Origin of the sequence: Streptomyces sp. A 4/2, assembly GCF_940670765.1 — a bacterium.
Classification (GTDB): domain Bacteria; phylum Actinomycetota; class Actinomycetes; order Streptomycetales; family Streptomycetaceae; genus Streptomyces.
This window is the reverse complement of record NZ_CALNVW010000009.1, coordinates 53,727-111,397: the sequence shown is the minus strand read 5'-3', so window position 1 is coordinate 111,397 and position 57,671 is coordinate 53,727. Positions and strand designations below refer to the sequence as shown.

The following is a 57,671-nucleotide window of genomic DNA, read 5'->3' as shown; positions in this document are numbered from 1 at the left end:
GTGGACCGATCTGGCGGTACGGCTGTTCGCGGGCCGGGGCATCGAACTGGCCGAACCCTTCCCGGAGATCGACGGACCGGAGGAGTTCGCGCGAGTGATCCGCAAACGGCGCTGGTCGGTCCTGGCGAGCACCGAGTTCATCGGCGTTCCGGGCATGGTGCTGCGGCCGGTGGTGGATCCCGTACCGCTGTCGCCGGTTTCCCTCGTCTGGCGAAAGTCCTTGCGACACCCGGGGCTCAGTGCCCTTCATGCGGCGATCGACGAGGCAGTGGCAGGTCACGGATGGCTGGAGATGCCCCCTGGCTCTTGGCTCCCTGCTGTGGACATGGCGATGTGCGGGCAGATCAGGGGTCGATATGAGCAACTGTGAACATCTGTCCTGAGGTGGCTTGAAATTGCGCTAGATTCGCCCACCGGACGCAGAGGGTAGAGCGCCCTCGGGCCCGCGTGGAGATTTCTCGAACACGCCCTGGGCCCGGCGGAATCCGTCCGGTCAATGACGCGTAGGTGAATCGGCCTCGGGCGGGATGTGTGTGCAACGGTGGATAAATGGCGAGATGGTGCCCGTTTCGGGCAGCTGGATGAGCTGCGTGAGTTGCATGAGCTGCGTGAGCTGCCCGACGTGACGGTTCAACGGGACGGCGCGGGGCGGGAATTGCCCGGTCCGCCGGAACGTGCCTGCGAAGACCGTGCCTGCGAAGGCCGTGCCCGCGAAGGCCGTGCCCGTGAAGACCGTGCCCGCGAGGGGAGCACGCTCGCCGACGCTGCCGACGGCCCCGTCTTCGTCGACGTGAGCGGGCGCAGAAGCCGGAAGTACCGCCGTATCGGCTGGCTCGTCGCCCTCGGCTGCGCCTGTTACGCGGTGCTGCTGCTCAGCACGGTCGTCGGCGGCAGTTCCACCGCACCCTGGCTGTCGATCCCGGGCCCGGCCGCCGGGAAGAAGGCCGACAGGGTGCGGATCCCGGCCGCGCCCGAGGCGCCCCGGGCGCCGGTCGCCCCGGCACCGGTCGTGGGAGGCGGGCACGTTCCCGTACCCGCGGAGGGCGCGTATGCGGGAGTGCCGAAGGCGAGGGCCGCCGTGTCGCGCGGTGTGGCGGTCGGCGTCGGCGCCGCCAGGTCGAAGCAGCTGCGCGTGGCGGCGGCTCCCGGAAGGCCCGTCCAGCCCCCCTCCCGTGTCCCCGGTGACGGGACCGAGGTCCCGGCCGGGACCCCGGGACCGCCGACCGGTGGCACCGCGGTGCCACCCCCCTCGGCCGGTCCCACCCCCTCCGACAGCGCGACCGCGCCCGCTCCGGCGCAGTCCGACTCCGCAGAAGGCGCCCCGTAGAAGATGAGAACCGTCCGGCGCAGGGTGCCCATGCGCTATCTCCTGCCGCTGCTGCTGCTCGTCGCGCTCTTCGGCATGCTGGTCGTACGCGGCTACGTGCACAGCGAGATCGTCGCCGACCACCGGGTCCGCCCCCCGGCCGCGACCGACCAGGTCCCCGGGCGCATCCTCGGCGGCGGGCCGGTCATCGACGCCCGCGCCCCGGGCGGGCCCACCAGCCTGCGGATCCCGGACCACAAGATCGTCCTGACCTTCGACGACGGACCCGACCCCGAGTGGACCCCGAAGGTCCTCGACGAGCTGAAGAAGTACCACGCCCACGCGGTCTTCTTCGTCACCGGCACCATGGCCTCCCGCTATCCCGGCCTGGTCAGACGCATGGTCGACGAGGGGCACGAGGTGGGCGTGCACACCTTCAACCACCCCGACCTCTCGTACCAGTCCAGGACCCGGATCGACTGGGAGCTCTCCCAGACACAGCTTGCCCTCGCAGGCGCGGCCGGTATCCGCTCCTCGCTCTTCCGGCCGCCCTACTCGTCGTTCGCGGACGCGCTCGACGACAAGAACTGGCCGGTCGTGAAGTACATCGGCAGCCGTGGCTACATCACCGTGCTCGACTCCGTCGACAGCGAGGACTGGCAGCGGCCCGGCGTCCCCACGATCCTGCGCAACGCCACGCCCGTGGGCGGCAGGGGCGCGATCGTGCTCATGCACGACTCGGGCGGGAACCGGGCGCAGACCGTCGCCGCGCTCGGCCGCTACCTGCCCGAACTCCAGCACCAGGGCTACGAGTTCGCCAGCCTCACCGACGCGCTGGGCGCACCGTCCGCGCAGACCCCGGTCAGCGGGCCCGAGCTGTGGCGCGGCAAGGCGTTCGTCTTCGCCGTCGGTCTCTCCGACGACGCCACCGGGGTGCTGATCGTCTGCCTCGCCGTGGTCGGCGTCCTGGTCTTCGCCCGCTTCGGACTGATGCTGGTGCTGTCCTTCGTACACGCCCGCCGGGTGCGCGCCCCGGACTTCCGCTGGGGGCCACCGGTCACCGAACCGGTCTCCGTCCTCGTACCGGCGTACAACGAGCGGGAATGCATCGCCAACACCGTCCGTTCGCTGATGGCGAGCGAGCACCCGGTGGAGGTCATCGTCATCGACGACGGCTCGACGGACGGCACCGCTGACCTGGTCGAGGCGATGCGGCTGCCCGGTGTGCGGGTGGTGCGCCAGCGCAATTCCGGCAAGCCGGCCGCCCTCGACACCGGTATCGCGCACGCCCGGTACGAACTCGTCGTGATGATGGACGGCGACACCGTCTTCGAACCGTCCACCGTCGGCGAACTGGTGCAGCCCTTCGGGGACCCACGGGTCGGCGCGGTCGCGGGCAACGCCAAGGTCGGCAACAAGGACAGCCTCATCGGCGCCTGGCAGCACATCGAGTACGTGATGGGCTTCAACCTCGACCGCCGCATGTACGACGTACTGCGCTGCATGCCCACGATCCCCGGCGCCGTCGGTGCCTTCCGCCGCGAGGCGCTGGCCGCCGTCGGCGGGATGAGCGACGACACCCTCGCCGAGGACACCGACGTCACGATGGCCCTGCACCGCGGTGGCTGGCGCGTGGTCTACGCGGAGAACGCCCGCGCCTGGACCGAGGCGCCCGCGACCGTGCAGCAGCTCTGGTCACAGCGCTACCGCTGGTCGTACGGGACGATGCAGGCGATCTGGAAGCACCGCCGCGCCCTCGTCGAGCGCGGCCCGTCGGGACGGTTCGGCCGGGTCGGGCTGCCGCTGGTGGCCCTCTTCATGGTCCTGGCACCGCTGCTGGCTCCGCTCATCGATGTCTTCCTGCTGTACGGGCTGATCTTCGGGCCGACCCAGAAGACCGTCCTTGCCTGGTTCGCGGTGCTCGCCCTCCAGGGCGGGTGCGCCGCGTACGCCTTCCGGCTCGACCGGGAACGGCTGCGCCACCTGGTGTCGCTCCCGCTCCAGCAGATCCTCTACCGGCAGCTGATGTACACCGTGCTGCTCCAGTCCTGGATCACGGCGCTCACCGGGGGACGGCTGCGCTGGCAGAAACTTCGCCGTACGGGGGTGGTCGAGGCGCCGGGAGCGGTGCCCGCCCCGCGCCGCCGCGGTGGGCAGCGGGTCGGGGAGGCCTGTGACAGCGGCGACGATGGTGACGGCGGCGACCGAAGTGGCCGCAGCGACAGCAACGACGACCGGAGGCCCGTCCGATGACCGCCACCACCACGCCGGGCATCACGCCGGGCACGACGCCGGGCGCTTCTCCGGACGGCGCCGGGGCCACTACCGCAGCCACCACCGCAGCCACCACCCCAGCAGCCACCCCGGCCCCGCCGGGTCCGCCCGCTCCGAACCGCCCTCCGACCCGTCCGCCGGGCCGCGACCGCTATCTCGACCTGCTGCGCACCACGGCCCTGGTCCGGGTGGTCTTCTACCACCTCTTCGGCTGGGCCTGGCTGTCCGTCGTCTTCCCGTCCATGGGCGTGATGTTCGCGCTCGCCGGCTCGCTCATGGCCCGCTCACTGGCCCGCCCCGCGTGGGGCGTCATCCGCGGCCGGGTCCGCCGGCTGCTGCCGCCGATGTGGGCGTTCGGCGCGCTGATGGTCGGGATGATGGTGTACGCCGGGTGGCGGCCCTCCGTCACGAAGGTGCTCCTCTACGTCGTACCGGTCGGCGCCCCGCCGTACCCGGACTCGCTCGGCTCCGCGTCCGGCTGGCTGGAACAGAGCTGGCCGGACCAGGCGGTGGGGCCGCTCTGGTACCTGCGCGCCTACCTCTGGTTCGTACTGCTCTCGCCGCTGCTGCTCAAGGCGTTCCGCAGGCTCCCGTGGCCGACGCTGTTCGCGCCTCTCGCGCTGACCGCGGTGGTGGGTACCGGACTGGTGACGGTCCCCGGCGAATTCGGCCTGGCGCTCACGGACTTCGCGGTCTACGGCTCCTGCTGGATCCTGGGCTTCGCCCACCAGGACGGACTGCTCCGGAAGGTCCCGCGGTACTTCCTGGTGTCCTGTGCGGTCCCGGTGATGGGCTTCGGCCTCTGGTGGGCGTCCGGCCACCTCGGCCCGGACGGCTGGGACCTCAACGACATCCCGCTCGCGCAGGCCACCTGGTCGCTGGGCGCCTGCGCGCTGCTCCTCGCGTACTCGCCCTCCTGGCAGCAACTGCCCGCCAGACTGGCGAAGTTCGACCGGGTGATCACGCTGACCAACAACCGCGCGGTGACCGTCTACCTCTGGCACAACGCGCTGATCATGGCCACCGTGCCGCTGATCGACCAGCTGTACAACATCCCGTTCGTCGAGGACCGGTTCGACACCCTGCTGACCACGACGTACAACGTCTGGATGTTCGTGGCGGTCTGGCCGCTGATCGGCCTGACGGTGCTGGCGGTGGGCTGGATCGAGGACCTGGCGGCCGGGCGCCGACCCCGGCTCTGGCCCGACGGCGCGGGGCGCGCGGACCGGCGCACCGGACGGTGGCCGGGCGGGCTGCGGGCGGTGCCGGGGGAGACACCGGCGTAGATCCCGTCGGCACGCAGGGGGTTCCGGGGCGCGGCTCCCGCCACACAGGGAGTTCGCGGGCGCGGCTCCCCCTGCGGAACCGGGTGACACGCGGGCGTAACACCCAGGAATTGCTCAGGAATTACTGTCGGGCCGCACCCGTCACGCGTTCCTGGGAGACTCGCCGACCATGCAGGACACCGCACCACCCCAGCCCGGCCCCCTTGCCGGATTCACCGTCGGCGTGACCGCCGCCCGGCGGGCCGAAGAGCTCGTCGCGCTGCTCCAGCGGCGTGGCGCTACGGTCCGGCACGCGCCCGCGCTGCGCACCGTACCGCTGGCCGACGACAGCGAACTCCGGTCGGCCACCGCCGAGTTGACCGCCGATCCGCCCGATGTCGTCGTCGCGACCACCGCCATCGGGTTCCGCGGGTGGATAGAGGCCGCGGACGGCTGGGGCCCCGCCGGGGCGCTCGTCGACCTGCTGCGCGGGACGGAGATCCTCGCCCGCGGCCCCAAGGTCAAGGGCGCGATCCGGGCCGCCGGACTGACCGAGACCTGGTCGCCCGCGTCCGAGTCGATGGCGGAGGTGCTGGACCGGCTGCTCGCCGAGGGCGTCGACGGCCGGCGGATCTCGATCCAGCTGCACGGCGAACCGGTGCCGGGGTTCGTGGACGCGCTGCGGGCGGCGGGCGCCGAGGTCGTCGGCGTACCGGTGTACCGGTGGGTGGCGCCCGAGGACATCGGCCCGCTCGACCGTCTGCTGGACGACACGCTCGCCCGTTCCGTCGACGCCCTGACCTTCACCAGCGCGCCCGCGGCCGTCTCGCTGCTGGCCCGTGCGGAGGTGCGGGGACTGCGTACGGAACTGCTGGCCGCGCTCGGCCGGGACGTCCTGGCCCTCTGCGTGGGCCCGGTCACCGCGCGGCCCCTTCAGGCCGAGGGGGTCGGCACGCTCCAGCCGGAACGCTTCAGGCTGGCCCCGATGGTCCAGCTCCTCTGCGAGCAACTCCCCGCCGGAGCACCGGTGTTGCCCGTGGCGGGCCATCGGGTCCAGATCCGTGGCCAGGCGGTCCTGGTGGACGACACCCTGCGCCCGGTGTCCCCGGCGGGCATGGCCCTGCTGCGTACGCTCGCCCGCCGGCCGGGCCGGGTGGTGTCCCGCGCGGAGCTGCTGACGGCGCTGCCCGGGGCGGGCCGCGACGAACACGCCGTGGAGACGGCGATGACCCGGCTGCGTACGGCCCTCGGCTCGCCGGAGCTGATCCGGACGGTCGTCAAACGGGGCTACCGGCTGGAGCTGGAGCCGGGGGCGCACGTGGGGTAGGGCGGTCCGCGCATCGTGGGGCCGGGGGCTCCGGGGCGGCCGACAGCACGGTCCGTTTCAGCGGCCGTCGGATCACGGTACGTCCGGCCCCGGGTTACCGTGCAGAAATGATGATCGACGGCATACTCCTGCGCTCGGCCGCGCTGTCCGACGCCGAGCCGCTCGCCGCCGCCTACCGCCGCAACCGCGAACATCTGCGGCCCTGGGAGCCGGACAGGCCAGAGTCCTTCTTCACGGGTGCGGGCCAGCTGGACCGGCTGCGGAGCACGCTGGCCGACCGGGACGCCGGGCGGGTGCTGCCGTGGGTGATGGAGGAGACCACGAGCGGGCGCCTCGTGGGCACCATCACGCTCAACAGCATCGCCCTCGGACCGTTCCGCAGTGCCACCCTCGGCTACTGGGTGGACGCCGGCTGCACGGGCCGCGGTGTCGCGTCCGGCGCCGTGGAGGAGATGTGCCGGGTCGCGCGGGACGAGCTCGGGCTGCACCGCGTCGAGGCCGGAACCCTGCTCGACAACGTGGCCTCGCAGCGGGTCCTCACCAAGTGCGGCTTCGAGCCGTACGGCGTCGCCCCTCGCTATCTGCACATCAACGGCGAGTGGCGCGACCACCGGCTCTTCCAGCGGATCCTGCACGACGGGAACTGAGCGCGACCGACAGGGGGTTACGGGGCGGCGTGCGGCCGGGCACTGTAAGGGGTATGGGTACGCACGCGTACGAGTTGCGGTTCGATTCAGGGCGCATCTGCCTGGACCTGTTGGCGACGGAGTCGGAAGCCGTCGAACAACTCGACTGCGGGCGGCGACTGGCCGCCTGGCTCACCGGTTCCGGGCTGGTCCCGGCCGGTACGCCGCTGCCGGTGCCGGACGCCGACTGGGTGGCCGCTTTCATCGAACTCCGCTGCCACATCGCGGAGTTGATACGGGCCGAGGTCGCCGGACGCGTGGCGGAGAGCGCCCTCGCGGAGGTCAACGCCCGCGCGGCGGTCGCGCCTCCGGTCCTGCGGGCCGTGCGCGGCGCGGGTGGCAGGCTCGTCGGGGAGCTGGCCGCGGCTCCCGGTCCGGCCGCCCTGCTGGCCGTCGTCGCCCGCGACGCCGTCGACCTGCTCACCGACCCCGCGGCCCGCGCCCTGCTGCGCCAGTGCGAGGGCGACAACTGCCGTCGGCTCTATCTGGACACCTCACGGGGGCACCGCCGCCGCTGGTGCTCCAGCGAGGTCTGCGGCAACCGGGAGCGGGTCGCCAGACACCGGCGCAGGGCGGCCGTCGCGGCCCGCACCTGAGGGTTCGCCGGTGGCCCGCCGCGGAGGGGGGGGCCCGCTGCCGAGGGGGCCCGGGGCCCGCTCGGCAGCGGCCCCTGCGCCGCGGACTTCCGGGGGGTGCTCCGGCGGCTCCCTGCCCCCCGGACTTCCGGGGCTCTCCCCGGGCCCCCTGAACACCCGCTGAACGCCGCCTGACATAAGCTCCGCCTTCGCATAGGGTTGACGGTCGCCCAATGCATGCAAGAAGGGGGCCTCAGTGGCCGCGCAGGATGCCGCTGTCGACTCGGTCAGAGACCGCGAGATCGCGATCGAGCAGGAGCACCTGGACCAGGTGTACCGCCGCCTTGAGGAGAAGATCCACGAGGCTGAATTCCTCATGAACGACGCCGCCCAGCGCGGCCAGGTCGGCACGCCCGGCGCGCTCGCCGAGCGGGACGCCCAGGTCTTCCGGGCGGGCATCCACCTCAACCGCCTCAACAACGAGTTCGAGGACTTCCTCTTCGGCCGCGTCGACCTGCTCCTGGGCAAGGACGGCAAGAAGGGCCCGGACGGCGCGTACACCGCCGTGGAGCCCGCCGAGGACGCCGTACGGCCCGACAACACCGCCGACATCGCGGAGACCCTGCACATCGGCCGGATCGGCGTGCTGGACTCCGACTACTCCCCGCTGGTCATCGACTGGCGGGCCCCCGCGGCGGCGCCCTTCTACCGCTCGACGCCCGTCGACCCGGGCCGGGTGGTGCGCCGCAGGGTGATCCGGTCCAAGGGCCGCAAGGTCCTCGGCGTCGAGGACGACCTGATGCGCCCCGAGCTGACCGCGGCCCTGGGCGGCACGGAGCTGGCCGTCGTCGGGGACGGCGCGCTGATGGCCGCCCTCGGGCAGGCCCGCAGCCACACCATGCGCGACATCGTCTCGTCCATCCAGGCCGAACAGGACCTGGTGATCCGGGCGCCCGCCGCGTCGGTCACCGAGGTGTCGGGCGGGCCCGGCACCGGCAAGACGGCCGTCGCGCTGCACCGGGCCGCGTACCTGCTCTACCAGGACCGCCGCCGGTACGCGGGCGGCATCCTGATCGTCTCGCCGACGCCGCTGCTCGTGGCGTACACCGAGGGCGTGCTGCCCTCGCTCGGCGAGGAGGGACAGGTCGCGATCCGGGCGGTCGGCTCGCTGGTGGACGGTGCGGAGGCGACGGCGTACGACGAGCCGGCCGTCGCCCGCATCAAGGGCTCCTCCCGGATGCTCCAGGTGCTGCGCAGAGCGGCCCGTGGGGCCCTGGAGGGCAGCTCGGGCCGCCCGGCCCGGGGCAGGAGCCGTGGCGGCGCCCAGGAGGGCGAGCAGCTGGCCTTCGGCGAGTCCCCGGCGGATCAGAAGTCGGATCAGAAGTCGGATCAGGAGTCGTCCCAGGACGGGACACGCGGTGGTACCCCGGACCGGCTGCGCGTCGTCGCCTTCGGCGGGCGCCTCGAACTGGACGCCGACGAGCTCCGGCGCATCCGCCACAACGTCCTCGGCGGCACCGCCCCCGTCAACCTGCTGCGCCCGCGCGCCCGGCGTCTGGTGCTCGACGCGCTGTGGGCGAAGTCCAACGGCCGCGGGCGCTACACGGACCCCGAACTGGCCGCCGAGCTGCGCTCCACCTTCGACGACGACGTGTCGAACGAGGACAGCTTCCTGGAGTTCCTGGACGCCTGGTGGCCCGAGCTGACCCCGCGCGGGGTGCTCGCCGCGATGGCCGACGAGCGCAGGCTGGGCCGCTGGGCCCGCCGGGTGCTCAACCAGGGCGAGGTGCGCAAGCTGGCCCGCGCCCTCAAGCGGGAGGCGCTCTCCGTGCACGACGTGGCGCTCCTGGACGAGCTGCAGACCCTGCTCGGCACCCCGCACCGGCCCCGGAAGAAGCGCGAGTACGACCCGCTCGACCAGCTCACCGGCCTGGAGGAGCTGATGCCGCACCGCGAGGAGACCCAGTGGGAGCGGGCCGAGCGGCTGGCGCAGGAGCGCACCGAGTACGCCCATGTCATCGTCGACGAGGCGCAGGACCTCACGCCCATGCAGTGGCGGATGGTCGGCCGCCGCGGCAGGCAGGCGACCTGGACGATCGTCGGGGACGCGGCCCAGTCGTCCTGGTCGACCCCGGACGAGGCGGCCGATGCCCGCGACGAGGCGCTCGGCGCCCGCCCGCGCCGCCACTTCACGCTGACCGTCAACTACCGCAACCCGGCGGAGATCGCCGAGCTCGCGGCGAAGGTGCTGGCGCTGGCCATGCCGGGGATGGAGTCGCCGTCGGCGGTCCGTTCCACGGGGGTCGAGCCGCGGTTCGCCGTCGTACGCGACGGGGACCTGGCCCGGACCGTACGGGAGGAGGCCGGGCGGCTGCTGGAGCGGGTCGACGGCACGGTGGGTGTGGTCGTCGCCATGAACCGGCGCGAGCAGGCCAGGAAGTGGCTGGCCGAACTCGGCGACCGGGTGGTGGCGCTCGGCAGCCTGGAGGCCAAGGGCCTGGAGTACGACGCGACGGTGGTCGTCTCGCCCGCCGAGATCGCGGACGAGTCACCGGCCGGGCTCCGGGTGCTGTACGTGGCGCTGACCCGGGCCACACAGCAGCTCACGGTGGTCTCGGCGGCGGGTGACGCGCCGGACGGGGCGGGCGTACCGGATCTGCTGCGGGACTGATCCCCGTCGGTCACCGCGAGGCCGGACGGTGCGTCAGCAGGCCGTCGGCGAGTCAATAGGCGCGGGGGAATCACTTTCCAGGGTGGTTTGTTAGCCTGGTTGGTGACACCGGCTCGATCCAAGCCCCCGGGCCCAACCTTCGTCGCTACGAGCGACCACTTGCCGCGAGGCGAGCATGGCGGGCCGGTGTCGCTCAGCTTGTGAAGAAGGTCCGTATCACCCCAAGGGCGGTACGGACCTTTTTCGTGTCTTCTGTCACCCGCAGGTCTCCCGCAGGGCTTCCCCCGACCAGGGGCCTTCTCGTATGGTGGAAAAGATTTTCCGAATAGGCCTCTCCATTACCGGCTACCGGCCGGTAGGTGCGACCATCGGATGCGTTTCAGGAACAGCTAGGGAAAGCAAAGGAAGTCGGCCATGGCAACGGCGCCAAGCGTCTCGTACTCGATCACGGCGCGTCTGGAGGTCCCCGCGAGCGGGACCGCGGTCAGTCAGCTCACCACGGCCGTCGAGTCCTCCGGCGGCTCGGTCACCGGTCTCGACGTCACCGCGTCCGGCCACGAGAAGCTGCGGATCGACGTCACCATCGCCGCGACCTCCACCGACCACGCCGAACAGATCGTCCAGCAGCTCAAGGGCATCGAGGGGGTCGAGCTCGGCAAGGTCTCCGACCGTACGTTCCTGATGCACCTCGGTGGCAAGATCGAGATGGCGTCCAAGCACCCCATCCGCAACCGTGACGATCTCTCGATGATCTACACGCCCGGTGTGGCCCGTGTCTGCATGGCGATCGCGGAGAACCCCGAGGACGCCCGCAGGCTGACCATCAAGCGCAACTCCGTTGCAGTGGTGACGGACGGCTCCGCGGTGCTCGGCCTCGGCAACATCGGCCCGATGGCCGCACTGCCGGTCATGGAGGGCAAGGCGGCCCTCTTCAAGCGCTTCGCGGGCATCGACGCCTGGCCGATCTGCCTCGACACCCAGGACTCCGACGCGATCGTCGAGATCGTCAAGGCGATCGCCCCCGGCTTCGCGGGCATCAACCTGGAGGACATCTCCGCCCCCCGCTGCTTCGAGATCGAGGCCCGCCTGCGCGAGGCCCTCGACATCCCCGTCTTCCACGACGACCAGCACGGCACCGCGATCGTGGTGCTCGCCGCGCTGACGAACGCGCTGCGGGTCGTGGAGAAGGAGTTCGGCGAGGTACGGGTCGTCATGTCCGGCGCGGGAGCGGCCGGTACGGCCATTCTGAAGCTGCTGCTCGCTGCGGGCGTCAAGCACGCGGTCGTCGCCGACATCCACGGCGTGGTGCACGCCGGCCGCGCGGACCTGGTCGACGCCACCCCCGAGTCGCCGCTGCGCTGGATCGCCGACAACACCAACCCCGAAGGTGTGACGGGCACGTTGAAGGAGGCCGTCGTCGGCGCCGACGTCTTCATCGGTGTCTCCGCTCCGAACGTCCTGAACGGCGACGACGTCGCGGCCATGGCGGACGGTGCGATCGTGTTCGCGCTCGCGAACCCGGACCCCGAGGTCGAGCCGGCAATCGCCCGGCAGACGGCGGCAGTTGTGGCCACCGGCCGCTCGGACTTCCCGAACCAGATCAACAACGTGCTGGTCTTCCCCGGTGTGTTCCGCGGTCTGCTGGACGCGCAGTCCCGCACCGTCAACACGGAGATGATGCTGGCCGCCGCGGGCGCGCTCGCCGATGTCGTCGGCGCTGACGAACTCAACGCGAACTACATCATTCCCTCGGTCTTCAACGACCGGGTCGCGGGGGCCGTCGCGGGAGCCGTCAGCACGGCGGCCAAGGCGGCCGGTCCGGCTGTGACGGCGCCCACGTCTGCCTGACGCCCGGCGCGTCGCGGGACACACGGCCCCAAACGCCCCTTTAGGGTGGCGGGGATCCCAGGGCGCCCACAGCCGGGTTTCACGGAGCCGACAGAGCGTCACCACCCCGGGGCAGTGACGCGTTCGTGTGACTCCGGTGGGTACCGGATTGGCTTTCCCGCCGCTGGTGGGGGCAGGATGCATATTCGGGCGCGAGGGTCTGACGTCAGACCCGGGTCCGGGGACTGTCCTAGGGCCCTGGCAGCATCGGCTTCGATCTCACGCCTTACAGGCAAGAAGAACACGGGAGTAACAACATGAACCGCAGTGAGCTGGTGGCCGCCCTGGCCGATCGTGCCGAGGTGACTCGTAAGGACGCCGACGCCGTTCTGGCCGCTCTCGCCGAGACGGTCGGCGAGATCGTCGCCAAGGGCGACGAGAAGGTCACCATCCCCGGCTTCCTGACCTTCGAGCGCACCCACCGTGCCGCTCGCACCGCGCGTAACCCGCAGACCGGCGACCCGATCAACATCCCCGCCGGCTACAGCGTGAAGGTCTCCGCGGGCTCGAAGCTCAAGGAAGCCGCCAAGGGCAAGTAGGACCTACCGGTCCAAGGCCTGGCACAGACCAAAGGGCGGCCGTCCCATCGGGGACGGCCGCCTTTGGCGTACCGGGGTGTTCGGTGTACCGGGCTGTTCGGTGTACCGGGGTGTTCTGCGTACCGGGTGTTCCGTGCGGCCCGCAGGCTCCGGCGCCGTCCGTCCGGAAGGACGTCCGGAAGGGCGGGGCCTTCGGGACGCGGCCTACCGCAGCGCCCGCAGGTCCACGTCCGCCAGTGAGGGCACCAGGGTGGTGCGGGGACCGGGAACGATGCCCGGGACCGTCGGGACGGCCAGCAGCCGGCAGCCCGCGGCCAGCGCCGCCGCAGCCCCGGTCGGGGTGTCCTCCACGGCCAGGCACTCCGCCGGGTCCACGCCCAGCGCCGCGGCGGCCGTCAGGTACGGGTCGGGGTGGGGCTTGCCCCGTGATGCCTCGCCCGAGGCCACGGAAGCGGCGAACCGGTGCGCCCCGAGCGTCCGCAGCACCATGTCGGCCACATGCCGCTCGGAGGCTGTCACCAGGGCCACCGCGATCCCCAGCGAGGCCGCCTGGTCCAGCAGGCGCAGGGCGCCGGGCTGGACGGTGACACCGGCCGCCACCCGGGCGGTGAAGTCCTTGTCGAGGCGGGTCGCCGTGGCCGCGGCGGTCAGGGTGATGCCGTGCTCGCGGACCAGGCGGTCGGCCGCGTCGGCCACCGCCGCCCCCGCGAACCCGACCACCGCTTCGGGGCCGGCCGGGGCGCCCTGCGTCCGCAGCAGCGTGGCCACCGCCTGGAGCCACTCGTGCTCGGTGTCGACGAGGGTGCCGTCCATGTCGCACAGCAGGGCGGCGGGGAGGGTCATGAGGGCTCGCATTTCTGTTCCGGTGAGGTGGGGGTCGGCGAGGTGGAGGCCGGTGAGGTGGGGCCCGCTGAGGTGCGGACCGGTGCGGTACGGGCCAGGGAGTTGGCCTGGGTGGAGTTGCGTACGGTGAAGACCACCGACCCCGGGCGGTAGCGGTCGTCCGAGGTCTCGACGGGGCGCCCGTCGGTGGTGAGCGTGGTGCGGCGCACCCGCAGCAGCGGGCTCCCGCGGCGGACGGCCAGCTCACGCGCGTCGACCGTCCCGGCGGCGACGGCGTCCAGGTGGTGTTCACCGTGTGCGAAGACCAGCCCGGTGTCGTCGAGGAGCCGCTGGGTGACGGACTCGCAGTCGTCGGGCAGCGCCTCGACCGCGTCGGCCGTCCAGCCGGCGTAGACGGTGCGCTCCAGCAGGACAGGAGCCCCGTCCAGGGTGCGCAGCCGCAGCACCCGCAGGACTCCGTCGTCCGGGGCGAGCTGCAGCAGGGCCGCCTCCTGGACGCTCGCCCCGCCGCGTACCGAATCCAGCACGAGCCCGCCGGGAACGTGCCCGCCCGCCCGCGCCCACTGCGCGAAACTGCGCAGTTCGGCGAAGCTCTGGCTCGGTGTGGTACTCAGCACAGTGTGGCGCGCGCCCTGCCGGGAACCGAGCAGTCCCTCGGCGAGCAGGGTGGCCAGGGCCTGGCGGACGGTGCCCCGGGAGACGGCGTACGCGGCGGCCAGATCGGCCTCCGCCGGCAGGGCCGAACCCACCGGGTAGACGCCTTCGGCCAGGTCACGGCGGAGATTGTCGGCGATCTCCTGATGCCGTCGGGTCACGTCACTCCTCGTCGTCGGCCGGTCCGCCGGGCGGCGGACCGGTCCTTTCATCTGTGCACACCAACAAGTATCTGACGGGGGGTCGAGGTATGCGTCTCACCGATCTTCGACAGCTTAAACCATTTCTTTCGTAACGCTTCTGACCTGCTGTTTTAGCGACTTCTTCTGCTTGTCTGACGTCCACCTTGCTGTTAACTTGCCCAGGCTTACTGACTGATGGCTTATCCAGACAAGTGGCTGGCCGTAGACCGCAGGAGTAAAACGTGAACCCATCCCGTCCGGCCCGCTGTGCCGGCATAGCGGCAGCCGCGCTCGTCACCGCAGTGCTCGCCGGTGGCTGCGGCGCCGCGCCCACCGCCGACGCCGCGGACAGCAAGGCCGCGAAGGCGTCATCGGCGGCGGACCTCGGAGGGATGGCGGGTCTCGTCAAGGAGGCGAAGAAGGAGGGCTCGCTGAACGTGTACGCCCTGGCCCCCGACTGGGCGCACTACGGCGAGATGATTTCCGCCTTCGAGAAGAAGTACGGAATCAAGGTCAACAACGAGAACCCCGGCGGCAGCAGCCAGCAGGCCCTCAACGCGGCGGCCAAGCGCAAGGGCCAGGACCGGGCGGTCGACGCGCTCGACCTCGGCACCGCGTACATGCAGCAGGCCAAGGCGCAGAAGCTGCTCGCCCCGTACAAGGTCAGCGGCTGGGACGGCATCCCCGACGCCCAGAAGCAGGCCGACGGTTCGTACCTGAACAACTACGGCGGCTACATGTCGATCGGCTGCGACGCCAAGGCCGTGAAGCACTGCCCGCAGACGTTCAAGGACCTGCTGAAGCCCGAGTACAAGAACAAGGTCGCGCTCAACGGGAACCCGGCCGAGTCCAGCTCCGCGCTGGCCGCCGTCTTCGCGGCCTCGCTGGCGAACGGCGGGACGCTCGACGACGTGCAGCCCGGCCTCGACTTCTTCAAGGAGCTCAAGAAGAAGGGCAATTACGTCCCGGCCGAGTCGACCCTCGCCACCATCCAGAAGGGCGAGACACCCCTCTCGATCGACTGGGACTACCTCAACCTCGGGTACGCCGAGAAGCTCAAGGCCAAGGGCGTCGACTGGAAGGTCACCGTCCCGTCGGACGGCGAGTACTCCCACTACTACAACCAGGGCGTCAACAAGTACGCCCCGCACCCGGCCGCCGCCCGGCTGTGGTTGGAGTTCATCTACAGCCCCGCGGGCCAGAACATCTGGCTCCAGGGCTTCTCCCGGCCCGCCCTGCTCGACGTGATGGAGAAGAACGGCACGGTCGACAAGGCCGCCGACGCCAAGCTCCCCCCGGTCGAGGGCGCTCCGAAGACCGCCGACTCCCAGCAGGAGGCGAAGGCCAAGGCGGCCATCGTGCAGGGCTGGGCCAAGGCGGTCAGCTGACCATGGCCGACCAAGCCGTCCGTACGGCCGCCGTCGCGGGTGCGAGGCGGGCCGTACGCCGCAGGGGCCGCCACCGCTGGCCCGCCGTCGTCCCGTACTTCGCCTTCCTCGCCCTCTGCTTCGGCCTGCCCGCCGGGACCATGGCCTACAACGCCTTCGTGGTCACCGGGGAGTCGGGCGCCGCCGGGTACGGCCTCGGCAACGTCCGCAGTTCGCTCTCCGGGGCGTACGCGACCGGGCTGACCGGAAGTGTCGAACTCTCCGTCGTCAGCGCCCTGCTGGCCACCGCGGCCGGAGCGCTCATCGCGCAGGCCGTCGTCACATCGAGGCGCCCCGCCCTGCGCAAGGCCGTCGTCGCGGCCTCCGGGGTCTTCGCCAACTTCAGCGGTGCGCCGCTCGCCTTCGCCTTCATCGCCACCCTCGGTACGACCGGCACCCTCACCAAGCTGCTGTCGTTGCAGTCCACCGGCTTCAGCCTCTACAGCTTCACCGGCCTGGTGCTCGCCTATCTGTACTTCATGATTCCGCTGATGGTGGTGACCGTCCTCCCGGCGCTGGACGGGCTGCGCACCCAGTGGCAGGAGGCCGCCGCGTCCTGCGGGGCGACCCGCCGCCAGTTCTGGCTGCACATCGGCGTCCCGGTGCTGACCCCCTCGCTGCTCGGCGGCGCCGTCCTGATGTTCGGCACCGCCTTCGCCTCCCAGGCCACCGCCGCGGTGATGACCGGCAGTTCGGTACCGCTGATCACCCTCCAGATCTCCAACGCCCTGAACGGCAACGTGCTGGTCGGACAGGAGAACCTGGCGCTCGCGATGAGCCTCGACATGGTGGTGATCGCGCTGCTGGTGATGGCCGTGCAGATCCCGCTGCAACGACGGAGTGCCCGATGGCTCGAATGACGGCCGCACGTACGGCTTCGCGCTCCCGCGGCCCGGTCCTCGGGCTGGCCGCGCTCTACTTCCTGGTCCCGGTCGTGGCCTCGCTCTGGTTCACGATCGACAACACGGACGGCATCAGCTTCGATCCGTACACCAAGGGCCTCGGCTCCGACGGGATGACCAGCAGCCTGCTGCTGTCCCTCGGGCTCGGGCTGGCGACCGTCGTCCTCGGACTCGCGCTGATGGTGCCGGCGACGGTCGCCGTCGCGCTGTACTTCCCCCGGCTGCGGCGCCTGGTGGAGATCCTCTCCATGATGCCGCTGGTGGTGCCGCCGATCGCACTGGTCGCGGGGGTGAGCACGGTGCTCTCCTGGCAGCAGGACCTCGCGACCACGCCGCTGTACGGGACGTTCCAGGCGCTGCAGAACAAGGACTTCCCGCTGGTCCTGGTCCTCGTCTACACGGTGATGTCGCTGCCGTTCCTGTTCCGCTCGCTGGACGCGGGGCTGCGCGCCGTCGATCTCCGCACGCTCGTCGAGGCGTCCCGGAGCCTGGGCGCCTCCCGCACCCAGACGCTGCTGCGGGTCGTCGTACCCAACCTGCGCGGCGCGGTGATCGGCGGGGCCGTGCTCAGCCTGGCCATGGTGCTCGGCGAGTACACCGTCGCCTCCGTGCTCGGCTTCGCGCCGTTCGCCGTGTGGATGGTGCAGATCGGTGACAGCGAGGCCCAGCTCTCCGTCGCCGCAGCCATGCTGAGCCTGCTGATCAGCTGGGGTCTGCTGCTCGTGCTCACCACCCTGGCCGGTGGCCGCAACCGAAGGAAGACCACGTCATGAGCGTTCCCGTGCACCTCAGGAATCTCCGTCGGGAGTTCGGCTCCACGGTGGCACTCGACGGCCTCGACCTGGACATCGCACCCGGCGAACTGGTCGCGCTGCTCGGGCCGTCCGGGTGCGGGAAGACCACCGCGCTGCGCATCATCGCGGGCTTCGAGTCCGCCGACAGCGGCGAGCTGCTGATGGACGGGAAGGACGTCATGTCCGTCCCCGCCCACCGCCGCGACATCGGGATGGTCTTCCAGTCGTACAGCCTCTTCCCGAACATGACGGCCGCGGAGAACGTCGCGTACGGCCTCCGGGTCCGGGGGAAGGGCACAGCCGAGCGCCGGACGCGGGCCCTGGAACTCCTCGAACTGGTCGGCCTCCCCGGCCGCGACGGCCACTACCCGCACCAGCTCTCCGGCGGCCAGCAGCAGCGGGTGGCGCTGGCCCGCGCGCTCGCCGTGCAGCCGCGGGTACTGCTGCTCGACGAACCGCTGTCGGCGCTGGACGCCAAGGTACGGCTCACCCTGCGCGAGGAGATCCGCCGCATCCAGCTGGAGTTGGGCATCACCACGGTCTTCGTGACCCACGACCAGGAGGAGGCGCTGTCCATGGCGGACCGCGTCGCGGTGATGAAGGACGGGCGCCTCGAACAGTGTGCGGCCCCCTCCGAGCTGTACGAACGCCCGTCGACGCCCTTCGTCGCGGAGTTCGTCGGCACGATGAACCGGCTGCCGGGCACCGTCCGGGACGGCGGGGTCGTCGAGTTCTTCGGCCGCAGGCTCCCCATCCACGGCGCCGCACCGGAGGCCGGCCGTGAGGTCGACGTCCTGCTGCGTCCGGAGGGTCTCGCGGTGGGCAGGGCGGGAGCGGACGGCGAAGAGGCGACAGTACGGGTGGCGACGTTCCTCGGACCCACGACCCGGCTGCACCTCACCACCGACTCCGGCCTCACGCTCAAGGCCGACCTGCCCAGCTGGGAGGCCGGGCAGCTCACGGTGGGGACCCGTTGCACGCTCTCGCCGCACGAGAATCCGGTGCTTGTCGCCGAGCGGTGAACGGAGGACGGCGTCGAGGGGCGCGGGCGGATCGCGCAGCCTTCGGCGCGCTCGTTCCCGCCGGACGGGCTCGAAGCGCCGCACCGGCTCGATGGTCGCCGGACGGGCTCGACAAATCCGAGCCCGTCCGGACGGGGATCGGGGCAGAGACTGCCCGTCAGACCAGCGCCGCCCCCGGCAGCTCCACCTTCGCGCCCAGCTCGATCAACTTGTCGAGGAAGTTCTCGTAGCCACGGTTGATCAGGTCGATCCCGTGCACCCGGGACGTGCCCTCCGCCGCGAGCGCGGCGATCAGGTACGAGAAGCCGCCGCGCAGGTCCGGGATGACCAGGTCCGCGCCCTGGAGCTTCGTGGGGCCGCTGACGACCGCCGAGTGCAGGAAGTTGCGCTGGCCGAAGCGGCAGTCCGAGCCGCCCAGGCACTCGCGGTAGAGCTGGATGTGCGCGCCCATCTGGTTCAGCGCGGACGTGAAGCCCAGCCGGGACTCGTACACCGTCTCGTGGACGATGGAGAGGCCGCTGGCCTGGGTCAGCGCCACGACCAGCGGCTGCTGCCAGTCGGTCTGGAAGCCGGGGTGCACGTCCGTCTCCAGCGCGATGGCGTTCAGCGGGCCGCCCGGGTGCCAGAAGCGGATGCCCTCGTCGTCGATCTCGAAGGCGCCGCCGACCTTCCGGTACGTGTTGAGGAACGTCATCATCGAGCGCTGCTGGGCGCCGCGCACATAGATGTTGCCCCCGGTCGCCAGCGCCGCCGAGGCCCAGGACGCGGCCTCCAGACGGTCCGGCAGCGCACGGTGGTTGTAGCCGCCGAGCTGGTCGACACCGGTGATCCGGATCGTCCGGTCGGTGTCCATGGAGATGATCGCGCCCATCTTCTGCAGTACGCAGATGAGGTCCTCGATCTCCGGCTCCACGGCGGCGTTCGACAGCTCGGTGACGCCCTCGGCCAGCACGGCCGTCAGCAGCACCTGCTCGGTCGAGCCGACCGACGGGTACGGCAGCCGGATCTTGCAGCCGCGCAGCCGCTGCGGGGCCTCCAGGTACTGGCCGTCCGCCCGCTTCTCGATGGTCGCGCCGAACTTGCGCAGCACCTCGAAGTGGAAGTCGATCGGCCGGCCGCCGATGTCGCAACCGCCGAGGCCCGGGATGAACGCGTGACCGAGCCGGTGCAGCAGCGGGCCGCAGAAGAGGATCGGGATGCGCGAGGAGCCCGCGTGGGCGTCGATGTCGGCGACGTTGGCGCTCTCCACGTGCGACGGGTCGAGGATCAGCTCGCCCGGCTCCTCACCGGGGCGGACGGTCACACCGTGCAGCTGGAGCAGCCCGCGCACGACGCGAACGTCGCGGATGTCGGGCACATTGCGCAGTCTGCTCGGCCCGCTGCCGAGGAGCGCGGCGACCATCGCCTTCGGCACGAGGTTCTTCGCCCCGCGAACGCGGATCTCGCCTTCGAGCGGGTTGCCGCCGTGGACGAGCAGTACATCGTCGGTGCCAGTGCCGGTCATGAATCTCGCGTTCCGGAGAAGGGGTGGACAGGGGTCGATACAGCGGATGCGTCTCAAAGGGTAAGGGGCGAATACCCCCGTTCCATAAGGCTGAGGGGGTGCGCGGCCCGTCATGACTCTGCTACAACACGCTACGCACCCGTGCCGTCACGGGGCGGCGTGGCGCCGTACGGGCCCCGGCCCCGCGCCACCGCGCCCCCCTCGTGCGCTGAGCTGCGCCGGTGCGTGCTCGCGCACCCGCCCCCCACGGAGAGCGAATGTGCGGGATCATGTCTGCCATGACGGAGGTGTCCTCGCTCACAGGGCGGCTGCTCGTTGCCACCCCCGCCCTGGCGGACCCGAATTTCGACCGCGCGGTGGTGCTCGTCCTCGATCACGACGGGGAGGGGTCGCTCGGTGTTGTCCTCAACCGCCCGACCCCGGTGGACGTCGGCGACATCCTGGCGGGCTGGGACCAGCTCACCGGGGAGCCCGGCGTGATCTTCCAGGGCGGCCCGGTCTCGCTGGACTCGGCGCTGGGGGTCGCCGTCATCCCCGGCGGCTCGGGGCCCGCCGTTCCCGGCATCGACGAGCCGACCCCGCGGCGCAGGCCGTGGGGGGACGCCTCCGAGGGTCTCCGGCGCCGCTCCGACCGGGACGATCCCATCGGCTGGCGGCGGGTGTACGGCGCGATCGGCCTGGTGGACCTGGAGACGCCGCCGGAACTGCTCGCCGCGGCGCTGGGCTCCCTGCGGATCTTCGCCGGTTACGCGGGCTGGGGTCCCGGACAGCTCGCCGCCGAGGTGGAAGCGGGTGCCTGGTACGTGGTGGATTCGGAGCCCGGGGACGTCTCGTCGCCCGACCCGGACGGCCTGTGGCGGTCGGTGCTGCGACGCCAGCGGAGCATGCTGGCGATGATCGCCACCTATCCGGACGACCCCTCACTCAACTGAAGGCGGAATCAGCCGGACCGGCCGCCCCACATGCCCGCCGGTCTTCAGTATCCTTGGCCCCCATGAGCACTCTTGAGCCCGAGCGCGGGGCAGGTACGGGGACCCTCGTAGAGCCGACACCACAGGTGTCGAACGGCGACGGAGACCACGAACGCTTCGCCCACTATGTCCAGAAGGACAAGATCATGGCGAGCGCGCTGGAAGGCACGCCCGTCGTCGCCCTGTGCGGCAAGGTCTGGGTGCCGGGCCGCGACCCGAAGAAGTACCCGGTCTGTCCCATGTGCAAGGAGATCTACGAGTCCATGGGCGCCGGTGGCGACAAGGACAAGGGCGGCAAGGACGGCGGCAAGAAGTAGCACCTGCTGCGCTCTGCCGACGGCCGCATCTCCCTGACGGTCCTCCCTGACGGTCTTCCCCGACGTCCGCTTTCCGCGCACGACTGTTTCCCGCGTACGGCCGCGGCGCCTCCCCCCTGAGGTGCCGCGGCCGAGTCGTGCCCGCCCGCCCGAAGTGGTCTATGCCAATCGCGGTGGGTCGGGCAGGATGGCATCCATGGATCTGATTCCCGCGCCCGTGGGCGCCAAGGACTTGCGGGCCGGTGACGGCTTCGCCGTGGACGAGCGGACCGTCATCGACGCGGGCCCCGGAACCGAAGGCGCGGCCCGCTGGCTGCGGCAGGTGATCGGTGCGGCCACCGGACTGCCCCTCGGCCCCGGGGCGGACGGGAGCGACCGGACCGTCCGGCTGCGGATCGACGCCGGCGTCGCGGACACCCTCGGGCCCGAGGGCTACCGGCTGGACGTCGACAGCGCGGGAATCGGCCTGCACGGCGGCAGCGCGGCCGGGGTGTTCTGGGGTGCGCAGACCCTCCGTCAGCTGCTCGGCCCCGAGGCGTTCCGGCGCGCCCCGCTGCGGCAGGACCGGCAGTGGACCGTCCCCGGCTGCGCGATCGAGGACGGCCCGCGGTTCGCCTGGCGCGGCATGATGCTCGACGTGGGCCGGCACTTCATGCCCAAGGCCGGTGTCCTGCGCTACCTCGACCTCCTCGCCGCCCACAAGCTCAACGTCTTCCACTTCCACCTCACCGACGACCAGGGCTGGCGCATCGAGATCAAGCGCCACCCCCGGCTCACCGAGGTCGGCGCCTGGCGCTCCCGTACGAAGTGGGGCCACCGGGCGTCCCCGCTCTGGGACGAGAAGCCGCACGGCGGTTTCTACACCCAGGACGACATCCGCGAGATCGTCGCGTACGCCGCCGAGCGGCACATCACCGTCGTCCCGGAGATCGACATCCCCGGGCACTCGCAGGCCGCGATCTCCGCGTACCCGGAGCTGGGCAACACCGACGTCGTCGACACGGCCGCCCTCACGGTGTGGGACACCTGGGGCGTCAGCCCCCACGTGCTCGCCCCGACGGAGAAGGTGCTGCGCTTCTACGAGGGTGTCCTCGACGAAGTCCTCGCGCTCTTCCCCTCGACCTTCATCCACCTGGGCGGCGACGAGTGCCCCAAGGACCAGTGGCAGAAGTCCCCGGCCGCCCAGGCCCGGATGGCCGAGCTGGGTCTGGCCGACGAGGACGAGCTCCAGTCCTGGTTCATCCGGCACTTCGACCGCTGGCTCGCCGAGCGCGGCCGGCGGCTCATCGGCTGGGACGAGATCCTGGAAGGCGGCCTCGCGCCGGGCGCCGCCGTCTCCTCCTGGCGGGGTTACGCGGGCGGGATCGCCGCCGCGGAGTCCGGGCACGACGTCGTCATGTGCCCGGAGCAGCAGGTGTATCTGGACCACCGTCAGCACGGCGGCGAGGACGAGCCGATGCCCATCGGGTACGTCCGCACGCTGGAGGACGTCTACCGCTTCGAGCCCGTTCCGCCGCAGCTCGCCCCCGAGGCCGCCGCGCATGTCATCGGCACCCAGGCCAATGTCTGGACCGAGGTGATGGAGGACCAGAACCGGGTCGACTACCAGGCCTTCCCGAGGCTGGTCGCCTTCGCCGAGGTCGCCTGGTCGGCGCTGCCCGCCCCGGCCGAGCGCGACTACCCGGACTTCGACCGGCGGATGGCCGTGCACTACGCGCGGCTCGACGCGCTCGGTGTGCACTACCGGCCGCCGGGCGGCCCGTTGCCCGCGCAGCGGCGCCCCGCCCCCGAGGGGCTGACGGCCGCCGACCTCGGACGCCCGATCGAGGGGACGCCCCCAAACGTGTGAGCGTGGCGGGAAGGCATGTGCCGGAACCCGGTCGGCTGGGAGCATGACTGGCCGTGCCGAACAAGTCGTACAAGGAACGCAGAAGAGCAGTAATCAGCACTTCGCGGCAATGGTGCACGAATCAGGACGATCAGCCTGGGGGAGGATGGAACCACCCTTCGCGGACCCTCCCGTCGTGCGGCTCGGAAGATGTGCCAGAGTTGCCACGTCCGGGCTCCGAGCACGTACCGTACGGCGCAACAGCCGGGACAGCCGGGACACCGGGACACCGGGAAGGGGCAGCTGGGTTGACCACGCACGCACCGCAGGCGGCGCAGTCCGTGACGCTGCCGACATCGCTCGACGAGGCCGTGGCGGCGCTGACCGCCATGCCCGCCGCCGTGCCCGTCGCGGGCGGTACGGATCTGATGGCGGCGGTGAATTCGGGGCTGCTGCGTCCCGCGGGACTTGTCGGGCTCGGCAGGATCAGCGAGATCCGGGGCTGGCACTACCAGGACGGGCACGCGCTGCTCGGCGCGGGTCTCACCCACGCCCGGATGGGGCGGCCGGACTTCGCGGCGCTGATCCCCGCGCTGGCTGCTGCCGCCCGCGCGGCGGGCCCGCCCCAGATCCGTAACGCGGGCACGCTCGGCGGCAACATCGTCACCGCCGCACCGACCGGCGACGCGCTGCCGGTACTGGCCGCGCTGGAGGCGACCCTGGTCGTGGCCGGTCCGGACGGCGCCCGCCGGGAGACCCCGGTCTCGCACCTGCTCGCCGGCCGGGACATGCTGCAGCCCGCCGAACTCGTGGGCTTCGTACGGGTACCGCTGCTGCACGCCCCCCAGGTCTTCCTCAAAGCCACCGGCCGTACCGGCCCCGGCCGGGCGACCGCCTCGGTCGCCGTGGTCCTCGACCCGGCCCGGCGCGGGGTGCGCTGCGCGGTCGGCGCCATCGCGCCGATGCCGCTGCGCCCGCTCGAAGCCGAGCGCTGGATCGCCTCGTTGATCGACTGGGACGGCGAACGCGGGCTCGCCCAGGAGGCGCTCACCGCCTTCGGCGAGTACGTCGCAGCCGCCTGCATCCCCGACGTGGTGCCGTCCCCCGGAGCGGGTGACACCGCGCACGCCGCCGGGGGCGAGGCGCAGCCGTTGCCCCCGGCCGTACTGCACTTGCGGCGGACCGTCGCCGCACTGGCCCGGCGAGCACTGGGGAGGGCACTGTCGTGACCACCAACAACGACCACGGCGGCTGGCAGCCGGTCCCGCACGGCGGGGACTACGACGCCGAAGCCACCGCGTTCGTACAGCTTCCCGAGGACATGGACCTGGACGGCGCGCCGCTGGCCGCGCCCGGTCACGGGTACGTGCCACCGATGATCCTGCCGCTCACGCCCGCGGCCGGTACGGACCCGGCCGCCACCGGTCACTGGTCGGTGCCGCAGGCGGCGCACTGGCCGGAGCCCGGTTCCGCCCAGGACGTGGCGCCCGAGCAGATGGCGGAGCAGGCGTACCCGTACGACCCCAGGGCCACCGGCCAGTGGGCGTTCACCGAGACGCAGGGCGAGCCGGCTCCCGGGCAGCCGTACCAGCAGCCGCACGAGCCGTACCAGTTCCCCCAGCAGCACCAGCACCCGCAGCAGCCGCAGCAGACCCACGAGCAACTGCACCAGCCCCACGAGCAACTGCACCAGCAGCCGCACGAGCAGCCGCACCAGCAGCCGCACCAGCACAGCGCGGGGGACCTGACCGGGCAGTGGACCATCCCGGTCGCGGAGGGCGAAGTCCCGGAGGAATCCGGCGAGTTCACCACGTCGTCGCTGCTGGGGCCGGCGACACTGCCGGGCGGGGCACCTGCTCCCTGGGCGGTACCTGCGCAGCAGCCGGAACCGGCCGGGACGGAAGCGGCGGGGGCGGCCGACGGCGGCGCTCCGGCTTACGACGGCGTTCCGGTCCACGACCCCCGGGCCCCGGAGAGCGTTCCGGTCCACGACCCCCGGACACCGGAGAGCGTTCCGGTCCACGACAGTGCCCCGGTGCACGACAGCGTTCAGGGCCACGACGGTGCCCAGGGCCACGACGATGCGCCGGTGTATGACGGCGTTCCTGCCCATGGCAGTAACCAGACCCATGGCAGTAACCAGACCCACGGCAGTAACCAGACCCACGGCAGTGCCCAGGCCTACGGCAGCACCCAGGCTCATGACAGCGCTCTGGACCATGTCAATGCCCCGGCCGATGTCAACTCCCAGGTGCATGACAGCACTCCGGCCGAGGGCACGCCCGTGCCCGCCGTCGAATCCGTACCCGTGTCCGTGCCGCTGGCAGTCCACGAGCCCGAGCCCGCAGCCGTTGCCGATCTCGACGGCGGTACCGGACCCGGCGCGCAGTCCGGACCCGATGCCGGCCCCGGTGCCGGGCTGGATCCGCGGCAGGGGCTCCGCCAGGACCCCCGCACGGAACCGGGGCAGGACCCCCGTCAGGAACCCGGCCAGGAACCCGCACCCGTACCCGAGACCGGCGCGGAACTCGTCGCCGAGCCCGAGACCCAGCCCGACCCCGGCACCGGGCCCGCGACCGAGCCCGACCCCGTAGCCGCATCCGCGCCCGTGTCCGACCCCGGGCCCGCCCGGAGCGAGCACACCCCCGCGTCGTACGTGCTGCGCGTGAACGGCTCCGACCGGCCCGTCACCGACGCCTGGATCGGCGAGTCGCTGCTCTACGTGCTGCGCGAGCGGCTCGGTCTGGCCGGCGCCAAGGACGGCTGCTCGCAGGGCGAGTGCGGTGCGTGCAACGTCCAGGTCGACGGCCGTCTCGTCGCCTCCTGCCTGGTCCCCGCGGCCACCGCGGCGGGCTCCGAGGTCCGTACGGTCGAGGGCCTCGCCGTCAACGGTGAGCCCTCCGACGTCCAGCGCGCCCTCGCCGACTGCGGGGCCGTCCAGTGCGGCTTCTGCATCCCCGGCATGGCCATGACGGTCCACGACCTCCTGGAGGGCAACCACGCCCCCACCGAGCTCGAAACCAGACAGGCACTCTGCGGCAACCTCTGCCGGTGCTCCGGTTACCGGGGCGTTCTGGACGCGGTCGGTGAGGTGGTCGCCGGGCGCGCAGCCGCGGCCACCGCGACCGAAGAGGCCCGCATCCCGCACCAGGCACCCCCCGGGGCGGGCGGCGCACAGCCCTCGCACCCGCAGCAGCAGCACGACGGAGGCATGGCGTGAGCAGCGACGCGGCCACCGAGGCCACCGCGACGACCCCGGAGGCGGACGGCCCCGAACAGGAGCCGCCCGCACACGGTCTCGGGGTTTCCCTCCCACCGGCCGACACCCGCGCGAAGACCGAGGGCACCTTCCCGTACGCGTCCGACCTGTGGGCCGAGGGGCTGCTCTGGGCGGCGGTCCTGCGCGCCCCGCACCCGCACGCCCGGATCGTCTCGATCGACACCGCCGAGGCGTCCGCGATGCCCGGCGTCCGCGCGGTGGTCACCCACGCCGACATCCCCGGCGACAGCGCGCACGGCCGCGGGATCGCCGACCGCCCCGTCTTCGCCTCCGAGCTCGTCCGCCACCACGGCGAGGCCATCGCCGCGGTCGCCGCCGACCACCCGGACACCGCCCGGCTCGCCGCCGCCGCCATCGCGGTCGAGTACGAGGTACTGGAGCCGGTCACCGACCCGGAGAAGGCGTTCACCGCCGAGCCGTTGCACCCCGACGGCAATCTGATCCGGCACATCCCGCTGCGCTTCGGCGACCCGGACATCACCGGTGAGGTGATCGTCGAAGGGCTCTACCGGATCGGCCGCCAGGACCCGGCGCCGATCGGCGCCGAGGCCGGGCTCGCCGTGCCCAGGCCGGACGGCGGCGTGGAGATCTACACCGCGTCCACCGACCCGCACGCCGACCGCGATCTGGCCGCCGCCTGCTTCGGTCTGGAGCCCGACCGCGTCAAGGTCGTGGTGACCGGGGTGCCCGGCGCGACCGGCGACCGGGAGGACACCAGCTTCCAACTCCCGCTCGGCCTGCTGGCGTTGAAGACCGGCTGCCCGGTCAAGCTGGCGGCCACCCGCGAGGAGTCCTTCCTCGGCCACGCGCACCGCCACCCGACCCTGCTGCGCTACCGCCACCACGCGGACGCCGAGGGCCGCCTGGTGAAGGTCGAGGCGCAGATCCTGCTCGACGCGGGCGCGTACGCCGACGCCTCGTCCGAATCGCTGGCCGCTGCCGTCGCGTTCGCCTGCGGTCCGTACGTCGTCCCGCACGCCTTCATCGAGGGCTGGGCGGTCCGTACGAACAACCCGCCGTCCGGGCACGTCCGGGGCGAGGGCGCCCTCCAGGTCTGCGCCGCGTACGAGGGCCAGATGGACAAGCTGGCGGCCAAGCTCTCCCTCGACCCGGCCGAACTGCGGCTGCGCAACGTCCTGGCCACCGGCGATCTGCTCCCCACCGGGCAGACCGTCACCTGCCCGGCCCCCGTCGCCGAACTCCTGAACTCCGTAAGAGACTTCCCGCTTCCCGTGCTGCCCAAGGACAGCCCCGAGGGGGACTGGCTGCTGCCCGGCGGCCCCGAGGGAGCAGGGGAACCCGGCGCGGTGCGCCGTGGTGTGGGCTACGCGCTCGGCATGGTCCACATGCTCGGCGCCGAGGGCGCCGACGAGGTCTCCACCGCGACCGTCAAAGTCCACGACGGCGTCGCCACCGTGATCTGCGCCGCCGTCGAGACCGGCCAGGGATTCTCCACGCTGGCCCGGCAGATCGTCCAGGACACCCTCGGTATCGAGGAGGTCCATGTCGCGTCCGTCGACACCGACCAGCCCCCGGCGGGCCCGGCCACGCACGGCAGGCACACCTGGGTCTCCGGCGGGGCGGTGGAGCGGGCGGCGAAGATGGTCCGGACCCAGCTTCTCCAGCCGCTGGCCCACAAGTTCGGCATGTCCACGGAGCTGCTGCAGATCGCCGACGGCAAGATCACCTCGTACGACGGGGTGCTCTCCACCACCGTCACCGAGGCGATGGACGGCAAGGAGCTCTGGGCGACGGCCCAGTGCCGCCCCCATCCGACCGAGCCGCTGGACGAGTCGGGCCAGGGCGACGCGTTCGTGGGCCTCGCCTTCTGCGCGATCCGCGCGGTCGTGGACGTGGACATCGAGGTCGGCTCGGTGCGGGTGGTGGAGATGGCGGTCGCCCAGGACGTCGGCCGGGTCCTCAACCCCCGGCTGCTGGCCTCCCGTATCGAGGCGGGCGTCACCCAGGGCGTCGGCGCGGCGCTCACCGAGAACCTGCGCACCACCCGAGGTGTGATCCGCCACCCCGACCTGACCGGATACGCGCTGCCCACGGCCCTTGACGCCCCGGACATCCGCATCGTGAAGCTGGTCGAGGAGCGTGACGTGGTGGCCCCGTTCGGCGCGAAGGCGGCGAGCGCGGTGCCCGTGGTCACCTCTCCGGCGGCGGTGGCGGCGGCGGTGCGGGCGGCGACCGGCCGCCCGGTCAGCCGACTGCCGATCCGGCCGCAGGCCGCGGTGGTCACGACCGCGCCGTGACGCCCGGTCCGCCCGCAGTGACCTGATCACCCGTGACGGCCTGACCGTGGCGTGACGGCCTGACCGCCCGTGCGGAACCGGTGCGTCCGAGCCGGTACGTCCGAACTGGCGCGTGACCCAAGCACGAAGGGCCGCTCCTGTCAGGGGTTTACCGCCCTTGTCATACGTATGGGCGGTCCGTCGCGCCGGACGGATGACCGGTCGGGACCCGGGGTAGTGCTCGGCCGATCAGTGACCTCGCGGAAAGGCCGAACGTCAGTGTCAAAGCCTTTTGAATTGCCGGATTTCTACTTGCCGCATCCGGCCAGGCTGAATTCCCGTCTCGAAGAGGCCCGGGTCCATACGAAGCAGTGGGCCCGGGACATGGGAATGCTGGAAGGCTCGGGAATCTGGGAGGAGCACGACCTCGATTCCCATGACTACGCGCTGCTCTGCGCCTACACCCATCCCGACTGCGGCGGCCCCGAACTGTCTCTCGTGACCGACTGGTACGTGTGGGTGTTCTTCTTCGACGACCATTTCCTGGAGGAGTTCAAGCGGTCCCAGGACCGGCAGGGCGGCAAGGCGTATCTGGACCGGCTGCCCGCCTTCATGCCGATGGACCTGTCCGACGGATTCCCGGAAGCGCGGAACCCGGTCGAGGCCGGGCTCGCCGACCTCTGGGCCAGGACGGTCCCGAGCATGTCGATGGAGTGGCGGGAACGTTTCGCCTTGAGCACCGAGAACCTGCTCAACGAGTCGCTCTGGGAGCTCTCCAACATCAACGCGGGGCGGATCTCCAACCCCGTGGAGTACATCGAGATGCGGCGCAAGGTCGGCGGGGCGCCGTGGTCGGCCGGGCTCATCGAGTACGCGACGGGTGCGGAGGTCCCGGCCGCCGTCGCGGGATCACGTCCGCTGCGCGTGCTCAAGGACACGTTCTCCGACGCGGTCCACCTGCGTAACGACCTCTTCTCGTACGAGCGGGAGATCCTGGACGAGGGCGAACTCAGCAACGGCGTCCTGGTCCTGGAGAACTTCCTGAAATGCACGACGCAGGAGGCGGCCGAGGCGGTCAACGATCTGCTCACCGCGCGGCTGCACCAGTTCGAGAACACCTTCTTCACCGAACTCGGGCCTCTCTTCGTCGAGTTCGGCGTGGACCCGAAGGGCGTCGCCGACACGCTCACGTACGCGAAGGGGCTCCAGGACTGGCAGTCCGGCGGCCACGAGTGGCACATGCGGTCCAGCCGCTACATGAACGACGGCGGCAAGGCCGCGGAGTCCCGGCTGCCGCTCGGGCCGGTGGGGCTCGGGGCGTCCGCCGCCGACATCAAACAGTTCCTCGGCAGGACGGGGCTCACCCGGCTCCGTAACCACACGCACCTACCGCACCGGCGGGTCGGGCCGTCCCAACTGCTGGACTTCGAGATGCCGTTCGCGCTGTCGCTGTCGCCGCATCTCGACGCGGCCCGGAGCCATCTCCTGGACTGGGCGCACCGGATGGGGATGCTCGACGACATCTGGGAGGAGCGGCAGCTCGTCGGATTCGACTTCCCGCTCTGCTCGGCCGGTATCGACCCGGACGCCACCCCGGACGAGCTCGCGCTGTCGTCGGGCTGGCTCGCCTGGGGGACGTACGCGGACGACTACTTCCCGCTGGTGTACGGGCGGACCCGCGACCTGACGAGCGCCCACGCGCAGAACGAGCGGTTCTCGCTGTTCATGCCGCTGGACGGGGAGGCGGCGCCGCAGCCGTCGAACGTCATGGAGCGGGCGCTGGCCGATCTGTGGGCGCGGACCGCGGCGCCGATGGACCTGGCCGCGCGGCGCACCTTCCGTACGGCCGTCGAGTCCATGACGGCCAGCTGGCTCTGGGAGCTGGCCAACCAGGCACAGCACCGGATCCCCGAACCGGTCGACTACATCGAGATGCGCCGGAAGACCTTCGGTTCCGACCTCACCATGGCCCTGGCCCGGCTGGGTCACGGCCACGAGATCCCGGAGGAGGTCTTCGCCAGCGGCACGGTGAAGGCCCTGGAGAGCTCGGCCGCCGACTACGCCTGCCTGATGAACGACGTCTTCTCGTACCAGAAGGAGATCGAGTTCGAGGGGGAGGTGCACAACGCGGTCCTGGTCGTCGAGGCGTTCTTCGGGGTGGACTACCCGACGGCGCTGGCCATGGTCGACGAGCTGATGGTCTCGCGCATGCGGCAGTTCCAGCATGTCGCGGAGCACGAACTGCCCGTCCTCTTCGACGACTTCGCACTGGACGGGAAGGCGCGGGACGCCCTGCGGGGCTATGTGCGGGAGCTGGAGGACTGGATGGCGGCCATCCTGAACTGGCACCGGAAGACCCGCAGGTACGCGGAGGCCGACCTGCTGTCGGGCGGGCCCGGCTCCCGCTTCCTGCCGCCGGTTCCGACCGGGCTCGGTACGTCGGCGCTGCGGCTGGCGGACCTCGTGAGCCGTGGGGTGAGGTAGTCGGCGCGGGGTGATCCGCGGGGGTGACCCGTGGGGTGATCCGGGAGGGATCCAGGCGAGGGGTGCTGCGGATGGCGCCCCTCGCCTGTCCCATTTGCGGCATATTTCCTATAGTGGGCTGGGTTCCGTCCCTCGACGCCCCGTTTCCCGGTGTCCCGCACTTCGATGTCCCGCACCCCGATGAGGAGTCAGCCGCATGAGCAATCTGTTCGTCGTCGCCTACGACGATCTCGCCACTGCCAATCAGGTCCGCGACAAGCTCTTCAGCCTGAGCCGCGAGCGCCTCGTCGACCTGGAGGACGCGGTCGTCGTCGAGCGCCGCGAGTCCGACGGCAAGATCAAACTGCATCAGGCCGTCAACCGCACGGCGACCGGCGCGACGGGCGGCGCGCTCTGGGGAGGTGTCATCGGGATGCTGTTCCTGGTGCCGTTCCTCGGCGCGGCCGTGGGCGCCGCGGCGGGCGCCGCGGGCGGCGCCGCCACCGACACGGGGGTGAACGACAACTTCATGAGGGATGTCAGCGCGAACCTGCGCCCCGGCACGGCGGCGCTCTTCGTCCTCGCGAAGTCGGAGGCCGCCGACAAGGTCATCCCGCAGCTCGCGCAGTTCGGCGGTCAGCTGGTGCAGACCTCGCTCTCCACCGAGCAGGAGGAGCACCTGAAGGAAATGGTCCAGGAGGCGCGGAAGGTGCAGGGCGGGCAAGGGCAGGAGCAGGCGCCGCAGTAGGTCCCGTGCGGACTTCTTCCGGGCGCCCCTGCTGCCTGTCCGGCGGCGGGGGCGCCTGTTTGCGGCGCACTACGGCGTACTGCGCTGAATCGGAGGCCCGCTTATTACGGCGTAATAAGCGGGCGGACTGCGCTGCGTCGGAGGCCGTGGCGGGAATCGAACCCACGTAACTCGATTTGCAGTCGAGCCCCTGAACCACTCGGGCACACGGCCGGGCGAACCGGAACACCCCGAACGTAGGCGCCCGGCCGGACCGCCTCAAGGGCACGGGCGGGCCCGCAACGCGACTGCCATACGGCGTTCATGGTCGTACGACCAATGGCCGAGCCCCCCTCCCGCCTCAGACAGGGTTCATCCAGCGATTTGCCCCTTACTCTGGTCGGATGACCGCCCTGGAATCGCGCGACGCCGAGGTCGCACCCCCCGCCCCGCCCGAGGGCATCTCCACCTCCGCGACCGACGGGATCCTCGGCAGCGCGCACCGGGCTCTCAGCATCGGCATCGTCACCGTGGTGCTGCTCATCGCCTTCGAGGCGACCGCCGTCGGCACCGCGATGCCCGTCGCGGCGCGGGAGTTGCACGGCATCTCGCTGTACGCCTTCGCGTTCTCCGCGTACTTCACCACGTCGCTCTTCGCCATGGTCCTCTCCGGCCAGTGGGCCGACCGGAGCGGGCCGCTGAGGCCGCTCGCCACCGGGATCGCCGCGTTCGCGACCGGGCTGCTGCTCTCCGGCACGGCGTCCACGATGTGGCTGTTCGTCGCCGGCCGGGCCGTACAGGGGCTGGGCGGCGGGCTGGTCATCGTCGCGCTGTACGTCGTCGTCAGCCGCGCCTACCCGGAACATCTGCGTCCCTCGATCATGGCCGCCTTCGCCGCGAGCTGGGTGGTGCCCTCGGTGGTCGGACCGCTGGCCGCCGGTACGGTCACCCAGCACCTGGGCTGGCGCTGGGTGTTCATCGGCATCCCGGTCCTGGTGGTTCCGCCGCTGGCGCTCGCCCTGCCCGCGATCCGCCGGATGGCGTCGGGCCCGGCCGACCCGTCCGTCCCCGCACCCACCATCGACCGGCGCCGGATCCGGCTCGCGCTGGGCATCTCGGTCGGGGCCGGGCTGCTCCAGTACGCGGGACAGGACCTGCGGTGGCTGTCCCTGGTGCCCGCCGCGGCCGGGATCGCGCTGCTGGTTCCCGCGGTGCTCGGGCTGCTGCCGCGCGGCACCTGCCGGGCGGCGCGCGGGCTGCCCTCGGTGGTGCTGCTGCGCGGGATCTCGGCGGGGTCGTTCATCGCGGCCGAGAGCTTCGTACCGCTGATGCTCGTCACCCAGCGGGGCCTGTCGCCGACCCTGGCGGGCCTGTCGCTGGCGGCCGGCGGCGGGACCTGGGCGCTCGGCTCGTACGTCCAGTCCAGGCCGCGCATGGAGCCGTACCGGCAGCGGCTGATGGTGGTGGGCATGTTCATGGTCGCCGCGGCCATCGCGGCTGCCCCGAGCGTGCTGATCCACTCCGTACCGGTGTGGACGGTCGCGGTCGCCTGGGGCGTCGGCTGCTACGGGATGGGCACGGTCATCGCCTCGACCAGCGTGATGATGCTGAAGCTGTCGGCACCGGAGGAGGCGGGCGCGAACTCGGCGGCCCTGCAGATCTCCGACGGCCTCTCCAACGTCCTGCTGCTCGCGGTGGGCGGCGCGGCGTTCGCGGCGCTCGGCGGGGGAGCGGTGGGAGCCCTGACCGACGGGGTCTCGGCCCCGCACCCGGGGGCGTTCGCCGTGGTGTTCCTGCCGATGGCGGGGGTGGCGCTGGTGGGGGTGTGGGTGGCTACGCGGCTGGGCCTCAAGAGCGGGGGCATCGCGCGGTAGTCCACTTGTGCATCATGATGCGCCCGCCTTACGCTTTGATGCATGAGGACCACGGTTGATCTCCCCGAGAGCCTGCTTCAGCAGGCCAAGCTCCGTGCCGCACGCAGACAGGTGTCTGTCAGCAGGGTGATAGAGGATGCGATGCGGGTGTCCTTCGCCCGGGATGTCGCAGCGGCCGAGAACCTGGTCACGCTGCCCACCGCCGATCTCGGCGGGCTCCGTCACGGGGTCAGCCTTGACGACAACGCCGCTCTGCTGGACATCATGGACGGTGTTGAGTGATCTTCTGCGACGTCAATGTCCTGGTGTACGCCTTCCGTGAGGAAGCAGATGAGCACCAGGCCTACCGCACCTGGCTGACGGACCGGCTGAACGGCGATGAACCGGTGGCCTTCAACGCCACGGTGGCCAGCCGATTCGTGCGCCTCGTCACGCACCCCCGGATCTTTCCCAAGCCCGTCGCGGCGTCCGAAGCGCTGGATTTCCTGGCGGCCGTCCGGGATGCCCCGGTGTCCACTCCGCTGTTCGAGGGCCCACGTCACTGGGAGATCTTCGACCGTCTGTGCCGGAAGATCGGTGCCCGCGCGAACCTGGTGCCTGACGCCTATCTCGCGGCTCTGGCCATCGAGTCGGGCTCGACCTTCTACAGCGCCGACCGCGGCTTCGCGCGCTTTCCGGATCTGCGCTGGGAACACCCCATGGATGAGAGCTGAGGGCGGCGGCCGTGCCCGATTTCAGGCTTGAGTTGCTGCCCGGGACAGAAGCAGCGGTGCGCACTCGGGCAGCGGCGGAGGGGATCACCCCGGAGGAGCTTGCCCACCGGGCGATCAGCTGGGCACTGGCGAGGCCCCTGCCGCAGCGGGAACTTCTCCGGCGAAGAAAGCCATGGTCCGATCGCGGGTCATCACGCGGCACCATGACGCGGGGTGTGACGCCCGGAGTCATGAGGAGAGTCACATGATGGCCGTCCCGGCGGCGTAACCGCGGCGGCACCATGACCTCACCGGTAGGGTGGCCCGGTTGTCGTACCGACATCCGTGCCCGACATCCGTGCCCGACATCCGTGCCCGACACCCGGCTCCGAAGCCCCGTACGGATCCGAGGGCCCGGACGCCCCGTGCACCTGAGAACCGATTCGGAGACCGTGACTACTACCGCCTCCCACACGCTCTCACCCGCCTTCCCCGGCCGGGCCCCCTGGGGCACGGCCAGCAAGCTGCGTGCCTGGCAGGAAGGCGCCCTGGAGCGCTATCTCCATGAGCAGCCGCGGGACTTCCTCGCGGTCGCGACCCCCGGCGCGGGGAAGACCACCTTCGCGCTGACCCTCGCGTCCTGGCTGCTGCACCACCACGTCGTGCAGCAGATCACCGTGGTCGCGCCGACCGAGCACCTGAAGAAGCAGTGGGCGGAGGCCGCCGCCCGGATAGGGATCAAGCTCGACCCGGACTACAGCGCGGGACCACTGAGCAAGGAGTACGACGGCGTCGCGGTCACCTACGCCGGTGTCGGCGTGCGCCCGATGCTGCACCGCAACCGCTGCGAGCAGCGCAAGACGCTCGTCATCCTCGACGAGATCCACCACGCCGGAGACAGCAAGTCCTGGGGCGAGGCGTGCCAGGAGGCGTTCGACCCGGCGACCCGGCGGCTCGCGCTGACCGGTACGCCGTTCCGTTCGGACACCAACCCGATCCCGTTCGTCGCGTACGAGGAGGGCAACGACGGCATCCGGCGTTCCTCCGCCGACTACACGTACGGCTACGGCAACGCCCTCGCCGACGGCGTAGTCCGCCCCGTGATCTTCCTCAGCTACAGCGGCAACATGCGCTGGCGCACCAAGGCGGGCGACGAGATCGCCGCCCGCCTCGGCGAGCCGATGACCAAGGACGCGATCGGCCAGGCCTGGCGGACCGCGCTCGCGCCGACCGGCGAGTGGATCCCGAACGTGCTGCGCGCCGCCGACCAGCGGCTCACCGAGGTCCGCAAGGGCATCCCGGACGCGGGCGGACTGGTCATCGCGTCCGACCAGGACACCGCCCGCGAGTACGCCAAGATCCTCAAGAAGATCACCGGTGACCGGCCGGCCGTCGTGCTCTCCGACGAGAAGGCCGCGTCGAAGAAGATCGACCAGTTCGCCGCGGACGAGTCCCGGTGGATGGTCGCGGTCCGGATGGTGTCGGAGGGCGTGGACGTCCCACGTCTCGCGGTCGGCGTGTACGCGACGACCATCTCGACCCCGCTCTTCTTCGCCCAGGCGGTGGGCCGGTTCGTCCGCTCCCGCAGGCGCGGTGAGACCGCGTCCGTCTTCGTGCCGACGATCCCGATGCTCCTCGACTTCGCGAACGAGATGGAGGTCGAGCGGGACCACGTCCTCGACAAGCCGAAGAAGGGCAGCGACGAGGAGAACCCGTTCTCCGAGGAGGACAAGCTCCTCGCCGACGCGGAGAAGCTGGAGGACGAGGAGACCGAGGAGCAACTGCCCTTCGAGGCACTGGAGTCGGACGCGGTCTTCGACCGGGTGCTGTACGACGGCGCCGAGTTCGGGATGCAGGCGCACCCGGGCAGCGAGGAGGAGCAGGACTACCTCGGCATCCCCGGCCTCCTCGAACCGGACCAGGTCCAGTTGCTGCTCCAGAAGCGGCAGACCCGGCAGATCGCGCACAGCAGGCAGAAACCGGCCGCGGAGGCCGACCTGCTGGAGAAGGCCGCGGAGGCACGGCCCGTCGTCACCCACAAGCAGCTGCTCGAACTCCGTAAGCAGCTCAACACCATGGTGTCGGCGTACACCCACCAGAGCGGCAAACCGCACGGCGTGATCCACACCGAGCTGCGGCGGACGTGCGGGGGGCCGCCGAGCGCGGAGGCGACCGCGGGTCAGCTCAAGGAGCGGATCAAGAAGGTCCAGGAGTGGGCCACCCGGATGCGGTGAGGGGCCCACCGGTTCCGCGGCCGTCCGGTCCCGGCTCGTGCGGTTCCGTCCGTCCCGGTTCCGCCCGTCCCCGGTCCCGCCCGTCCCCGGCTCGTGCGTTCCGGCTCAACTGCTGTTCCGGTGGCCAGCTGTTGGGATGTTCATCGCGATGTGGAAGCCCGGCGATGGTCGTCGGGACGTAAAAGCTCGGCATAGAAAAACGACGTCAAAGAGCGGTGTTCCGATCACGGTGCACCGCTCTTTCGTCATGTTCGGGGCAAACAGTGCACCGACTGCCCGGATTGTGGACTAACCCTTCCGCTGAGCGGACCGGCTTCGCTACTGTCCCCGGCAACGCATACGCCCCGTGGCAACGCCGCCGCGGAGCGCAGCCGGTGACCTGGCCTGCCGGCGGCCGCCGCGCGCGTCGCCGATGGGACCGGCGTCGTGATCCCCGTGGCTGAGCCGCCGCGACTACCACTTAAGGAGTGGGCGTCGTGACCGCCGAGACTTCTCAGACGCTGGACCGTGGACTGCGCGTCCTCAAGCTGCTTGCCGACACCGACCACGGGCTGACCGTCACCGAACTGTCCACCAGACTCGGGGTCAACCGCACCGTGGTCTACAGACTTCTCGCCACCCTGGAACAGCACGCCCTCGTCCGCCGCGACCTGGGTGGCCGCGCCCGCGTCGGGCTCGGCGTGCTGCGGCTGGGCCGCCAGGTGCATCCGCTCGTACGGGAAGCGGCGCTGCCCGCGCTGCGTTCGCTCGCCGAGGACATAGGAGCCACCGCACACCTCACCCTGGTCGACGGTTCGGACGCGCTCGCCGTGGCGGTGGTGGAGCCGACCTGGACCGACTACCACGTGGCGTACCGGGCGGGGTTCCGCCACCCGCTGGACCGGGGGGCCGCCGGGCGCGCGATCCTCGCCTCCCGGCAGGGCCGCACCGACGATCCCGGCTACACACTCACCCACGGCGAACTGGAGGCGGGCGCGAGCGGCGCCGCCGCGCCGCTCGTCGGGGTGACGGGGGTCGAGGGCAGCGTGGGAGTGGTGATGCTCGCGGACTCCGTCCCGGAGCGGGTCGGGCCGCGGGTGATGGACGCGGCCCGGGAGGTCGCGGAGGCGCTGCGCTGACGCCGGGGGCCGCGCGGTTCGGCGTGGACGCGCCACGTCGACGCCCGCGGGCCCGGCTCGCTCGGCCCGGCCCGGATCCGCTCGGCCCGGCCCGGATCCGCGCGGCCCGGAGCGGACGAGCCGCGTCGGCGCCCGGGGGCCGCCCCTTCCCGGGCGGTCCGAACCGGCCCGTCCACCCACCCCGCCGCGCCCGCTAGATTGGATCCGTGCTCCTCCGCAACCCGCGCTTCCGCGTCCTCTCCGTCTGCACCGTGATCGTGCTCGCCCTGCTCGGCTCGGCTGCCTTCGCACCGCTGCCGTTCTCGGTGGCCCAGCCCGGTCTGACCGCCGACGTGCTGGGCAACGACAAGGGCCAACCGGTGATCACCATCACCGGAGAGCCCGTCCGGAAGACCTCGGGCCAGCTGCGGATGGTCACGATCGAGGCGACCGGGCCCTCCACCGATGTCGATCTGGGACAGGTGGTCGACGCCTGGTTCCGCACCGACCGGGCGGTCATGCCGCGGGACGCGGTGTACCCGAGCGGCGGCAGCGACAAGCAGATCGAGCAGCACAACCTCGACGAGATGACCGCCTCGCAGAACAGCGCCACCCAGGCCGCCCTCTCCTACCTCGGCGGCCGTGCGGACAAGGCGAAGGTGACCCTGCACCTGGCCGACGTCGGCGGCCCCAGCGCCGGGCTGCTCTTCTCGCTCGGCATCGTCGACAAGCTGGACGGCAACGGCGCGGGCGGCGACCTCACCGGCGGCCGGACCATCGCCGGTACGGGAACGATCAGCGCGGACGGGACGGTCGGCGCGGTCGGCGGGGTGGCGCTGAAGACGCAGTCCGCCGCCCGTGACGGGGCGACCGTCTTCCTCGTACCGAAGGCCGAGTGCTCGGACGCCAGGTCCGGGCTCCCGCACGGGCTGCGGCTGATCCCCGTCACGACGCTGAAGGGCGCGGTCTCGTCCCTTGACGCGCTGCGGAAGGGTGCGTCGGTACCGAGCTGCTGAGCGGGCACCTCAAACGGGTGGGTCCTCAAGCGGGTGGGTCCTCAACCGGCTCGCCCCCGGGACCTGTCCGGCCGATCAGTACCTCACCGGCTCAGCCCTTCTTGATGAACCCCTCCTCGACCAGCCAGTCCTTCGCGACGTCGTGCGGGTCCTGCCCCTCCACGTCCACCTTCGCGTTGAGGGTCTGCGCGACCTTCGTGGTCAGCTTCCTGGTGATCGGGTTCAGCACGTCCGCGATCGCCGGGTACTTCTTCATCGCCTTGGAGTACATCTCCGGCGCGGCGTTGTAGTTGGGGAAGAACTTCCTGTCGTCCGTGAGGACCACCAGCCCCAGGTGGGGGATCCGCCCGTCCGTGGTGAAGACCTCGCCGAGTGTGCAGGTGTGGCCCCCCGAGACCTGGGTGTAGACCACTCCGCTGTCCATCTTCTTGATCCGCGACGGCGGGATCGAGAAGCCGTACCGCTTCTCCAGCCCCGGCAGCCCGTCGTTGCGCACCGCGAACTCCGCCTCGACACAGATGGTCGCCGCCGACGGGTCGGTCTTCGCCAGTCTCGCCACGTCCGAGACGGTCTTGAGGTGGTACTTCGCCGCGTTCTTCTTGTTCGTGGCCAGTGCGTACGTGTTGTCGAGCCGTGCGGGCGGCAGCCAGGTGAGGCCGTTCTTCAGGTCCGCGTCGTGCACCGCCTGCCACTGCTTCATCGGGTCGGCGATCGGCTTCGTATGGCCGAGGTAGGTGATCCAGGCGGTGCCCGTGTACTCGTACATCCCGTCCGCAGAACCGGACTTGACCGCCTCCCGGGCGCCGATCGAACCCTGGATGTCCGTCCGGTCGAGCACCGAGGCACCCGCCGCCTTGAAGGCCAGGCCCATCATCTCGCCCAGGATGATCTGCTCGGTGAACTGCTTCGACGTGACCGTCAGACTGGCGCCCTTCAACGGCAGCCCCTGGCCGACCGACCCCGGCTTCACGTCGTCGACCATCGGGCTGCCGCTGGTCAGCCCGCACCCCGACAGGGCGGCGGATCCCAGCAGCACTCCGGTCCCGGCGGCGGCGAGCGTCGTCCGTACCCGCATCACGTCTCCAGTCCGCGCGGTCGCAGCAGTACTTCGGCGATCGACGCCAGCCAGTCCACCAGCAGGGCCAGCGCCACGGTCAGGACGGAACCCAGGATCAGCACCGGCATCCGCTGGTTGGTGATCCCGGCGTTGATCAGGTCCCCGAGCCCTCCGCCACCGCCGAAGGTGGCCAGCGTCGCGGTACCCACATTGAGTACCAGCGCGGTCCGCACCCCCGCGAGGATCAGCGGTACGGCCAGGGGCAGTTCGACCCGCAACAGGACGCCGGGCGCCGACATCCCGATGCCGCGCGCCGCGTCGATCAGCGTCGGGTCGGTGGCGCGCAGCCCCGCGATGGTGTTGCTGAGCACCGGCAGTACGGCATAGATCGTGATGCCGATCAGGGCGGGCTCCCGGCCGGTGCCGAGCCAGACCACCAGCAGGGCGAGCAGGCCGATCGCGGGCGTCGCCTGGCCGATGTTGGCGAGCGCCATGACGAACGGTGACGCCCTCCGCGCCGCCTTGCGGGTCAGCGCGATGCCCAGCGGGATCGCGATGATCAGTACGAAGAAGGTGGAGATCGCGGTGAGCTGGATGTGCTGCCACAGGGCGGTCTGCGTCGCGTCGTTCGCCAGGGAGTTGCGCGAGATCGAGTCCAGGGACGTGGTGTTGATGTAGATCAGCGTGGCGCCGACCCCGGCGGCCAGCAGTACCGGCATGAACGTCAGCTTCAGCCACGTCAGCCGCCGGGCGGGCGGGGCCGGCGGCCTGCCCGCCGACTGCTGTTCCCCCTCTTCCTCCGCCTCTTCCCGGTCGTCCCGGAAGGCCAGCCCCCGGACCTCGTGCTCGCCCTTGGGCCGCTGCTCGGGGCGGCGCTGCGGGGTGCTCACGACGGGTCCTCCTGTACGCCGGTCACACCCTCCTGGACGGCGTGCGTGTGCTGGGCGCGCAGCTCGGCCAGATCGTGCTGGTGCTCCAGTGCGGCGAGCCGGTCCGCTTCGAGCATCTCGTGCACGGAGTTCATCAGCGTCTCCATGGTGACCACGCCGATGAACTCGCCCCTGCGCCCGGTCACCGCGGTGCGCCCGCCGCTGTCGGTCAGTACCGCCTCCAGCGCGTCGCGCAGCGTCGCATCACGCGTCACATGGTCGTGGACGAGCGTCCCGGCCCGCGCCAGGGAGCCGCGCGCCCGCATCAGGTCGCCGCGCCGCAGCCACTTGTACGGCCGGTGCTGCTTGTCGAGCAGCAGCACCTCGTTGGTGCTGCCGGTGCGCAGCATGTTGAAGATGGACTGCAACGGGTCGTCGATGGTCGCCGTCGGGAAGTCGGCGATCTCGACCTCCCGTACGCGGGTGAGGTTCAGCCGCTTCAACGCGGCGCCCGCGCCCACGAATCCGGAGACGAAGTCGTCGGCCGGGTTGGTGAGGATGGCCTCGGGGGTGTCGAACTGCGCGATGTGCGACTGCCCGCGCAGCACCGCGATCCGGTCGCCGAGTTTGATCGCCTCGTCGAAGTCGTGGGTGACGAACACGATCGTCTTGTGCAGTTCGTGCTGGAGCCGGATCAGCTCGTCCTGGAGGTGGTCGCGGGTGATGGGGTCCACCGCGCCGAACGGCTCGTCCATCAGCAGCACCGGCGGGTCGGCGGCCAACGCCCGTGCCACGCCCACGCGTTGCTGCTGTCCGCCGGAGAGCTGGCGCGGATAGCGGCCGTGGAACTCGCGCGGGTCGAGCCCCACCAGGTCGAGCATCTCCTCGACCCGGTCCTTCACCCGCTGCTTCTTCCAGCCGACCATCTTCGGTACGAGCGAGATGTTGTCGGCCACGGTCATGTGCGGGAAGAGGCCCGAGGACTGGATCGCGTAGCCGATCTTGCGGCGCAGCCCCACCGGATCGATGTCGGTCACATCCTCGCCGTCGATCCTGATCACCCCGGACGACGGCTCGATCAGCCGGTTGATCATCTTCAGGGTGGTCGACTTCCCGCACCCCGAGGGACCCACCAGGATCACCATCTCCCCGGCGGCGATCTCCATGTTGACGCTGTCCACGGCGGGCAGCGGTGTGCCCGGGTAGTGCTTGGTGAGGTTCTCCAGCTGGATGGTGGCGCCGGTGACCGGGGAGGCCGCGGTGCCGGAGCCCGGCACGGGTACGGCGAGCGGTGCGGGGGTGGCGCCCTGCCCGGGAGTGGGGCCCTGCCCGGGGGAGGCGCCCTGTGCGGAGTCAGACACGGACACCCCTCGCATCGGACACGGATACCCTCGAATCGGACATGGATACCCTCGAATCAGGCACGGATCCCCCTCGAAATGGTCAGGCGCCCGATCAGCACGTACGCGGCGTCGAACAGCAGGGCCAGGATGACGATCCCGAGGGTCCCCGACAGCACCTCGTTGAGCGCGTTCGCGCTGCCGAGGCTGGAGATCCCGCGGAAGATCTGGTTACCGAGGCCGGGGCCGGAGGCGAACGCGGCGATGGCCGCGATGCCCATCAGCATCTGCGTGGACACCCGGATCCCGGTGAGGATCGGCGGCCAGGCCAGCGGCAGTTCCACCCTGGCCAGCCGGGCGATCCGGGACATCCCGATGCCGGTGGCCGCGTCCACCAGGTCACCGTCCACCCCGCGCAGCCCGACGATGGTGTTGCGGACGATGGGCAGCAGCCCGTACAGCACCAGCGCGACCATCGTCGGTGCGACCCCCAGCCCGACGATGGGGATCAGCAGACCGATCATGGCCAGCGAGGGAACCGTCAGGATCGAGGAGGTCGTCGCGATGGCGACGTTGGCCGCCCACCCCGAGCGGTACGACACCACCCCGATCAGCACCCCCATTACGGTCGCGATGACCATCGCCTGGAACACCGCGCTCGCGTGCTGACCCGCGTCGACGAGCAACTGCTGGTACCGGTTGCCGAGGTACTCCCAGAAATTCATCCCTCAGGGCTCCTTCCCCGGCCGGCCTGCTCCACCAGCGGGATGATCCGCAGAGGCACAGGGTTCTCCATGACGATCGCCGTGGAGGCGCGCACGATGCCATCGAAACCCACGACGAGATCGATCACCCGTTGAAGATCGGCGTTCGACCTGGCCACCAGACGGCACAGCATGTCGCCCTGCCCGGTCGTGGTGTGCAGTTCGAGCACCTCCGGCACCCCGCTCAAGTGCGTCCGCACATCGGCCCCTTGGCCCTGTTTGATCTCCAGCGTCGCGAACGCCGTCACCGGATAGCCGAGGGCGGCCGGATCGACGTCCGGACCGAATCCGCGGATTACGCCATGCGACTGGAGCCGGTCGAGCCTGGCCTGTACGGTGCCGCGCGCCACGCCGAGCCGCCGGGACGCCTCCAGCACGCCGATCCGGGGTTCGCGGGCCAGCAGCACGATCAGCTGCCCGTCGAGTTCGTCGATCGCCATGGCTTCACTCCTGGCTCGGGGGCGCCTCCCGTTCATGGTCACTCCGACGCCCGTCCTGATGGTCACCCTGTACAGATGTGCTGCCCATCCTGGTCAGGCACTGCACAGATTGCCCAGTGAAAACGCGAACTGTTGCGCACCTTGCGATACGGCGGGACGCTTCCACCATGACTGAGACCAGCCAGCACACCCCTGACACCGCGCGTGAGGCCGACCCCTTCCCGGTGAAGGGAATGGACGCGGTCGTCTTCGCCGTGGGCAACGCCAAGCAGGCGGCCCACTACTACGCGACCGCCTTCGGCATGAAGCTCGTCGCCTACTCCGGACCGGAGAACGGCAGCCGCGAGACCGCCAGTTACGTCCTGACGAACGGCTCGGCCCGCTTCGTGTTCACCTCCGTCATCAAGGCCGCGACCGAGCACGGCCGCTTCCTGGCCGGTCATGTCGCGGAGCACGGCGACGGTGTCGTCGACCTGGCCATCGAGGTGCCGGACGCCCGCGCCGCGTACGCCTACGCCACCGCGCACGGCGCCACCGGTCTGGAGGAGCCGCACGAGCTGAAGGACGAGCACGGCACCGTGGTGCTGGCCGCCATCGCCACGTACGGCACCACCCGCCACACGCTCGTCGAGCGCACCGGCTACGACGGCCCGTACCTGCCGGGCTTCGACGCCGCCGACCCGATCGTCGATCCGCCGGCCCGCCGGACCTTCCAGGCCATCGACCACTGCGTGGGCAACGTCGAGCTCGGCAGGATGAACGAGTGGGTCGCCTTCTACAACAAGGTCATGGGCTTCACCAACATGAAGGAGTTCGTGGGCGACGACATCGCCACCGAGTACTCCGCCCTGATGTCGAAGGTCGTCGCCGACGGCACGCTGAAGGTGAAGTTCCCGATCAACGAGCCCGCGATCGCGAAGAAGAAGTCGCAGATCGACGAGTACCTGGAGTTCTACGGCAGCGCGGGCGTCCAGCACATCGCGCTCGCCACGAACGACATCGTCGCCTCCGTGCAGGCGATGCGGGCGGCGGGCGTCCAGTTCCTGGACACCCCCGACTCGTACTACGACACGCTGGGCGAGTGGGCGGGCGAGACCCGCGTCCCCGTCGAGATCCTGCGCCAGGAGAAGATCCTCGTCGACCGGGACGAGGACGGCTATCTGCTGCAGATCTTCACCAAGCCGGTGCAGGACCGGCCGACGGTCTTCTTCGAGATGATCGAGCGGCACGGCTCGATGGGCTTCGGCAAGGGGAACTTCAAGGCCCTCTTCGAGGCGATCGAGCGGGAGCAGGAGCGACGCGGCAACCTGTAGGGACGCGGCCGACCGGGCATTTGCAGCCCGGCCACTGCCGCCCGCCCCGGCCCCCTGCCGCCCCGGTCACTGTTCCGGGGGCGGCGGGGGGCTGTTCTCGTGGTGGACGTGCAGTTCGCCGTTCATGACGGTGAAGAGGCTGCTGTGGCCGTGGGCGGTGTTGGTCTGCGTCGGGCCGGCCGGCTGGGCGTCCGGGGCCGGTACGGCGTCGGGGGCCGCGACGCCGGGGGCTGCGCCGGCGGCGGTGGGGGCGGCGGCCGGGTCCGGGTGGGTCTCGACGCGGTTGTGGTGACCGGCGACGACGGGGCCGGACGCGGCGCCGCCGATCCGGACCGTGTACTGGTCGCCTGAGCTGGATGCCATGGGGGAACTCCGTTCGACGGGGGTTGAGGGTGCGAGGGGCGTGCAGGCTACGACGCCTGCTGGCGGGTCCAGGTCTCCGTTCCGCAGGTGTAGCAGGTCGTGTCGCCGTCCGACGGTTCTGTCGTCTGCACCTCGGCGGTGGACCCGTCATCGGCGACGGTGATCGTGATCGCGGCGTATCCGAGCGGCGATGCGCAGGAGGCCGTGGGGTCGGCGTACAGCGGCTCCTGACCGGTGTACGTCCCGTTGCTGCCGGTGAGTTCGACGGTGGGCGGATTGCAGCCCGGGTTCGCCGCGGTGTACGTGCCGGGGCCCGACGCGACGATCCCGTGGGACACGCCGTGGCCGTCCTGCCACAGCCCGGCGAGGTCGTTGCCCACCGGAGTGGCGGTGGAGCCGCTGCCACTGCCGGTGCCCGCTGACGTCGCTCCCTGGGAGGACGACGACCCGGTGCCCGACGGGGAGGACGCCAGGTGGTCCCGGACGACCGGGACCACCCCGATGGCGACGGCGGTGACGCTGGCGATCGAGACGAGCACCACGACGGCGAGGGACGTGCCCTTGGCGGTGACGGCTGCGGCCACTCCGGCACCGGCGTGGACACCGGCGGCGGTGCCGGTGGCGGCGGTCCCGGTGGCGGTGGAACCGGCGACGCTTCCGGTGGCGGCGTGCGCGGCTCCGTGTCCGGCGGCGTGCGCGGCTCCGTGTCCGGCGGCGTGCGCTGCTCCGTGCCCTGCGGCGTGCCCTGCGGCGTGCGCTGCTCCGTGACCGGCAGCGTGCCCCGCGCCGTGCACGAGGTGCGGGACGGCTCCGTGTCCGGCGGCGCTGTGCCCGAGCGACGCCATGTGCGACGCCGCGGTGTGGGTGGTCGCGCTGTGCGCGGCGGTGGTGTGCGCAGTAGCGGTGGTCGCGCTGTGCGCCGCGGTGCCGTGGGCGGCGCCGGTGGTCCCTGCGGAGTGGGCCGTGGTGCTGGTCCCGGCGGTGCTGGTACCTGCCGTGCTGGTTCCCGCGGTGTGGGCCGCGGTGCTGGTTCCTGCCGTGTGGGCCGCGCTGCCGGCTCCGGCGGATCCGCTGTGCGCGGCGGCCCCGTGGGCCGCACCGGTGGTCCCTCCGTGGGCGGCGGCCGACGTGGCCGCGTGCGGCACGGCCGGTGCGTACTGCTGCGCGTGCAGCGCGGCACTGGCGCCGTGCAGGTCACCCAACTCCCGCCACAACAGGACCGCTTCGGCCAGCAGCACTGCCGAGATGACGCGCCGGCCGGTCAGCAGGGTGCGGATGCCCTCCTCGTGGGTGAAGTACGCCATGGCGCTCGCGTCGCCCGCACGCTCGGCGGCGACCCAGCCACGGCCGAGCAGCCGACCCCAGTCGCCGAACCGCAGCGAGCGGGCCAGCGAGGGCGAAGCGGCGCGCGCCATCTTCACGGCGAGGTCCGGCCGCCCGGCCAGTTCGGCCAGTTCGATCGCCATCTCCAACGCCCTGCTGTGCAGAGCCACTTGGGTCGGGTCGGTCGCCGAGCGCGCCGCCCAGCCGGCGAAGTGGGTGCACAGCCGGTCGGCGGGGAACGGCTCGGGGTTCCGCAGACGCACCGCCGGAACGGCATCCGGCACACAGCGGTACCCGTGCTCCGAGGGCAGGACGAGACCGAGGGCGGCCAGCCGCTCGCACAGCGCCGCCGGGTCCGGTACGGAGGTCAGCACGCCGATGTGCTCGGGCGCCAACTCGGCGTCCCCCAGGGTCGCGAGGAGGTGCAGGACACTCATCGCCGCCTTGTCCAGCTGGTCGAGCAGCAGCGGGATCAGATCCGCGATCGCACCGGGCCGGGGCAGCGTCCCGTCCCCGGACGGAGCGAACCGGGCCAGCCCGGCCGCGCGCAGCAGCAGCAATGGCCGCCCGGCCGCGGCCTTCCACAGGGCGGCGGCATCGGGCACCTCGCTCGGCCGCAGCGTGCGGTCCAGTTCCCGGGCGAACAACTTCAGCCCGGCGGTGCGGTCCAGGCCCTTCAGCTCCAGTACGGTGCCCTCGCCCAGCAGCGACCGCTCGTGGCCCGCGAAGACGAAGGTCGCGTCCGGGGCCGCGTCCATGAGCTTCTGCAGCTGTTCGGGGGTCAGGTCGGCGTTGTCGACGTACACCGTCACCCGCACGCCGGTCATCAGCCGCCGCAGCTCGGTCTCCGACGGCGCGTACCCGGCGGCCTCGTAACAGGCCTCGAAGACCTCCTGGGCCAGGTCCTCGACCTCGCGATGGGCCGCCGTCAGGAGCAACACCCCGTCCGGGCCCGGCTCCAGGCGCCGTGCCGCATGCCTCAGCAGCGCGCTGGTGCCGACCCCGGGCGGCCCCCACAACTGCACCGGCCCCCCGGCCTGGACAGCCGCAGTCAGCGCCGTGATCTCGGCCTCCCGGCCCACCGGTTCGCGCTGGCGGCGCGGCAGCAGCTCGACACCGCTGCGGCGTACGGGCCGGGGGCGTTCCCGCTCCATCAGCAGGGTGACGGTCGACCCGTGCTGTGCGTCGACCACGACGTTGTGGTTGCCCGCGACCACCGGCCCGGCGGCGTTCCCCTCGATGCCGATCCGGTACTCGGCCCGCCCGCCGCCCTCCGGCACGTCCTGCCCGGGGCCCACGGCCGTTCCCTCCGGCTGATCCGGCTGATTCGCTTGCTCCTGCTGCTCCTGCTGCTCCTGCTGCTCCTGCTGCTCCTGCTGCTCCTGCTGGTCCGCCTGGTGTGCTTCTTCCATCGCTCCACCACCGCTTTCCCGGTCACGGAAGACGCGACCGCCCCCTGGCGGCCGTCGGACGGCGGTCGCCCCTATCGAAGTTCCCGAGCCCGACGGGTCAGACGGGCGGCCTCCGCGTTTCACGCTAGCGACGACCCCGGTAAGCAATCCCGTCACACGACTGTTTCTGCTTGCCCACTTCACCGGCCGAACCCTGTGGACGGTCAGCCGCGCACCAGCCCCAACGACTGGTGGACGTCGCTGTGTTGCACCTCGGTTGCAGGAGCAGCTCCCCGAACTCGCCGCCAAAGGTCAAGTCCGGCCGCGTACCGATATTCCTAATGGTCCGTCACGGATTCACTGAATTGCTCCCCACTAAGCTCCCATATACCGCAAGAAAGCGGCATCGAATGCGATGTCGGCGCGGGGCGTGGTCCAGTAACTTCCGCTCGCCTCAAGAACCCAAGGAAGATTCAAGAACAGGTCAAGAGTCTTGATCGATCCACTGGTCTATACCTATAAAGGCCTTGGTGGTGGTCACTTCGCGTTCGGCCCTCCCTTTGCGGTTCGTCAACTCGCAGAAACGGGAGACGCAGGCTGCCGGTGAATCGATGGAGGGGTCATCAGCAGTAGATCGCTGACCGTTGAACTGAAGCGACCAGCGCGATTCGGTGTATCGCTGACCGATAGCACCCAAAGACCTCTCTTTGCAGCCGTGTTCATAGACATGGCGGGCGCCGGTCTGTTTCTTCCGCTCTCCTTGCTCTTCTTCGTCGCGTACAAGGAAGTCCCCGCAGCCGTCGCGGGATCGGCTGTGACGTTCGGCTCTCTCGCCTCCTTCCTCTTCATCCCTGCGTGTGGCCGCATGGTCCAGTGGCTCGGCCCCAAAGCCTGCATGATCGCGAGCAACGCACTGTCGGCTGCCGGGTACGGGGTCTTCTTTCTGGGGGACGGGTTCGCCCCTATTTCTACGGCTGCTGTCCTCGTGATGGTGGCGGATCGACTGTACGGAGCTGCATGGCCCACCACCATTGCCCGAATCGCCAGGCCCGGGGAAATGACGCAGTGGTTCTCCTTCGTCAATTTCCTCAGGACCACATGCCTGGGTCTGGGTTCGGTGGTCTCGACGGGACTCCTTGCCTTCGTCGGTACGCAAGGGCTGGCGGTCGCTCTCGTTCTGAATGTGGTCAGCAGTCTGGTAGCCGGGGGGCTTGTCTTCCTCGTGCGGATTCCTCCCGCGCGCACCTCCTCGGAATCCAGGAGGCGTTCGACGGTTGTTCAGGTGATGCGTGACCGGGAATTCATGTCACTCGTCACCTCGCAGACCCTGCTCTCCGCCGCCTGGCTGATCCCTGCGGTGGCTTTCCCGATATATCTGGTGGAGGTGCTCGATCAGAGCCCGTTCTGGCCGACGGTCGTGATTGCCGTGCGATACGGCGTGATCGCCCTTCTGCAAGTCCCCCTCGCTGCACGGGTGGCGTCGTGGTCCAGATCTCGCGTTCTGCTCTATGCCATCGGTGCAGTCGGTGCGGCCATAGTGATGACTCTTGCCATCCCGTCAACTCCCCATGCGGCGCAGGGCGTTGTCGCAACCCTGGTCGCGGCCGTCCTGGCCACCGCCGAGCTGGCCTCCAAACCGACGGCCGCGGCGGCAGCCGTGTCGCTCGCGCCGACGGGCGACGAAGGGCCGTACATGGCGGTGTTCCAGCTCACGTGGACTCTTGCGTACGCCGTCGGCCCGGCGGCGATCGGTTTCGGAATGGAGAACCCTCAGCTGCTGTGGCTGGGCGTGGGCGCCTGCGTGGCCGCGAGCGCGGTGGCACACGCCTACGGGACGAATCGCCACCGCCCCGCTTCCGCCGGTTGACGTCGTGATCGGCTACTCGGTCGAGCACCACTCGGAGGAGGAGAAACGGGATGGCCGCTGAATGGCGGAACACGTGGCACCGACCGGGGCAGTCGATAGGTAACCCGCTCGTCGCTCCCTACCCTGTGACCGAATCGGCGAGGCCAGAACTGGGCGGGCCGTCCTTTCTGACTCGCGGCCGGGAAGTCCATGCAGTGGACATCACCATCGGAGAGCACGCATGAATGACGACAAGACTTCGAACGAGCTGCCTCGGCGTCGGTTCGTGGCGCTCTCCGGCGTCATCGGTGCGGCGACGCTCCTGACCGGCGTGGAAGCGACGACCGGACGCACCGCCTCGGCAGCCGCCCCGACGTACGCAGACCCCACCCCCGACACGTGTCCCACTCCACCTCCCGGGGGAACCCCGACCTGCCCCCCTGCCCAGCTCCAGCCCCTCTGCGGTAAACCTTCCGACAACGATTCGCTGTGGCGGGACGTCGAGTACTGCACGCATGGAAAACCCCTGCCCCCCGGGCAGAACCCTCCCGCCTGCCTGAAGGTGACCTCGGACTACGTCGTACTGCACGGCAGGCCGTCGAGCCAGCACAACTTTCTCCTGACCCCCAGTTGCCGGATCACTGGTATCGAATGCCCGTTCATCGAGACCTCCGGCGCGCCGAATTACTGGAACGACGCATGGGACAACGCCCGGAGCGGAGGGAGCGTCCCCGTGCAGTATCCGAATATCGGTCTGGGGATCAACTCGCAGAGCGCCCGGGTCCTCAACCAGTTGCACATTCACATGGCCGGGGTCCGGGCGAGCACGCAACGGCGGCTGCAGGACCTGGAGATGATGGGACGCATGGCCACCAACCCCGCGCAATGGGACGCCGTGAAGTACCGGGTACCGGTCACGGGCTCGGACGGGTCGGGGGACCGTACGTACCGAGCCCTCAGGCTGCCCAGTCTCGGGATGAATCTCTTCGCGCAGTTGCAACAGCACGTGGTGAAGCCGAACGGGCTGAACATGGCGAACCAGACACTGATCGTGGTGCCGAAGATGACGGCTGCGGGATTCGCCGGGGCTTTCTACGTCCTCAACAGCGACTCTTCGCTCCACGACGGCACGAATACGTGTGACCACCTTCTCGTGTACAGCTGAGCCCTCTGCATGAGGGCAGGCCGGGGGTGCTGCCGGCTGACGGGAGCGAGCCGAAGGGGGTGATCTTCGACGCCCAGGCCCCGGCCTACCGGTATGGCCGAATGAAATGACTTCCTACAGCCCCGCGCCCGCGTCATCCGCGTCGTCCGCATCTCCCGCATCGAAGGCGATGCTGCTCAACAGAGCCAGGTCCTCCACCCTGATGGTGCGGTAGCCCGTGGAGACCACCCCCGTCTCGCGCAGTCTGCGCAGCGCCTTGTGGACGGTGGGTTCGGCCGCGCCGGACAGCGTGGCGAGTTCCGGCTGGGTGATGGGCCAGCGGATCACCGCTCCCTCGCCGGCCCGTTCCCCGTACGTCAACGCGATCTGGTGCAGCACCCGCGCCAGCCGGGTCGCGGCGTCGCACCCGGTGAAGTCGATGCGCCGGCTGTTGGCGACGCGCAGCTTCGTCACGATGGACGCGTTGACCGCGTGGGCGATCCGGGGGTCCCGCTGCATGCAGTCGAGGAAGTCGCCGCGCGTGACGCTCCGCGCGGCGACCGGCCCGCAGGTGGTGACGGTCGCCGACCGGGGCCGTCCGTCGACCCCGGCGAACTCACCGACCAGATCCCCGCCCATCCGTACGGCGAGCAGGGCGTCCCGGCCGTCGTGGGTACGGCCGGTCGCCTTGACCACGCCGTCGAGCAGGATCAGTACGAAGGTGGTCCGCTCCGATTCGCGCATGAGTACGCGGTCGGCCGGATACCGCACCTGAGCACCCAGGGCGAGCAGCCGCTCGCGCGCGGCCGGTGCGAGGCCGCCGAGCAGGCTCGATGTCGGCCAGGCCCACTTCTCACGCGGCCGACGACCCCCTGCACCCCGGCCCGGATCTCCGTCCGCCATGGTCCTGTTGTCTCCTCACACCTACGGGCTTCGCTTCGCCGCGGCAACCAGTCTGCGCCCCGGGCGCACGCCCGGCGCCGTGTTCGCCGACACCCGTTCCCGGAACTCCCGTGCGGACGGTGCGGATCCAGTATTGCGACGAGATGTGGACGGCTTCCTCGGAGCAGAGTGGACTTCCAGCACCACAGGGGTACTTGGGGTACTGCTACGACGAGCCGCGACGCACAGACGGCTGCGCGGCAGGCCGCGAGCCCCAGGAGGAGTGAGTGAAACAAGTGAGCGGAATGCGACCCAGGGAAGACGTGTGGGAGTACCGGGCCGTGCTGGCCGTCGACATCGTCGGCTCGGGCGGGCGTGGCAATGTCGCGTTGCAGCAGATCCGATCCGTACTGGCGACGGCGCTGCGTGAGTCGTTCGAGGTGAGCGGCATCGACTGGGAGGCTTGCCTGCGGGACGATCTGGGCGACGGCTTCCGGGTGACGGCCCCGGCCGGAGTGCGGAAGCCCAGGCTGATCCACCCGCTGATCCCTGAACTCGCGGCCCGCCTCCGTGCCCACAACCGAACTGCGGGGGAGAAGACCTCGATCCGCGTCCGGACCGCCCTGCACGCCGGTGACGTGTGCATCGGCTGGGACGGCGGAGTGACCGGGCGACCGCTCGAAGTCCTCGCCCGGCTCCTCGACGCGGCCCCGGCCCGCGCCGCCCTGGCGGAGGCGCCGGACTCGGTGGCCGCCTCGCTCCTGGTCTCGCAGCACTACTACGAGGAGACGGTGCCGCACGGCTACCCCGGTCTCGACCCGGAGACCTTCCGCGAAGTAGCCGTCGCCGAGAAGGAGTTCACCGCACCGGCCTGGCTCCACCTGTCCGGGTACGGGTCACCCGCGCACGCATCCGCGCGCGCATCCGCGCAGCTACCTGAGCCGCGAGAATCCGGGCCGCGAGAACCCGGGCAGCCGGGCCGCCACGCGGCACCCGCGCCCACGGCCGAAGTGCCCGGCGGCCTCTCGGAGATGATCAACAAGGCGTCGGGGCACGGCACCGTCTACGCGACCCAGAACGGCATCCAGCACATCCACATCACCGGAAAGCCCTGACCGAGAAGGAGGCGTCGTGAACGAGGAACTGACGGCACTCGCGGAAGCGGGAGCCGCAGCGGTGGTCGCCGCGATGGCCACGGACGTATGGCAGGGGACGCGAAGCGCCGTACTCGCCCTCTTCCAGCGGACCGACCGTACCGGCCGCGCCGACCGCGCCCGCCGGGCCGCGATCGAGGCCCAACTGGACGGCAACGCGGCTCTCGTACAGCAGGCCGTACTCCCGGACGCCGACGAGATCCGGCGCTCGCTCTTCGGCTTCTGGGCCCTGGAACTCGCGGCGCTGCTGCGCCGCGACCCGTCCTGCCGTGAGGCGCTGGCGCGGCTGGCGGCCGAGGTCGCCGCCGCGCTGCCGGACGACCGCCGGACCTTCACCTTCGAACAGACCAACATCGTCCACGGCTCGGGGTCGGTCTTCGCCGTGCAGCACGGCGACCAGCACGCGTACGGGACGGCCCCGGCCGAACCTCCGCGCGACGCGGAACAGCGGTAGGGCCCTCGTCCCGCCCGAGCTCAACGGCCCGACCGGTCAACGGCCCGACCGCTCAACGCACCCGGTCGCTCTTACCGCCGCTGTCCTCGTCCTCGTCTTCGTCGGCGTCCTCTCCCGGCACATGGACGTCGAGCACCTTGATGTTGATCTCGACGACCTTCAGGCCGGTCATCGTCTCCACCGCGTCCGTCACCCCGCTGCGGATCTCCTTCGCGATGTCCGAGATCGACTCGCCGTACTCCACGACGATGTCCACGTCGATGGCGGCCTCTGTCTCGCCGACCTCGACCTTGACGCCCCTGCCGTGGGCGGGCGTCCTGGCCACCTTGTCCCGTACCGATCCCAGGGCCCGGGTCGTGCCGCCGCCGACCGCGTAGATCCCCTCGGTCTCCCGGACCGCGATGCCCGCGATGGTCGCGACGACCGTATCGGCGATGGTGGTGGTGCCTCGTGTCCCGCCACCATCACTGCCCGTACCGAGAGTGGTGCTGCCGGTGTTGTCGTTGCTGGCCATCGGAGATCCTCCAGAGGAAGAAGAGCTGGTCTGCGCAACGCGACACGTCCTTCAGCGAACGCCACACGCCCTTCAGCGAGGGCTCGCCCGCATGGCGGTGCGCATCTCACTCCTCCCAATCTCCTCCCGTCTCCGGCATGCCGCCATTCGCGTGGTTCCCGGAACGGTTACGGCCTGGTGGGACGGGCCGTCCCACCAGGCGGATCGGCCCCGCAGGAACGGCAGCAGAGCTTGTGCATTGTCATGGGCTGGAGCGCAGCCAGTAGGGTGCGCCGGGTGAACAGTCCTTCTTCTCTTCCTCGCCCCTTCCGTCTGATCGTCACGGGGGGAGGTACAGGGGGCCACACCTACCCCGCAGTGACCGCGATCCGCGCGCTACGGGCTCGGCTGGCGGCAGAGGGCAGGTCGCTCGACGTGCTGTGGATCGGTACGCCGGACGGCCTGGAGGCCCGGGTCGCACCGGCCGAGGGCATCCCGTTCACCACGGTCGCCACGGGCAAGATCCGCCGTTCCAGCAACCCGCTCAAAATGGTGTCCCCGGCCAACGTCAAGGACATGGCCCGGGTGCCGCTGGGTGTGGCACAGGCCCGGAAGATCGTCGCCGACTTCCAGCCGGACGTCGTACTCGCCACCGGCGGCTACGTGGCCGTCCCCGCAGGCCTGGCCGCCCGTATGTGCCGCCGCCCGCTGGTCCTGCACGAACAGACCGTGCGCCTGGGCCTGGCCAACCGGAAGCTCGCGAGCTCGGCGACCAGGATCGCACTGTCGTCGGAATCGTCGCTGCCGCTCCTCCCGGAGTCGGTGCGCGCCGCCGGCGTCGTGACCGGCAATCCGGTCCGCCCCGAGGTGCTGACCGGCCACCCGGACAAGGCAGTTGAGGCACTGGGGCTGCACGGCTTCGAGCGGCGCCTGCCGACCGTGTACGTCACCGGCGGCGCGCAGGGCGCGCAGCAGATCAACGGCGTGGTGCGAGACTCGCTGACGTGGCTGCTGGAACGCGCGAACGTGATCCACCAGTGCGGACCGGCCAACGTCGCGGAGCTGCACCACCATGTGTCGGCGCTCCCTCCGGGCCTGCAGGGCCGCTACTACCTTGCCGGGTTCGTCGGTCCCGAACTCCCCGACGTCCTGGCGCTGGCCGACGTGGTGATCTCCCGCAGCGGCGCGGGCACGCTTGCCGAGCTGACCGCCCTCGGTAAGCCCGGCGTGTTCATCCCGCTCGCCTCATCGGCCGGGAACGAACAGGCGCACAACGCCCGCCACCTCGAAGAGGCCGGCGCCGCTGTCGCCCTGATCGGCGACGTCACCGGAGCGCGTCTCCGCGACGCGGTGGGCCCGCTGCTCATCGACCCGGCACGACGGGCGGCGATGGCGGAACGGGCGCGTGCCCACGGGCGTCCGGACGCGGCGGACAGGCTGGTGGACGTGATCCTGCGCGCGGGAATCCACGCAGGTACCTGAGCCGCGAGCACCCGGGCCCGGCCGCCCCCGGACGCCGACGAGATCCGGCGTTCGCTCTTCGGCTTCTGGGCCTTGGAACTCGCGGCACTGATACGTCGCGACCCCTCCTGCCGCGAGGCGCTGGCGCGGCTGGCGGCGGAGGCCGCCGCCGCTGCCGGACGACCGTCGGACCATCACCTTCGAACAGACCGACATCGTCCACGGGTCCGGGTCGGTCTTCGCCGTACAGCACGGCGATCAGCATGCGTACGGGACGGGCGGTCGGCCGGACGGTGCGACAGTGCCCGAGTAGTGCCCGAAGTGAGCAGTCGGTCGAAGTGCCTCGGGCTCAAACAGAGTGGCGAGGTGGTCAGGGGAAATTCCGGGACGTCGGCGATTCGGCTCTCACTCCTCTTCTTCGTCCTCCGGCTCCTCTTCTTCGTCCCCCTCTTCGTCCTCGTACTCCTCGCCGTCGTACTCCTCGCCGTCGTCGTCCTCATCGTCTTCTGGCTCTTCGTCTTCTTCCTCTTCGCCGCCAGACTCGTCCTCGTCGTCTTCGAGGCCCTCTTCGTGGCTCCGCACGACTTCCCCGTCGCGGATCTCGCCACGCCAGCCTTCGACTTCGTCGTCGTCGGTAAGCGTCACGTACCGCTGGAAGTGCTTGAGATCCAACCGCAGTCGGCGCCCCTGGGCCCGCCAGATGTTGCCGGTCTTCTCGAAGAATCCGGAGGGGGTGTACTCGACGACAGCGACGATGCGCGTCAGTCGCGGGGCCAGTTCGTGGAAGCTGATGGCGCCGTGGGTCGTCCCTTGCGCGCCCTCGGATGTCCATACGATGCGGTCGTCGGGTACTTGCTCTTGAACTGTGGCCTTCCAACTGCGGTTGGAGAAGGCGACTTTGAGTTTCCAGTCGCTCTCGATCTCGTCCGATTGAGACACGCCGGTGACGCCCTTGGTGAACGAGCTGAACTCCTCGATCTCGGTCCACCGGTCATACACCGTGCGCAAGGGCATGCCGATGTCGATGACCTCGACGATATTGGTCACCTTGACGCTTCCGGACTTCCCGCCATCGCTGCCCCCGCCGAAGGCGCCTTTGACCGAATCCACGGCCTTGTCCTTCACTGCACCGGCCTTCTCGCCCACGAAGGCCTTGACCGGATTCTCACCGCCGAGTACTCGCTTTCCGACGTCAAGAAGACCACCCCCGTCGTCTCCGTCCGTGTCTCCAATGCCCTGCGCGAGGTCGGTGAGTTTTCCGGTGGCCGAATCGACAAGCCGCTGTCCCTGCGCCCCTAGGTAGGCCGACAACTGCTCCTTGACCTGGTCCAGGCCGGACTGGCCCTTGTCTGTGGGATTGTCCTCCTGCTTGGCCATGAGAGTTACCTCCTACGGCTGTTGCGGTTCGAAGACTCCTTCGCAGCAGCCCCCTTCGTGGACGGCTTCTTTTCCGCTGTCTTCTTGGCGGGCTTCTTTGCCGCTGTCCTCTTGGGCGCGGTCTTTTTGGCGGCGGTCTTCTTCGCCGGTGCCTTCTTCGCCTGTGCCTTCTTCGCCGGTGCCTTCTTCGAGGGAGTCTTCTTCGCCGCTCCAGCGGATCGCTTCGTCGGACGACGGCGAGGAGGTTCTTCCTCCTCTTCTTCCTCCTCTTCCTCTTCGGGCTCCTCGTCCTCAGGCTCGTCCTCGTCCTCTTCCTCGTCGTGGTCCTCGTCCTCGTCCTCGTCCGGAGGAGGCTCCAGCAACGCGTTGGTGCGTTCCTGGAGCGCATCGGCGACGGCTTCGAGGCGACGGTTGGCTGTAGCCGACAGTGCAGTGCGCCCAGCGTCCAGCACGTCACCCCGTGCTTGCTCGATGAGGGGCGCCACCTGCGGATTCGCGGCCAGCTTGCGGGCGCCCATGCTGACGAGTTCCCGTGGATTCAGTGGGAGCTGCTGGCCCGCCACCAGGGATGCGAGACCGATGGCCAGCTTCCCTTTCTTGGTTCGGCCAAGGACGTAGCCAGCCGCTACAGCGGCGGCGAGAGAAACCTTCGTACTGTTTTCCATGAGTGCCTCTAAGGGCTGGAGAGAAGCGGTCCAAACACGCCCCGGCAGAGCGGGCGCGTGCCTCCTTCACCGTTCTGAACCTCGATGTGTCCCCGCTCGGGAGGGCGCGGAACGAGGCCCCGGTACCCCCGCCACTCCACTTTCCCCCGAATTCCGCCCCCGTGCATCCTTGGATCGGTCCGGTACCGGTCCGCCCCACTCCCGGTCGACCCGCCGCATGGCGAGATATCCGAACTCCCGTCGAATTGAGGCTACTTGGAGTCCCATCGAACGAAGCCATGCCCGCTCCGCCGTGGACACGAGCAGTGTTCTCGCCGTCGCACGTGAGCGCGCATGGCACATGGGGGAGGAACGAGCCTTTCGGGCGCTGCGAGAGCTACCGCAGGTGCAGGTATCTACCGCGCCCGTACGCTCCGGCCGCCGCTGTCCTCGTCCTCGTCGTCGCTGTCGTCGTCCGCTCCGGGTACGTGGACGTCGAGCACCTTGATGTTGATCTCGACGACCTTCAGGCCGGTCATCGTCTCCACCGCGTCCGTCACCCCGCTGCGGATCTCCTTCGCGATGTCCGAGATCGACTCGCCGTACTCCACGACGACATCCAGGTCGATGGCGGCCTCTGTCTCACCGACCTCGACCTTGATTCCCCTGCTGTGAGCGGGCGACTTCGACACCCGGTCCCGGACAGATCCCAAAGCCCGGGAGGCGCTGCCGCCCACTGCGTATATTCCATCGGTCTCGCGT

49 protein-coding genes and 1 tRNA gene (2 of these 50 cut by a window edge) are annotated in these 57,671 nt (G+C 70.7%); 34 read left to right on the top strand and 16 right to left on the bottom strand.

The window, feature by feature from the left end:
• From NBY69_RS06380 to NBY69_RS06335, 10 genes are all read left to right on the top strand, one after another.
• Positions 1 to 370: the end of a LysR family transcriptional regulator gene (locus NBY69_RS06380; RefSeq protein WP_374211216.1), read on the top strand. The gene continues 719 nt to the left of window position 1, outside the view; the window shows 370 of its 1,089 coding nt (coding positions 720–1,089); its start codon lies beyond the left edge, outside the window; the stop codon is at positions 368 to 370.
• A 225-nt stretch (positions 371 to 595) separates the two neighbouring features.
• Positions 596 to 1,327: a hypothetical protein gene (locus tag NBY69_RS06375; RefSeq protein WP_250298764.1), complete on the top strand. Its 732-nt coding sequence runs from the start codon at positions 596 to 598 to the stop codon at positions 1,325 to 1,327.
• A gap of 30 nt (positions 1,328 to 1,357) precedes the next feature.
• Positions 1,358 to 3,559 (top strand): glycosyltransferase, encoded by a 2,202-nt coding sequence (locus NBY69_RS06370; protein ID WP_250298856.1) that lies wholly within the window; start codon positions 1,358 to 1,360, stop codon positions 3,557 to 3,559.
• A complete protein-coding gene (locus tag NBY69_RS06365; protein WP_250298763.1) occupies positions 3,556 to 4,866 on the top strand; it encodes an acyltransferase in 1,311 nt (436 codons plus the stop codon). The genes NBY69_RS06370 and NBY69_RS06365 overlap by 4 nt, the downstream gene beginning before the upstream one ends.
• A 169-nt stretch (positions 4,867 to 5,035) precedes the next feature.
• Positions 5,036 to 6,172: a uroporphyrinogen-III synthase gene (locus tag NBY69_RS06360; protein ID WP_250298762.1), complete on the top strand. Its 1,137-nt coding sequence runs from the start codon at positions 5,036 to 5,038 to the stop codon at positions 6,170 to 6,172.
• A 107-nt stretch (positions 6,173 to 6,279) separates the two neighbouring features.
• Positions 6,280 to 6,819: a GNAT family N-acetyltransferase gene (locus tag NBY69_RS06355; protein ID WP_250298761.1), complete on the top strand. Its 540-nt coding sequence runs from the start codon at positions 6,280 to 6,282 to the stop codon at positions 6,817 to 6,819.
• A 53-nt stretch (positions 6,820 to 6,872) separates the two neighbouring features.
• Positions 6,873 to 7,454 (top strand): ABATE domain-containing protein, encoded by a 582-nt coding sequence (locus tag NBY69_RS06350; RefSeq protein ID WP_250298760.1) that lies wholly within the window; start codon positions 6,873 to 6,875, stop codon positions 7,452 to 7,454.
• Between the two features lie 235 nt (positions 7,455 to 7,689).
• Complete coding sequence (locus NBY69_RS06345; RefSeq protein WP_250298759.1) at positions 7,690 to 10,104, top strand: UvrD-helicase domain-containing protein; 2,415 nt, start codon at positions 7,690 to 7,692, stop codon at positions 10,102 to 10,104.
• Positions 10,105 to 10,518: 414 nt separating this feature from the next.
• Entirely contained in the window at positions 10,519 to 11,952 is a 1,434-nt protein-coding gene (locus NBY69_RS06340) for an NAD-dependent malic enzyme (RefSeq protein ID WP_250298758.1), read from the top strand.
• Between the two features lie 296 nt (positions 11,953 to 12,248).
• Complete coding sequence (locus tag NBY69_RS06335) at positions 12,249 to 12,530, top strand: HU family DNA-binding protein (protein ID WP_003968811.1); 282 nt, start codon at positions 12,249 to 12,251, stop codon at positions 12,528 to 12,530.
• A gap of 204 nt (positions 12,531 to 12,734) precedes the next feature.
• Here the strand turns inward: NBY69_RS06335 and NBY69_RS06330 are convergent, their stop codons facing one another.
• Together NBY69_RS06330 and NBY69_RS06325 are read right to left on the bottom strand one after the other, a co-directional pair.
• Positions 12,735 to 13,373, bottom strand: coding sequence for an HAD family phosphatase (locus NBY69_RS06330; protein WP_250298757.1), 639 nt, complete (start codon positions 13,371 to 13,373; stop codon positions 12,735 to 12,737).
• The gene (locus NBY69_RS06325) at positions 13,370 to 14,188 is read right to left on the bottom strand and encodes a GntR family transcriptional regulator (protein WP_250298756.1); all 819 of its coding nucleotides are present in this window, start codon (positions 14,186 to 14,188) and stop codon (positions 13,370 to 13,372) included. The genes NBY69_RS06330 and NBY69_RS06325 overlap by 4 nt, the downstream gene beginning before the upstream one ends.
• A 263-nt stretch (positions 14,189 to 14,451) precedes the next feature.
• Here NBY69_RS06325 and NBY69_RS06320 point away from each other — a divergent pair, with 263 nt between their 5' ends.
• Genes NBY69_RS06320 through NBY69_RS06305 form a run of 4 tightly spaced genes read left to right on the top strand, consistent with a single transcriptional unit; the run spans position 14,452 to position 18,354 of the window.
• Positions 14,452 to 15,597 (top strand): ABC transporter substrate-binding protein, encoded by a 1,146-nt coding sequence (locus tag NBY69_RS06320; protein WP_374211215.1) that lies wholly within the window; start codon positions 14,452 to 14,454, stop codon positions 15,595 to 15,597.
• A gap of 2 nt (positions 15,598 to 15,599) precedes the next feature.
• Positions 15,600 to 16,496, top strand: coding sequence for an ABC transporter permease subunit (locus NBY69_RS06315; RefSeq protein ID WP_250298755.1), 897 nt, complete (start codon positions 15,600 to 15,602; stop codon positions 16,494 to 16,496).
• Complete coding sequence (locus tag NBY69_RS06310; RefSeq protein WP_250298754.1) at positions 16,484 to 17,311, top strand: ABC transporter permease; 828 nt, start codon at positions 16,484 to 16,486, stop codon at positions 17,309 to 17,311. The genes NBY69_RS06315 and NBY69_RS06310 overlap by 13 nt, the downstream gene beginning before the upstream one ends.
• A complete protein-coding gene (locus NBY69_RS06305) occupies positions 17,308 to 18,354 on the top strand; it encodes an ABC transporter ATP-binding protein (protein ID WP_250298753.1) in 1,047 nt (348 codons plus the stop codon). Before NBY69_RS06310 ends, NBY69_RS06305 begins: the two co-directional genes overlap by 4 nt.
• A 157-nt stretch (positions 18,355 to 18,511) precedes the next feature.
• On the opposite strand, the gene murA is transcribed toward NBY69_RS06305, so the two are convergent.
• Positions 18,512 to 19,858, bottom strand: a complete 1,347-nt coding sequence (gene murA, locus NBY69_RS06300) for a UDP-N-acetylglucosamine 1-carboxyvinyltransferase (protein WP_250298752.1) — start codon at positions 19,856 to 19,858, stop codon at positions 18,512 to 18,514.
• A 269-nt stretch (positions 19,859 to 20,127) separates the two neighbouring features.
• On the opposite strand from murA, the gene NBY69_RS06295 reads away from it, so the two are divergent.
• The 8 genes from NBY69_RS06295 (at position 20,128) to NBY69_RS06260 (ending at position 31,702) form a co-directional block, all read left to right on the top strand.
• Positions 20,128 to 20,790: a YqgE/AlgH family protein gene (locus NBY69_RS06295; RefSeq protein WP_250298751.1), complete on the top strand. Its 663-nt coding sequence runs from the start codon at positions 20,128 to 20,130 to the stop codon at positions 20,788 to 20,790.
• Between the two features lie 62 nt (positions 20,791 to 20,852).
• The gene (locus NBY69_RS06290) at positions 20,853 to 21,146 is read left to right on the top strand and encodes a DUF3039 domain-containing protein (protein WP_164266014.1); all 294 of its coding nucleotides are present in this window, start codon (positions 20,853 to 20,855) and stop codon (positions 21,144 to 21,146) included.
• 187 nt (positions 21,147 to 21,333) lie between these two features.
• Positions 21,334 to 22,995 carry a beta-N-acetylhexosaminidase gene (locus NBY69_RS06285; protein ID WP_250298750.1) on the top strand — a complete coding sequence of 554 codons (1,662 nt, stop codon included), beginning with the start codon at positions 21,334 to 21,336 and terminating at the stop codon, positions 22,993 to 22,995.
• A gap of 287 nt (positions 22,996 to 23,282) precedes the next feature.
• Positions 23,283 to 24,203 (top strand): xanthine dehydrogenase family protein subunit M, encoded by a 921-nt coding sequence (locus NBY69_RS06280; protein ID WP_250298749.1) that lies wholly within the window; start codon positions 23,283 to 23,285, stop codon positions 24,201 to 24,203.
• A complete protein-coding gene (locus NBY69_RS06275) occupies positions 24,200 to 26,194 on the top strand; it encodes a 2Fe-2S iron-sulfur cluster-binding protein (RefSeq protein WP_250298748.1) in 1,995 nt (664 codons plus the stop codon). Before NBY69_RS06280 ends, NBY69_RS06275 begins: the two co-directional genes overlap by 4 nt.
• Positions 26,191 to 28,512 (top strand): xanthine dehydrogenase family protein molybdopterin-binding subunit, encoded by a 2,322-nt coding sequence (locus NBY69_RS06270; RefSeq protein WP_250298747.1) that lies wholly within the window; start codon positions 26,191 to 26,193, stop codon positions 28,510 to 28,512. The genes NBY69_RS06275 and NBY69_RS06270 overlap by 4 nt, the downstream gene beginning before the upstream one ends.
• Before the next feature lie 258 nt (positions 28,513 to 28,770).
• Positions 28,771 to 30,975, top strand: a complete 2,205-nt coding sequence (locus NBY69_RS06265; protein ID WP_250298746.1) for a terpene synthase family protein — start codon at positions 28,771 to 28,773, stop codon at positions 30,973 to 30,975.
• A 196-nt stretch (positions 30,976 to 31,171) separates the two neighbouring features.
• On the top strand, positions 31,172 to 31,702 hold the full coding sequence (locus NBY69_RS06260) for a DUF1269 domain-containing protein (protein ID WP_250298745.1): 531 nt from the start codon (positions 31,172 to 31,174) through the stop codon (positions 31,700 to 31,702).
• Between the two features lie 141 nt (positions 31,703 to 31,843).
• On the opposite strand, the gene NBY69_RS06255 is transcribed toward NBY69_RS06260, so the two are convergent.
• Positions 31,844 to 31,915: transfer RNA gene (locus tag NBY69_RS06255), tRNA-Cys, on the bottom strand.
• Between the two features lie 170 nt (positions 31,916 to 32,085).
• Between NBY69_RS06255 and NBY69_RS06250 the strand changes: the two genes are divergently transcribed.
• The 6 genes from NBY69_RS06250 (at position 32,086) to NBY69_RS06225 (ending at position 38,594) form a co-directional block, all read left to right on the top strand.
• Positions 32,086 to 33,555, top strand: a complete 1,470-nt coding sequence (locus NBY69_RS06250) for an MFS transporter (protein ID WP_250298744.1) — start codon at positions 32,086 to 32,088, stop codon at positions 33,553 to 33,555.
• Positions 33,556 to 33,597: 42 nt separating this feature from the next.
• Entirely contained in the window at positions 33,598 to 33,837 is a 240-nt protein-coding gene (locus NBY69_RS06245; RefSeq protein WP_250298743.1) for a hypothetical protein, read from the top strand.
• Entirely contained in the window at positions 33,834 to 34,268 is a 435-nt protein-coding gene (locus NBY69_RS06240) for a type II toxin-antitoxin system VapC family toxin (protein ID WP_250298742.1), read from the top strand. The genes NBY69_RS06245 and NBY69_RS06240 overlap by 4 nt, the downstream gene beginning before the upstream one ends.
• 431 nt (positions 34,269 to 34,699) lie before the next feature.
• On the top strand, positions 34,700 to 36,481 hold the full coding sequence (locus NBY69_RS06235) for a DEAD/DEAH box helicase (RefSeq protein ID WP_250298741.1): 1,782 nt from the start codon (positions 34,700 to 34,702) through the stop codon (positions 36,479 to 36,481).
• A 476-nt stretch (positions 36,482 to 36,957) separates the two neighbouring features.
• A complete protein-coding gene (locus NBY69_RS06230; protein WP_250298740.1) occupies positions 36,958 to 37,599 on the top strand; it encodes an IclR family transcriptional regulator in 642 nt (213 codons plus the stop codon).
• A gap of 206 nt (positions 37,600 to 37,805) precedes the next feature.
• Positions 37,806 to 38,594 (top strand): S16 family serine protease, encoded by a 789-nt coding sequence (locus NBY69_RS06225; protein WP_250298739.1) that lies wholly within the window; start codon positions 37,806 to 37,808, stop codon positions 38,592 to 38,594.
• A gap of 91 nt (positions 38,595 to 38,685) precedes the next feature.
• Here the strand turns inward: NBY69_RS06225 and NBY69_RS06220 are convergent, their stop codons facing one another.
• From NBY69_RS06220 to NBY69_RS06200, 5 genes are all read right to left on the bottom strand, one after another.
• The gene (locus tag NBY69_RS06220) at positions 38,686 to 39,669 is read right to left on the bottom strand and encodes a glycine betaine ABC transporter substrate-binding protein (RefSeq protein WP_250298738.1); all 984 of its coding nucleotides are present in this window, start codon (positions 39,667 to 39,669) and stop codon (positions 38,686 to 38,688) included.
• Positions 39,669 to 40,541, bottom strand: coding sequence for an ABC transporter permease (locus NBY69_RS06215; RefSeq protein ID WP_250298737.1), 873 nt, complete (start codon positions 40,539 to 40,541; stop codon positions 39,669 to 39,671). The genes NBY69_RS06220 and NBY69_RS06215 overlap by 1 nt, the downstream gene beginning before the upstream one ends.
• A complete protein-coding gene (locus NBY69_RS06210; RefSeq protein ID WP_250298848.1) occupies positions 40,538 to 41,797 on the bottom strand; it encodes a betaine/proline/choline family ABC transporter ATP-binding protein in 1,260 nt (419 codons plus the stop codon). Before NBY69_RS06210 ends, NBY69_RS06215 begins: the two co-directional genes overlap by 4 nt.
• A 140-nt stretch (positions 41,798 to 41,937) precedes the next feature.
• On the bottom strand, positions 41,938 to 42,585 hold the full coding sequence (locus NBY69_RS06205; protein ID WP_250298736.1) for an ABC transporter permease: 648 nt from the start codon (positions 42,583 to 42,585) through the stop codon (positions 41,938 to 41,940).
• The gene (locus NBY69_RS06200) at positions 42,582 to 43,064 is read right to left on the bottom strand and encodes an Lrp/AsnC family transcriptional regulator (protein WP_250298735.1); all 483 of its coding nucleotides are present in this window, start codon (positions 43,062 to 43,064) and stop codon (positions 42,582 to 42,584) included. Before NBY69_RS06200 ends, NBY69_RS06205 begins: the two co-directional genes overlap by 4 nt.
• 167 nt (positions 43,065 to 43,231) lie before the next feature.
• On the opposite strand from NBY69_RS06200, the gene hppD reads away from it, so the two are divergent.
• Entirely contained in the window at positions 43,232 to 44,377 is a 1,146-nt protein-coding gene (gene hppD, locus NBY69_RS06195; protein ID WP_250298734.1) for a 4-hydroxyphenylpyruvate dioxygenase, read from the top strand.
• Positions 44,378 to 44,443: 66 nt separating this feature from the next.
• Here hppD and NBY69_RS06190 read toward each other — a convergent pair whose 3' ends face one another.
• Together NBY69_RS06190 and NBY69_RS06185 are read right to left on the bottom strand one after the other, a co-directional pair.
• Positions 44,444 to 44,740 (bottom strand): hypothetical protein, encoded by a 297-nt coding sequence (locus tag NBY69_RS06190; RefSeq protein WP_250298733.1) that lies wholly within the window; start codon positions 44,738 to 44,740, stop codon positions 44,444 to 44,446.
• Between the two features lie 47 nt (positions 44,741 to 44,787).
• Complete coding sequence (locus NBY69_RS06185) at positions 44,788 to 47,475, bottom strand: ATP-binding protein (RefSeq protein ID WP_250298732.1); 2,688 nt, start codon at positions 47,473 to 47,475, stop codon at positions 44,788 to 44,790.
• Between the two features lie 694 nt (positions 47,476 to 48,169).
• On the opposite strand from NBY69_RS06185, the gene NBY69_RS06180 reads away from it, so the two are divergent.
• Positions 48,170 to 49,321 carry an MFS transporter gene (locus NBY69_RS06180; RefSeq protein ID WP_250298731.1) on the top strand — a complete coding sequence of 384 codons (1,152 nt, stop codon included), beginning with the start codon at positions 48,170 to 48,172 and terminating at the stop codon, positions 49,319 to 49,321.
• Positions 49,322 to 49,541: 220 nt separating this feature from the next.
• The gene (locus NBY69_RS06175; protein ID WP_250298730.1) at positions 49,542 to 50,465 is read left to right on the top strand and encodes a CDP-diacylglycerol diphosphatase; all 924 of its coding nucleotides are present in this window, start codon (positions 49,542 to 49,544) and stop codon (positions 50,463 to 50,465) included.
• 114 nt (positions 50,466 to 50,579) lie between these two features.
• Here NBY69_RS06175 and NBY69_RS06170 read toward each other — a convergent pair whose 3' ends face one another.
• Entirely contained in the window at positions 50,580 to 51,347 is a 768-nt protein-coding gene (locus NBY69_RS06170) for a Crp/Fnr family transcriptional regulator (RefSeq protein WP_250298729.1), read from the bottom strand.
• Positions 51,348 to 51,631: 284 nt separating this feature from the next.
• On the opposite strand from NBY69_RS06170, the gene NBY69_RS06165 reads away from it, so the two are divergent.
• Both NBY69_RS06165 and NBY69_RS06160 read left to right on the top strand, forming a co-directional pair.
• A complete protein-coding gene (locus tag NBY69_RS06165; RefSeq protein ID WP_250298728.1) occupies positions 51,632 to 52,441 on the top strand; it encodes a hypothetical protein in 810 nt (269 codons plus the stop codon).
• Positions 52,442 to 52,457: 16 nt separating this feature from the next.
• Entirely contained in the window at positions 52,458 to 52,934 is a 477-nt protein-coding gene (locus NBY69_RS06160; RefSeq protein WP_250298727.1) for a hypothetical protein, read from the top strand.
• A gap of 52 nt (positions 52,935 to 52,986) precedes the next feature.
• Here NBY69_RS06160 and NBY69_RS06155 read toward each other — a convergent pair whose 3' ends face one another.
• Complete coding sequence (locus NBY69_RS06155) at positions 52,987 to 53,448, bottom strand: Asp23/Gls24 family envelope stress response protein (protein WP_250298726.1); 462 nt, start codon at positions 53,446 to 53,448, stop codon at positions 52,987 to 52,989.
• Positions 53,449 to 53,691: 243 nt separating this feature from the next.
• Here NBY69_RS06155 and NBY69_RS06150 point away from each other — a divergent pair, with 243 nt between their 5' ends.
• Positions 53,692 to 54,909: a glycosyltransferase gene (locus tag NBY69_RS06150; protein WP_374211214.1), complete on the top strand. Its 1,218-nt coding sequence runs from the start codon at positions 53,692 to 53,694 to the stop codon at positions 54,907 to 54,909.
• Between the two features lie 384 nt (positions 54,910 to 55,293).
• Here NBY69_RS06150 and NBY69_RS06145 read toward each other — a convergent pair whose 3' ends face one another.
• The 3 genes from NBY69_RS06145 to NBY69_RS06135 form a co-directional block, all read right to left on the bottom strand.
• On the bottom strand, positions 55,294 to 56,265 hold the full coding sequence (locus NBY69_RS06145) for an SRPBCC family protein (protein ID WP_250298724.1): 972 nt from the start codon (positions 56,263 to 56,265) through the stop codon (positions 55,294 to 55,296).
• Positions 56,266 to 56,270: 5 nt separating this feature from the next.
• Entirely contained in the window at positions 56,271 to 56,930 is a 660-nt protein-coding gene (locus NBY69_RS06140) for a histone protein (protein ID WP_250298723.1), read from the bottom strand.
• A 395-nt stretch (positions 56,931 to 57,325) separates the two neighbouring features.
• A protein-coding gene (locus NBY69_RS06135) for an Asp23/Gls24 family envelope stress response protein (RefSeq protein WP_250298722.1) crosses the window boundary here: on the bottom strand, positions 57,326 to 57,671 show its 3' portion. It continues 119 nt past the right edge of the window; the window shows 346 of its 465 coding nt (coding positions 120–465); its start codon lies beyond the right edge, outside the window; it ends in the stop codon at positions 57,326 to 57,328.

Excerpts from the sequence above, each read along its gene's own strand:
- NBY69_RS06370 (WP_250298856.1), top strand. The coding sequence starts at position 1,358 with ATGCGCTATCTCCTGCCGCTGCTGCTGCTCGTCGCGCTCTTCGGCATG.
- NBY69_RS06365 (WP_250298763.1), top strand. The coding sequence starts at position 3,556 with ATGACCGCCACCACCACGCCGGGCATCACGCCGGGCACGACGCCGGGC.
- NBY69_RS06360 (WP_250298762.1), top strand. The coding sequence starts at position 5,036 with ATGCAGGACACCGCACCACCCCAGCCCGGCCCCCTTGCCGGATTCACC.
- NBY69_RS06355 (WP_250298761.1), top strand. The coding sequence starts at position 6,280 with ATGATGATCGACGGCATACTCCTGCGCTCGGCCGCGCTGTCCGACGCC.
- NBY69_RS06350 (WP_250298760.1), top strand. The coding sequence starts at position 6,873 with ATGGGTACGCACGCGTACGAGTTGCGGTTCGATTCAGGGCGCATCTGC.
- NBY69_RS06340 (WP_250298758.1), top strand. The coding sequence starts at position 10,519 with ATGGCAACGGCGCCAAGCGTCTCGTACTCGATCACGGCGCGTCTGGAG.
- NBY69_RS06335 (WP_003968811.1), top strand. The coding sequence starts at position 12,249 with ATGAACCGCAGTGAGCTGGTGGCCGCCCTGGCCGATCGTGCCGAGGTG.
- NBY69_RS06330 (WP_250298757.1), bottom strand. The coding sequence starts at position 13,373 with ATGACCCTCCCCGCCGCCCTGCTGTGCGACATGGACGGCACCCTCGTC.
- NBY69_RS06315 (WP_250298755.1), top strand. The coding sequence starts at position 15,600 with ATGGCCGACCAAGCCGTCCGTACGGCCGCCGTCGCGGGTGCGAGGCGG.
- NBY69_RS06310 (WP_250298754.1), top strand. The coding sequence starts at position 16,484 with ATGGCTCGAATGACGGCCGCACGTACGGCTTCGCGCTCCCGCGGCCCG.
- NBY69_RS06305 (WP_250298753.1), top strand. The coding sequence starts at position 17,308 with ATGAGCGTTCCCGTGCACCTCAGGAATCTCCGTCGGGAGTTCGGCTCC.
- murA (WP_250298752.1), bottom strand. The coding sequence starts at position 19,858 with ATGACCGGCACTGGCACCGACGATGTACTGCTCGTCCACGGCGGCAAC.
- NBY69_RS06295 (WP_250298751.1), top strand. The coding sequence starts at position 20,128 with ATGTCTGCCATGACGGAGGTGTCCTCGCTCACAGGGCGGCTGCTCGTT.
- NBY69_RS06290 (WP_164266014.1), top strand. The coding sequence starts at position 20,853 with ATGAGCACTCTTGAGCCCGAGCGCGGGGCAGGTACGGGGACCCTCGTA.
- NBY69_RS06285 (WP_250298750.1), top strand. The coding sequence starts at position 21,334 with ATGGCATCCATGGATCTGATTCCCGCGCCCGTGGGCGCCAAGGACTTG.
- NBY69_RS06260 (WP_250298745.1), top strand. The coding sequence starts at position 31,172 with ATGAGCAATCTGTTCGTCGTCGCCTACGACGATCTCGCCACTGCCAAT.
- NBY69_RS06250 (WP_250298744.1), top strand. The coding sequence starts at position 32,086 with ATGACCGCCCTGGAATCGCGCGACGCCGAGGTCGCACCCCCCGCCCCG.
- NBY69_RS06245 (WP_250298743.1), top strand. The coding sequence starts at position 33,598 with ATGAGGACCACGGTTGATCTCCCCGAGAGCCTGCTTCAGCAGGCCAAG.
- NBY69_RS06220 (WP_250298738.1), bottom strand. The coding sequence starts at position 39,669 with ATGCGGGTACGGACGACGCTCGCCGCCGCCGGGACCGGAGTGCTGCTG.
- NBY69_RS06205 (WP_250298736.1), bottom strand. The coding sequence starts at position 42,585 with ATGAATTTCTGGGAGTACCTCGGCAACCGGTACCAGCAGTTGCTCGTC.
- NBY69_RS06200 (WP_250298735.1), bottom strand. The coding sequence starts at position 43,064 with ATGGCGATCGACGAACTCGACGGGCAGCTGATCGTGCTGCTGGCCCGC.
- hppD (WP_250298734.1), top strand. The coding sequence starts at position 43,232 with ATGACTGAGACCAGCCAGCACACCCCTGACACCGCGCGTGAGGCCGAC.
- NBY69_RS06190 (WP_250298733.1), bottom strand. The coding sequence starts at position 44,740 with ATGGCATCCAGCTCAGGCGACCAGTACACGGTCCGGATCGGCGGCGCC.
- NBY69_RS06185 (WP_250298732.1), bottom strand. The coding sequence starts at position 47,475 with ATGGAAGAAGCACACCAGGCGGACCAGCAGGAGCAGCAGGAGCAGCAG.
- NBY69_RS06175 (WP_250298730.1), top strand. The coding sequence starts at position 49,542 with ATGAATGACGACAAGACTTCGAACGAGCTGCCTCGGCGTCGGTTCGTG.
- NBY69_RS06170 (WP_250298729.1), bottom strand. The coding sequence starts at position 51,347 with ATGGCGGACGGAGATCCGGGCCGGGGTGCAGGGGGTCGTCGGCCGCGT.
- NBY69_RS06165 (WP_250298728.1), top strand. The coding sequence starts at position 51,632 with ATGCGACCCAGGGAAGACGTGTGGGAGTACCGGGCCGTGCTGGCCGTC.
- NBY69_RS06155 (WP_250298726.1), bottom strand. The coding sequence starts at position 53,448 with ATGGCCAGCAACGACAACACCGGCAGCACCACTCTCGGTACGGGCAGT.
- NBY69_RS06150 (WP_374211214.1), top strand. The coding sequence starts at position 53,692 with ATGGGCTGGAGCGCAGCCAGTAGGGTGCGCCGGGTGAACAGTCCTTCT.
- NBY69_RS06145 (WP_250298724.1), bottom strand. The coding sequence starts at position 56,265 with ATGGCCAAGCAGGAGGACAATCCCACAGACAAGGGCCAGTCCGGCCTG.
- NBY69_RS06140 (WP_250298723.1), bottom strand. The coding sequence starts at position 56,930 with ATGGAAAACAGTACGAAGGTTTCTCTCGCCGCCGCTGTAGCGGCTGGC.